This is a genomic window from Campylobacter gastrosuis (assembly GCF_030249845.1).
Taxonomy (GTDB): Bacteria; Campylobacterota; Campylobacteria; order Campylobacterales; family Campylobacteraceae; genus Campylobacter_A; species Campylobacter_A gastrosuis.
In genome coordinates this window covers 147,364-204,561 of record NZ_JANURM010000001.1, presented here as the reverse complement: position 1 = coordinate 204,561, position 57,198 = coordinate 147,364, and the positions used below count along the sequence as shown (strand labels likewise).

General features: G+C 38.7%; 58 protein-coding genes and 1 tRNA gene (1 of these 59 only partly in view). 20 read left to right on the top strand and 39 right to left on the bottom strand.

Going from position 1 to position 57,198, the window contains the following annotated elements; translation table 11 throughout:
- Positions 1–393: the start of a peptidoglycan metallopeptidase Pgp6 gene (pgp6, locus tag NYG85_RS01035; protein ID WP_284936730.1), read on the bottom strand. 978 nt of this gene lie to the left of the window's left edge; the window shows 393 of its 1,371 coding nt (coding positions 1–393); it begins with the start codon at positions 391–393; the stop codon falls past the left edge of the window.
- Positions 394–456: 63 nt separating this feature from the next.
- Positions 457–1,287, bottom strand: coding sequence for a prephenate dehydrogenase (locus NYG85_RS01030; protein ID WP_284936728.1), 831 nt, complete (start codon positions 1,285–1,287; stop codon positions 457–459).
- 81 nt (positions 1,288–1,368) lie between these two features.
- Between NYG85_RS01030 and bamA the strand changes: the two genes are divergently transcribed.
- Genes bamA through NYG85_RS01010 form a run of 4 tightly spaced genes read left to right on the top strand, consistent with a single transcriptional unit; the run spans position 1,369 to position 6,198 of the window.
- Complete coding sequence (gene bamA, locus NYG85_RS01025; RefSeq protein ID WP_284936727.1) at positions 1,369–3,624, top strand: outer membrane protein assembly factor BamA; 2,256 nt, start codon at positions 1,369–1,371, stop codon at positions 3,622–3,624.
- Positions 3,625–3,659: 35 nt separating this feature from the next.
- Positions 3,660–4,343, top strand: coding sequence for an MqnA/MqnD/SBP family protein (locus tag NYG85_RS01020; RefSeq protein WP_284936726.1), 684 nt, complete (start codon positions 3,660–3,662; stop codon positions 4,341–4,343).
- 8 nt (positions 4,344–4,351) lie between these two features.
- Positions 4,352–5,410 carry an NAD-dependent epimerase gene (locus NYG85_RS01015; protein WP_284936725.1) on the top strand — a complete coding sequence of 353 codons (1,059 nt, stop codon included), beginning with the start codon at positions 4,352–4,354 and terminating at the stop codon, positions 5,408–5,410.
- Positions 5,407–6,198 (top strand): DNA ligase, encoded by a 792-nt coding sequence (locus NYG85_RS01010; RefSeq protein WP_284936724.1) that lies wholly within the window; start codon positions 5,407–5,409, stop codon positions 6,196–6,198. Before NYG85_RS01015 ends, NYG85_RS01010 begins: the two co-directional genes overlap by 4 nt.
- Here NYG85_RS01010 and NYG85_RS01005 read toward each other — a convergent pair.
- From NYG85_RS01005 to yajC, 8 genes are read right to left on the bottom strand one after another with little or no spacing between them, the layout of a single operon-like run.
- Complete coding sequence (locus NYG85_RS01005; protein ID WP_284936723.1) at positions 6,195–7,367, bottom strand: folylpolyglutamate synthase/dihydrofolate synthase family protein; 1,173 nt, start codon at positions 7,365–7,367, stop codon at positions 6,195–6,197. The two genes, NYG85_RS01010 and NYG85_RS01005, sit on opposite strands and share 4 nt — an antisense overlap.
- On the bottom strand, positions 7,364–8,926 hold the full coding sequence (locus NYG85_RS01000) for a GGDEF domain-containing protein (protein ID WP_284936722.1): 1,563 nt from the start codon (positions 8,924–8,926) through the stop codon (positions 7,364–7,366). The genes NYG85_RS01005 and NYG85_RS01000 overlap by 4 nt, the downstream gene beginning before the upstream one ends.
- Positions 8,913–9,446, bottom strand: coding sequence for an LPS assembly lipoprotein LptE (gene lptE, locus NYG85_RS00995; RefSeq protein WP_284936720.1), 534 nt, complete (start codon positions 9,444–9,446; stop codon positions 8,913–8,915). The genes NYG85_RS01000 and lptE overlap by 14 nt, the downstream gene beginning before the upstream one ends.
- A 3-nt stretch (positions 9,447–9,449) precedes the next feature.
- Positions 9,450–11,897, bottom strand: a complete 2,448-nt coding sequence (leuS, locus tag NYG85_RS00990) for a leucine--tRNA ligase (protein WP_284936718.1) — start codon at positions 11,895–11,897, stop codon at positions 9,450–9,452.
- Between the two features lie 8 nt (positions 11,898–11,905).
- Positions 11,906–12,244, bottom strand: coding sequence for a DUF6394 family protein (locus tag NYG85_RS00985; RefSeq protein ID WP_284936717.1), 339 nt, complete (start codon positions 12,242–12,244; stop codon positions 11,906–11,908).
- 9 nt (positions 12,245–12,253) lie between these two features.
- Positions 12,254–13,225, bottom strand: coding sequence for a protein translocase subunit SecF (secF, locus tag NYG85_RS00980; protein ID WP_284936715.1), 972 nt, complete (start codon positions 13,223–13,225; stop codon positions 12,254–12,256).
- A gap of 13 nt (positions 13,226–13,238) precedes the next feature.
- Entirely contained in the window at positions 13,239–14,819 is a 1,581-nt protein-coding gene (gene secD, locus NYG85_RS00975; RefSeq protein WP_284936714.1) for a protein translocase subunit SecD, read from the bottom strand.
- Positions 14,819–15,088 carry a preprotein translocase subunit YajC gene (gene yajC, locus NYG85_RS00970; protein WP_284936712.1) on the bottom strand — a complete coding sequence of 90 codons (270 nt, stop codon included), beginning with the start codon at positions 15,086–15,088 and terminating at the stop codon, positions 14,819–14,821. Before yajC ends, secD begins: the two co-directional genes overlap by 1 nt.
- Here yajC and NYG85_RS00965 point away from each other — a divergent pair.
- Positions 15,061–16,380 (top strand): apolipoprotein N-acyltransferase, encoded by a 1,320-nt coding sequence (locus NYG85_RS00965; protein ID WP_284936710.1) that lies wholly within the window; start codon positions 15,061–15,063, stop codon positions 16,378–16,380. The genes yajC and NYG85_RS00965 overlap by 28 nt on opposite strands.
- Here the strand turns inward: NYG85_RS00965 and NYG85_RS00960 are convergent.
- The 6 genes from NYG85_RS00960 to rpoD form a co-directional block, all read right to left on the bottom strand.
- The gene (locus tag NYG85_RS00960) at positions 16,339–17,790 is read right to left on the bottom strand and encodes a Ppx/GppA phosphatase family protein (protein WP_284936708.1); all 1,452 of its coding nucleotides are present in this window, start codon (positions 17,788–17,790) and stop codon (positions 16,339–16,341) included. The genes NYG85_RS00965 and NYG85_RS00960 overlap by 42 nt on opposite strands.
- Positions 17,791–17,792: 2 nt before the next feature.
- On the bottom strand, positions 17,793–19,001 hold the full coding sequence (locus tag NYG85_RS00955) for a sensor histidine kinase (RefSeq protein WP_432264837.1): 1,209 nt from the start codon (positions 18,999–19,001) through the stop codon (positions 17,793–17,795).
- A 62-nt stretch (positions 19,002–19,063) separates the two neighbouring features.
- Positions 19,064–19,735, bottom strand: a complete 672-nt coding sequence (gene hsrA / locus NYG85_RS00950) for a homeostatic response regulator transcription factor HsrA (protein WP_284936707.1) — start codon at positions 19,733–19,735, stop codon at positions 19,064–19,066.
- Positions 19,736–19,818: 83 nt separating this feature from the next.
- Positions 19,819–20,145 carry a dihydroneopterin aldolase gene (locus NYG85_RS00945; RefSeq protein WP_284936706.1) on the bottom strand — a complete coding sequence of 109 codons (327 nt, stop codon included), beginning with the start codon at positions 20,143–20,145 and terminating at the stop codon, positions 19,819–19,821.
- Entirely contained in the window at positions 20,142–20,750 is a 609-nt protein-coding gene (gene plsY / locus NYG85_RS00940) for a glycerol-3-phosphate 1-O-acyltransferase PlsY (RefSeq protein WP_284936705.1), read from the bottom strand. The genes NYG85_RS00945 and plsY overlap by 4 nt, the downstream gene beginning before the upstream one ends.
- Before the next feature lie 2 nt (positions 20,751–20,752).
- Entirely contained in the window at positions 20,753–22,609 is a 1,857-nt protein-coding gene (gene rpoD / locus NYG85_RS00935; protein ID WP_284936704.1) for an RNA polymerase sigma factor RpoD, read from the bottom strand.
- A gap of 120 nt (positions 22,610–22,729) precedes the next feature.
- Between rpoD and NYG85_RS00930 the strand changes: the two genes are divergently transcribed.
- From NYG85_RS00930 to NYG85_RS00900, 7 genes are all read left to right on the top strand, one after another.
- Positions 22,730–23,542 (top strand): flagellar hook-basal body protein, encoded by an 813-nt coding sequence (locus tag NYG85_RS00930; RefSeq protein ID WP_284936702.1) that lies wholly within the window; start codon positions 22,730–22,732, stop codon positions 23,540–23,542.
- 11 nt (positions 23,543–23,553) lie between these two features.
- Positions 23,554–24,342 (top strand): flagellar basal-body rod protein FlgG, encoded by a 789-nt coding sequence (gene flgG / locus NYG85_RS00925; protein ID WP_284936701.1) that lies wholly within the window; start codon positions 23,554–23,556, stop codon positions 24,340–24,342.
- 3 nt (positions 24,343–24,345) lie between these two features.
- Positions 24,346–24,486 carry a hypothetical protein gene (locus NYG85_RS00920; RefSeq protein WP_284936700.1) on the top strand — a complete coding sequence of 47 codons (141 nt, stop codon included), beginning with the start codon at positions 24,346–24,348 and terminating at the stop codon, positions 24,484–24,486.
- Positions 24,487–24,749: 263 nt separating this feature from the next.
- Positions 24,750–25,412, top strand: a complete 663-nt coding sequence (locus NYG85_RS00915; RefSeq protein ID WP_284936699.1) for an AzlC family ABC transporter permease — start codon at positions 24,750–24,752, stop codon at positions 25,410–25,412.
- The gene (locus tag NYG85_RS00910) at positions 25,409–25,744 is read left to right on the top strand and encodes a branched-chain amino acid transporter permease (RefSeq protein WP_284936697.1); all 336 of its coding nucleotides are present in this window, start codon (positions 25,409–25,411) and stop codon (positions 25,742–25,744) included. The genes NYG85_RS00915 and NYG85_RS00910 overlap by 4 nt, the downstream gene beginning before the upstream one ends.
- 101 nt (positions 25,745–25,845) lie before the next feature.
- Entirely contained in the window at positions 25,846–26,862 is a 1,017-nt protein-coding gene (locus tag NYG85_RS00905; RefSeq protein ID WP_284936776.1) for a type II asparaginase, read from the top strand.
- Between the two features lie 152 nt (positions 26,863–27,014).
- A complete protein-coding gene (locus NYG85_RS00900) occupies positions 27,015–27,170 on the top strand; it encodes a hypothetical protein (RefSeq protein WP_284936696.1) in 156 nt (51 codons plus the stop codon).
- 371 nt (positions 27,171–27,541) lie between these two features.
- Here the strand turns inward: NYG85_RS00900 and NYG85_RS00895 are convergent, their stop codons facing one another.
- From NYG85_RS00895 to NYG85_RS00845, 11 genes are all read right to left on the bottom strand, one after another.
- Positions 27,542–29,902 (bottom strand): autotransporter outer membrane beta-barrel domain-containing protein, encoded by a 2,361-nt coding sequence (locus NYG85_RS00895; protein ID WP_284936694.1) that lies wholly within the window; start codon positions 29,900–29,902, stop codon positions 27,542–27,544.
- 73 nt (positions 29,903–29,975) lie between these two features.
- On the bottom strand, positions 29,976–31,742 hold the full coding sequence (locus NYG85_RS00890; RefSeq protein WP_284936693.1) for a peptidoglycan D,D-transpeptidase FtsI family protein: 1,767 nt from the start codon (positions 31,740–31,742) through the stop codon (positions 29,976–29,978).
- Between the two features lie 3 nt (positions 31,743–31,745).
- On the bottom strand, positions 31,746–32,039 hold the full coding sequence (gene fliE / locus NYG85_RS00885; protein ID WP_284936691.1) for a flagellar hook-basal body complex protein FliE: 294 nt from the start codon (positions 32,037–32,039) through the stop codon (positions 31,746–31,748).
- Positions 32,039–32,533: a flagellar basal body rod protein FlgC gene (gene flgC, locus NYG85_RS00880; RefSeq protein ID WP_284936690.1), complete on the bottom strand. Its 495-nt coding sequence runs from the start codon at positions 32,531–32,533 to the stop codon at positions 32,039–32,041. The genes fliE and flgC overlap by 1 nt, the downstream gene beginning before the upstream one ends.
- A 9-nt stretch (positions 32,534–32,542) precedes the next feature.
- Positions 32,543–32,977, bottom strand: a complete 435-nt coding sequence (gene flgB / locus NYG85_RS00875) for a flagellar basal body rod protein FlgB (RefSeq protein WP_284936687.1) — start codon at positions 32,975–32,977, stop codon at positions 32,543–32,545.
- A 44-nt stretch (positions 32,978–33,021) separates the two neighbouring features.
- Positions 33,022–33,639: a thioredoxin domain-containing protein gene (locus NYG85_RS00870; protein ID WP_284936685.1), complete on the bottom strand. Its 618-nt coding sequence runs from the start codon at positions 33,637–33,639 to the stop codon at positions 33,022–33,024.
- 11 nt (positions 33,640–33,650) lie between these two features.
- Positions 33,651–34,112 (bottom strand): SsrA-binding protein SmpB, encoded by a 462-nt coding sequence (smpB, locus tag NYG85_RS00865; RefSeq protein ID WP_284936684.1) that lies wholly within the window; start codon positions 34,110–34,112, stop codon positions 33,651–33,653.
- Entirely contained in the window at positions 34,109–34,852 is a 744-nt protein-coding gene (locus NYG85_RS00860) for a 4-(cytidine 5'-diphospho)-2-C-methyl-D-erythritol kinase (RefSeq protein WP_284936683.1), read from the bottom strand. Before NYG85_RS00860 ends, smpB begins: the two co-directional genes overlap by 4 nt.
- The gene (csrA, locus tag NYG85_RS00855; protein ID WP_284936682.1) at positions 34,849–35,079 is read right to left on the bottom strand and encodes a carbon storage regulator CsrA; all 231 of its coding nucleotides are present in this window, start codon (positions 35,077–35,079) and stop codon (positions 34,849–34,851) included. The genes NYG85_RS00860 and csrA overlap by 4 nt, the downstream gene beginning before the upstream one ends.
- A complete protein-coding gene (gene truB / locus NYG85_RS00850; RefSeq protein ID WP_284936681.1) occupies positions 35,073–35,894 on the bottom strand; it encodes a tRNA pseudouridine(55) synthase TruB in 822 nt (273 codons plus the stop codon). Before truB ends, csrA begins: the two co-directional genes overlap by 7 nt.
- The gene (locus tag NYG85_RS00845; protein WP_284936679.1) at positions 35,894–37,960 is read right to left on the bottom strand and encodes a UvrD-helicase domain-containing protein; all 2,067 of its coding nucleotides are present in this window, start codon (positions 37,958–37,960) and stop codon (positions 35,894–35,896) included. The genes truB and NYG85_RS00845 overlap by 1 nt, the downstream gene beginning before the upstream one ends.
- 120 nt (positions 37,961–38,080) lie before the next feature.
- Here NYG85_RS00845 and NYG85_RS00840 point away from each other — a divergent pair, with 120 nt between their 5' ends.
- Together NYG85_RS00840 and NYG85_RS00835 are read left to right on the top strand one after the other, a co-directional pair.
- Positions 38,081–39,151, top strand: a complete 1,071-nt coding sequence (locus tag NYG85_RS00840) for a PepSY-associated TM helix domain-containing protein (RefSeq protein ID WP_284936678.1) — start codon at positions 38,081–38,083, stop codon at positions 39,149–39,151.
- A 24-nt stretch (positions 39,152–39,175) separates the two neighbouring features.
- Positions 39,176–39,263, top strand: a tRNA-Ser gene (locus NYG85_RS00835).
- A gap of 340 nt (positions 39,264–39,603) precedes the next feature.
- Here the strand turns inward: NYG85_RS00835 and NYG85_RS00830 are convergent.
- Complete coding sequence (locus tag NYG85_RS00830) at positions 39,604–40,131, bottom strand: tetratricopeptide repeat protein (protein ID WP_284936677.1); 528 nt, start codon at positions 40,129–40,131, stop codon at positions 39,604–39,606.
- Between the two features lie 134 nt (positions 40,132–40,265).
- Between NYG85_RS00830 and NYG85_RS00825 the strand changes: the two genes are divergently transcribed.
- The gene (locus NYG85_RS00825; RefSeq protein ID WP_284936675.1) at positions 40,266–41,171 is read left to right on the top strand and encodes an AEC family transporter; all 906 of its coding nucleotides are present in this window, start codon (positions 40,266–40,268) and stop codon (positions 41,169–41,171) included.
- Here NYG85_RS00825 and NYG85_RS00820 read toward each other — a convergent pair whose 3' ends face one another.
- The 5 genes from NYG85_RS00820 to exbB form a co-directional block, all read right to left on the bottom strand.
- Positions 41,172–41,672: a type II secretion system protein gene (locus NYG85_RS00820; protein ID WP_284936674.1), complete on the bottom strand. Its 501-nt coding sequence runs from the start codon at positions 41,670–41,672 to the stop codon at positions 41,172–41,174.
- 151 nt (positions 41,673–41,823) lie between these two features.
- Positions 41,824–43,761, bottom strand: a complete 1,938-nt coding sequence (abc-f, locus tag NYG85_RS00815) for a ribosomal protection-like ABC-F family protein (RefSeq protein ID WP_284936673.1) — start codon at positions 43,759–43,761, stop codon at positions 41,824–41,826.
- Positions 43,762–43,805: 44 nt separating this feature from the next.
- Positions 43,806–44,561 carry an energy transducer TonB gene (locus NYG85_RS00810; protein WP_284936672.1) on the bottom strand — a complete coding sequence of 252 codons (756 nt, stop codon included), beginning with the start codon at positions 44,559–44,561 and terminating at the stop codon, positions 43,806–43,808.
- Positions 44,536–44,916, bottom strand: a complete 381-nt coding sequence (gene exbD / locus NYG85_RS00805) for a TonB system transport protein ExbD (protein WP_284936671.1) — start codon at positions 44,914–44,916, stop codon at positions 44,536–44,538. The genes NYG85_RS00810 and exbD overlap by 26 nt, the downstream gene beginning before the upstream one ends.
- Positions 44,913–45,335, bottom strand: coding sequence for a TonB-system energizer ExbB (exbB, locus tag NYG85_RS00800; RefSeq protein WP_284936670.1), 423 nt, complete (start codon positions 45,333–45,335; stop codon positions 44,913–44,915). Before exbB ends, exbD begins: the two co-directional genes overlap by 4 nt.
- A gap of 191 nt (positions 45,336–45,526) precedes the next feature.
- On the opposite strand from exbB, the gene NYG85_RS00795 reads away from it, so the two are divergent.
- The 4 genes from NYG85_RS00795 (at position 45,527) to NYG85_RS00780 (ending at position 48,807) form a co-directional block, all read left to right on the top strand.
- On the top strand, positions 45,527–47,545 hold the full coding sequence (locus tag NYG85_RS00795) for a TonB-dependent receptor domain-containing protein (protein WP_284936669.1): 2,019 nt from the start codon (positions 45,527–45,529) through the stop codon (positions 47,543–47,545).
- 148 nt (positions 47,546–47,693) lie between these two features.
- Positions 47,694–47,828: a hypothetical protein gene (locus NYG85_RS00790; RefSeq protein ID WP_284936668.1), complete on the top strand. Its 135-nt coding sequence runs from the start codon at positions 47,694–47,696 to the stop codon at positions 47,826–47,828.
- Between the two features lie 2 nt (positions 47,829–47,830).
- A complete protein-coding gene (locus NYG85_RS00785) occupies positions 47,831–48,205 on the top strand; it encodes a hypothetical protein (protein WP_284936667.1) in 375 nt (124 codons plus the stop codon).
- Positions 48,205–48,807 (top strand): hypothetical protein, encoded by a 603-nt coding sequence (locus NYG85_RS00780; RefSeq protein WP_284936665.1) that lies wholly within the window; start codon positions 48,205–48,207, stop codon positions 48,805–48,807. Before NYG85_RS00785 ends, NYG85_RS00780 begins: the two co-directional genes overlap by 1 nt.
- 6 nt (positions 48,808–48,813) lie before the next feature.
- Here NYG85_RS00780 and NYG85_RS00775 read toward each other — a convergent pair whose 3' ends face one another.
- From NYG85_RS00775 to NYG85_RS00750, 6 genes are read right to left on the bottom strand one after another with little or no spacing between them, the layout of a single operon-like run.
- Positions 48,814–49,983: a multidrug effflux MFS transporter gene (locus NYG85_RS00775; protein WP_284936664.1), complete on the bottom strand. Its 1,170-nt coding sequence runs from the start codon at positions 49,981–49,983 to the stop codon at positions 48,814–48,816.
- A gap of 24 nt (positions 49,984–50,007) precedes the next feature.
- The gene (locus tag NYG85_RS00770) at positions 50,008–50,391 is read right to left on the bottom strand and encodes an MmcQ/YjbR family DNA-binding protein (RefSeq protein WP_284936663.1); all 384 of its coding nucleotides are present in this window, start codon (positions 50,389–50,391) and stop codon (positions 50,008–50,010) included.
- A gap of 33 nt (positions 50,392–50,424) precedes the next feature.
- Positions 50,425–50,991, bottom strand: coding sequence for an elongation factor P (gene efp / locus NYG85_RS00765; RefSeq protein WP_284936662.1), 567 nt, complete (start codon positions 50,989–50,991; stop codon positions 50,425–50,427).
- 46 nt (positions 50,992–51,037) lie between these two features.
- On the bottom strand, positions 51,038–51,520 hold the full coding sequence (locus NYG85_RS00760) for a type 1 glutamine amidotransferase family protein (protein ID WP_284936661.1): 483 nt from the start codon (positions 51,518–51,520) through the stop codon (positions 51,038–51,040).
- Positions 51,517–52,296, bottom strand: coding sequence for an NYN domain-containing protein (locus NYG85_RS00755; protein WP_284936660.1), 780 nt, complete (start codon positions 52,294–52,296; stop codon positions 51,517–51,519). The genes NYG85_RS00760 and NYG85_RS00755 overlap by 4 nt, the downstream gene beginning before the upstream one ends.
- Positions 52,296–53,474: a tetrahydrodipicolinate N-succinyltransferase N-terminal domain-containing protein gene (locus NYG85_RS00750; protein ID WP_284936658.1), complete on the bottom strand. Its 1,179-nt coding sequence runs from the start codon at positions 53,472–53,474 to the stop codon at positions 52,296–52,298. The genes NYG85_RS00755 and NYG85_RS00750 overlap by 1 nt, the downstream gene beginning before the upstream one ends.
- 236 nt (positions 53,475–53,710) lie before the next feature.
- Here NYG85_RS00750 and NYG85_RS00745 point away from each other — a divergent pair, with 236 nt between their 5' ends.
- Entirely contained in the window at positions 53,711–56,779 is a 3,069-nt protein-coding gene (locus NYG85_RS00745; RefSeq protein WP_284936657.1) for a hypothetical protein, read from the top strand.
- Positions 56,780–57,198: the final 419 nt, after the last annotated feature.

The following is a 57,198-nucleotide window of genomic DNA, read 5'->3' as shown; positions in this document are numbered from 1 at the left end:
TTTTGTCGTGTTGCCAGAGAAAAAATTCCACCTGCTAGCGTCAGTGGCTTCAATATTAATTGTGTAGCTCTCTTTTACGCTAAAAAAGCTCGTTTTTGGGATTGTTAGATTTATGTCAAAATTTGCAAGTGGCGTATCTAGCGTTTGATTTAGGACATTTACGCTGTTTTGCCCGTCGCTCATATTTATACGGACAAATTTCACGCCAGTGTCATCTTTGAATTTAATGTTTAGCGGAGTTTTTAAATTCCAGTAAATTTTGTCTTTGATTAAAATTTCAGGGGCGTTTTTCTCAAAATCTTTTGATGTAAAAATCGTCCAAATCATCGTTAAAACAATAAAAAAAATCAAAAATAAAACAATGCTTTTAATGCTTAATCCACGTCTTCTCAACTAATTATCCTGATAAAAATTTTCGCCCATTTTACAAAAAATTGGGTAAATTTTAACTAAAAACTACAAAATTTCTTTTATCTTTCTAGCGTCGCTCATCCAGCTAAAAAGCTCATCCCACTGCTCATTTTGCACCATTTTTTTACACTCATCAAGCTCGTTTTCAAACATATTAATTGCGTTTAAAATGTTGTTTTTATTCTGTTTAAAAATATCACTCCACATAATCGGCGAACTCTTTGCAACACGTATCATACCACGAAAAGTAGGGCCTCCAAGTGCGATGATGTTTCGTTTATCCTCGTCTTTTAAAACGCCATTTGCTAATGAAAATGAAATGGCGTGTGGCAGATGAGAGATGATACCTACGTGGTGGTCGTGCTCGCTTGCACTCATAAAGATGATTTTCATACCAAGATGAGAAAATAGCTCAACCGAGCGTTTTACGTGCTTTTCGCTACTCTCTTCAAAGTCGCAAACCACGACGACAGCGTCCTTATAAAGGCTCTTAAACGCAGCCTCTGGTCCTGAGTATTCAGTCCCAGCCATTGGGTGTGCTGGGATAAAATTTTTACGAATACTAAGTGGCACAGCCTCAATGATACGCTCCTTTGTTGAGCCAAAGTCAATAATTGTCGTGTTTTCATCAATGTCAGTTAGCTGTGTAACAACCTTTAAAATCGCCTCAACTGGGATTGCTAAAAATATAATATCGCACTCTTTTTTCATCTCATCAAAGCTTAAAATTTGATGCACCAAACCAAGCTCTAACGCCTTTTTTTCGTGCTCTTTATTCAAATCATAACCGCTAACACAAGAGATTAACTTCTCATCTTTTAACGCAAGTCCAAGCGAACCGCCCATAAGCCCAAGCCCTATAATGCCAACTTTCATAAATAGCCTTTAAATTTTATCTAAATTAAAAAATAAATTCGCTATTATACGGCATTTATACTAAAATTTTAGGTTAAATTTATGAAAAAAAATTTACTTTTACTACTTTTAGGCACGTTAAGCCTAGATGCACAGCAGATTAAGTCTATAAATTTTAACGGACTTATTCATCTCTCGCCAGAGGTCGCAAAGGAGATAAGTGGCTTAAAAGAGGGGCAAAATTTAAGCGGAGAAGCGACTGATAAGGCGATTTTAAATCTCTTTAAACAGAGCTATTTTGAAGATATTTTCATCACTGATGACGGCAATGGCAACATAACGATAAATTTTAAAGAAAAACCAAGCATTGCTAGACTTGATTTAAAAGGCGTAGTTACAAACGATAAAAAGGCGATTGAACAGCTAATTACAATAAAACCGGGCAATATGTATGATGAGCTAGCCATTGAAAAAACAAAAGAGAAGATTCGCCAATTTTACGAAGCAAAGGGCTATTTTGACACGGTCGTGGATGTGCAAAAAGAGGTCGTTGCCGATAATGAAAGCTCACTTTTTTTAACTCTAAACATAAACCGCGGCGAAAATATGGTGATAAATGATGTAAATTTAGTCGGTGCAAAGGTTTTTGATTACAGCGATATTGAGCCTATCGTGGCAAATAAAAGCCGTGAATTTATGGGCTGGATGTGGGGCAGAAACGACGGCAAGGTTAAGCTTTATGACCTGCCAAATGATTCACTTAGAATTCAAGACAAATACTTTCAAAAAGGCTACCTTGACGCAAAGATTTCAAACCCTTATTTAAACGCATCTTTTGATAGCTACACAGCCGACCTTACCTACTACATAAGCGAAGGAGAGCCGTATAAGGTATCAGAAGTTAGCATTAAAGCACCAGAATTTTTAGAGCTAGACACCGATGAGTTGGTTAAGGATTTTAAGCTTGAAGCCGGAGATAGGATGAATTCAGAGTATCTAAGGCGAGATATGAAAAAGCTTGATGATTTAGTCGCAAACAAAGGCTATGCATTCGTCAAAGTCACACCAAACACCATAAAAAATCAAGATGACCACAGCGTTAGCATTGAGTATGAAGTAGAGCCCGGCGAGCAGGTATATATAAGAAACGTGCAAATTTCAGGCAACGAGCGGACAGCTGATAGGGTCGTTCGCCGTGAGCTTTATCTAACCGAGGGCAATCTATACAACAGAACCGATTTAGAAGACTCAAAAGACGCCCTAAAACGCACGAGCTACTTTGATGAAGTGGAGATAAAAGAGGAGCGAGTGGATAAAAACACGCTTGATCTAATCGTAGATGTCAAAGAAGCATCAACTGGCTCAATAAGCGGTGGTATCGGCTATGGCAGCTCGGATGGACTTTTATTAAACGCAAGTCTATCTGATACAAATATCTTTGGCTCTGGTATGAAAGGCGTCGTTAGCGTAGATAGGAGCGATAACGAGCTATCAGGTCAAATCGGACTTACAAATCCTAGAATTTTTGACAGCGAGTATAGCCTTGGTGGCACGCTCTATGCAAACGACTACGACTGGGACAACTACGAAGAAAAATCGTATGGATTTAGCACCACGCTAGGCAGAAAGCTCACAAGAGATCTAAGTGCTTCTTTAACCTACGTGATAGAACAAAGCAAAATTTCAGGGCTAAATCAGGCACTTCGTAATATTGGCTACAAGCAAGGCACAAATATCAAAAGCTCCCTAATCCCAGCCATAAACTACAACAGCACAGATGATTTTTATCTACCAAGACGTGGCATTATCGCTGGTGCTAGCGTTGAGTTTGCTGGACTTGGTGGCGATGAGAAATTTACAAAAATTAGATCAAATTTTAACTACTATCTAGGTCTAAGAGAATACATTGATTATGATTTAATCTTACGCTACAAAGCCGACTTTGGCAAAATTTTCACAAATGGCTACATACCGATTAACGAAAAGCTCTACCTTGGCGGATTACGAAGCCTAAGGGGCTATGAAAACAGGAGCGTATCGCCAAAGGTCTATAACGGCGACTGGTATGAGGTGGGTGGTGACTTGTCGTTTAACAACTCATTTGAGATTAGCTTTCCTATCATTGACAGGGTCAAAATGCGCGGCGTAACCTTCTTTGACTACGGCACAATCAGGGGCAAATCAAGCTCGGATAAATACCCAATAGACGCAAAGAGCAAAAACCGCTCATCTTATGGTGCTGGTGTTGAGTGGATTACACCGATTGGACCACTTCAAATCATCTTTGCAAAAGCGATAAATCCAGCTTCAAATGATGACACAAACACATTTGAGTTTAGTATCGGTCGCAGATTTTAATCAAGGGGTAAACGCCCCTAAATTTTGAGAAAACTATGAATTTTGGCAAGATTGACTACTTAAATTTACTACCTTTTCACGTGTTTTTAAAGCAAAGCCCACTTCAAAGCTACGTAAAAATGGGCATTGAGCATAAAAAAGATGTCCCAAGCAGGCTAAATTACGCCCTACTTCGTGGTAAAATTGACGCTGCTATCATTTCAAGCATTGAGAGTAGGCGTAAAAAATACAAAAAACTAGACCTAGGCATAGTGGCTAAAAAAGATGTAAAGAGCGTTTTGGTGCGAAAAAACAGCACTCCAAAGACAGATAAGGCGAGTGCTAGCTCAAATATGTTAGCAAAAATTTTAAACATAAAAGGCGAGGTAATCATCGGCGATAACGCCCTAAAAGCCTACATAAACGAGGGCGATGAGAAATTTTATGATTTGGCAAAAGAGTGGCAAAAAAGGCAGAATCTACCCTTTGTTTTTGCAAGATTTTGCTACACAAAAAATGGCGATTTTTACAAAAAAATGGCTAAAATTTTTAGCAAAAAACGCATAAAAATTCCAACCTATATCTTGCAAAATTACGCCAAAACTCGCCAAATTTCAGCCCAAAACATAAAATGGTATCTAAATTACATAAGCTATAAAATCGGCAAAAAAGAAAAAATCGCTCTATCAATCTTTCTAAAAAAGGCACGAGAGCTTAAATTTAATCCAAATTTCAAATAAGGACAAAAATGAAAATTTTAGTAACTGGCACGGCTGGATTTATCGGCTTTCATCTTGCAAACGCACTCGTGGCACGTGGCGATGAGGTCATTGGATTTGATAACATAAACGACTATTACGATGTAAATTTAAAATTTGCACGGCTTAAAAACGCTGGATTTGAAGTGGGCGAAGTTCGCGAAAAAACGCTAATAACTTCAAAAACAAAGCCAAATTTGCATTTTATAAAAGCCGATTTAGCCGACACCGACACGCTAAAAAGGCTATTTAAGGAGCAAAATTTTGACGTCGTGGTAAATTTAGCCGCACAAGCTGGGGTTAGATACTCGCTAATTAACCCACAAGCTTACATTGATAGCAATATCACGGGCTTTTTAAACATCCTTGAAAACTGCCGCCACAACGGCACGAAAAACCTAGTTTATGCGAGTTCAAGCTCGGTTTATGGACTTAATGAAAATATGCCATTTTCAACCCACGAAGCCGTAAATCACCCAATTAGCCTTTATGCCGCAAGTAAAAAGAGCAACGAAATGATGGCACACACTTACAGCCACCTTTTTGGTGTGCCAACTACTGGGCTTAGGTTTTTCACCGTTTATGGACCTTGGGGTCGCCCTGATATGGCGCTATTTTTGTTTGTCAAAGCCGCGCTAAACGGCGAAAAAATAGATGTTTTTAACCACGGCAAGATGAAGCGAGATTTTACATACGTTGATGATATTGTAAAGGGTATTATCAAGTGTATTGATAACCCAGCACAAAAAAATCCTGAGTGGAGTGGGCTAAACCCAGACCCAGCCACATCATCAGCACCATTTAAAATTTACAATATCGGCAACAATAATCCAGTTGAGCTAATGTCGTATATTAGGGCGATTGAGCTTAAAATCGGGCGCGAGATTGATAAAAATTTCTTACCACTTCAAGCAGGCGATGTCCCAGCTACATTTGCAGACGTTAGCGACCTTGTGGCTGACTTTGATTATAAGCCAAACACGAGCGTAAATGACGGCGTAGCAAGGTTTATTGAGTGGTATTGCGATTTTTATGGGGTTAAAATTTGAGATTTTTCATAGCATTTTTGCTATTTTTTAGCCTCTGCTTTGGCGAATTTTTAGGGCTTAGTGTTTATAAAGACCAAAATATAAGCAACTGGCTAGTTAGTTACAAGCTTGACGGCATTAGGGCTTATTGGGATGGCAAAAACCTGCTCTCACGAAACGGCAAAATCATAAACGCCCCAGCACAATTTATCAAAAATTTACCGCCATTTGAGCTTGACGGAGAGCTATTTTTAAGAAACGGCGAATTTGAAAAAACTCAGTCAATCATAATGGATAAAAGCCCAAATTTAAAGGCTTGGAGCGAGATTACATACAACGTTTTTGACGTGCCAAAGGCAAAGGGCGGACTTTTAGAAAGACTTAGCGTTTTAAGCCAAAATGACGTCGTAAAAATCATAAAACAAACGCCCATAAAAGATAAAAATGAGTTGATGAAATTTTACGAAAACGCCCTAAATTTAGGCTATGAAGGCGTGGTTTTAAGAGAGCCAAACGCACCTTATGAATTTAAGCGAAGCAAAAATGCTCTGAAATTTAAGCCATTTTTTGATGCCGAGTGCGAAGTGGTGGGCATAAACAAGGGCAGTGGTAAATTTAAAAATGTTATGGGTAGCGTAAGTTGTAGGGATTTAAAAACGGCTAAAACATTTAAAATCGGCTCAGGTTTTAGCGACTTTAACAGGGCAAATCCACCAAAAATCGGTGCAATTATCACATACAAATACCAAAATTTAACCGCAAAAGGACTGCCAAGATTCCCAATATTTTTGCGTTTTAGAAAGGATTAGCGTTTATTATATGCCCTTAAAAACGCTTCAACTAGGTAAAATGAGCCAAAGGCTAAGTAAAGTTCTTTTTGTGATTTTATGGCGTTAAAGTGTGCGGTTGTGAAATTTTCATAACTCACGCCAAGCTCGTTTAAAACGGCTTTTAAGCCATCTTTTGCGAGCTCTCGCTCACTGCTTTCATAATCAAAAATCAAAACCTTGTTTAAAATCGGTTTTAAAGCGATTAAAACGGCTTTGTAATCCTTATCGGCAAAGGTGTTAAATATTAAATTAAGCTTTTTGCCCTTAAAAATTTCAGCGATTTTTATCGCACCAAGCTCGTTGTGTCCGACATCTACGTATAAATTTTCGCTAATTTTTTCGCACCTGCCACGAAGATTTAACCCACCAAGATTTTTAATACTAAACTCATCTAGCAAAATTTTAGCTCCGCTGTAAGCTAGGCTAAAATTTGAGATTAAAAATGCTGGCAGCTGCTGTTTTTTGGCATATTTGTTAATCTCAATTTTATCATCACTGCTTAAAATTTCACGCACAAAATTTAGCCGTGAGCCGTTTTTTAAGGCAATCTCATCTGCGATTTTAACGCAAATTTCGCTCATCTCATCGTTTAAGACTGCCCTTTTTGCCATTGCTCTAAATTTTGTCTTTGAGATTTTTTCTAAGCTATCCCCTAAAACTGCCGTGTGGTCAAAGCCAATTGGTGTAAATAGCGTTAAAAGCTTGTCAAATACATTTGTGGCATCATACTCCCCGCCCATACCAGCCTCGCAGATAAAATAATCGCACTGGCTAAACAGCACAGCAGATAGAAGCGTGGCATACTCAAAATAGCTGGTTTTTATACGAAATTCATCGCTTAAAAGGCTATAAAGTCGCTCGTGAGCCTTGTTTAAAAGCTCGTCGCTCACATCGGCTCCATTTAGCCAAAAACGCTCACGAAAATCAAAAATATGTGGGCTTGTGTAATGCCCCACGCTTTTGCCGTTTAAGTGCAAAATTTGTGCTAAAAACCTGCCAGTAGAGCCTTTGCCATTTGTGCCGATGATATGCACGATTTTAAACGGCTTAAAATACGACTTTATGCTCTCGTAAGCACGTGGCATTCTGGTGTAGTCAATCTCTTTATAAAATAGCGGTTTTGTGGCTAAAAACTCATCTAATTTCATATGATTTGAGGCATTACCTGATTTCTGCCGTTGTTTTTAGCGGCATAAAGCATTTTATCGGCACTTTCAAGCGTGTTTGTTTCACTCTCGCCTAGACTTCTTGTCGCCACGCCAACGCTGATTGTTACGTTTATTCGCTCATCTTTGTAGATGAATTTGAAATTTTGCACGATTTGGCGGATTTTATCTGAAAATTTCACGGCGTTGTCTAAATTTATGCCCGGTAAAATTATTACAAATTCCTCTCCGCCGTATCTGCCAACAAAGTCAAGCGAGCGTGAATATTTTCTAAAAATAGCCGAAACGGTGCTTAAAATCGCATCACCAGCGTCGTGTCCGTAGGTGTCATTTATCTTTTTAAAGTGGTCAATATCTAAAAAGCAGAGCGAATAATCAATACCATAACGTTTATACGCCTCTTCAATCTTGCCAAGCTCTGCCATTAAGGCACGTTTTGTGGCAGTTTTTGTCAAAAAGTCTTCGTTGCTCTCGGCTTTTGCGGCTTTTAGCTCCTTTTCTAACATACCCACACGCTGTTGCAAATCAGAAATGGTCGCTTGTTTGTGATCCATTTCACTTACAAAATCCCTGCCTTGCATTTCAAGGGCAGTGGCAATGTTTAAAAGCATACCCTTAATCTGCTCTAAGCTTACAGCATCAAATTTTATCTCTTTAATGTCGCTTTTAATATCGTGTGCTTTTTGTGAATTTTCAAGCGAAGCGGTCGCAATATCGGCGATTTTACTATCAATGCTAGCAAGGGCGTCGTTTAGGGTTGAAACCTTTTGCATAATCTCGTCCCTGTCAGCCTCAATGCGTTTTGCAACCATTCTTTTAATCTCATCTTGCATATCAGCCGTGGCAAGTCCGACTGGATTTAGCTTGATTTTTTTGCCAAGCTCATCAATCTCAGTGTCAATCTGACCGCTAATTGACGGCTTTAACATATTAATTACTAACTCGCTAACCTGCGAAAACGGCGATTTTTCGCTCTGAATGGTCAAAAACTTATCAAGTTCGCTCATCATTGTCTTTAAATCATCAAAATTTCTAACGCCGTAATACTTTAAAAACTCCAAATACTCATCGTTATAATCGCTAATTAGATCAAACCAACGCTCACGCATCTCATCAAACTTAGCGATTTCAAATTTTTTATTTAAAAGCAAAACGCTACTTTCGGCTAAATTTTTAGCATCTTTATTATGAAGCATTGCAATGGCTTGTAAAATTCGCCTTGTAAATGCGTTTAGGGATTTGAAATTTTTATCATCATCAATGGTTGTGTTATTTTGTGATGAGCGATTTAAACGTGCGATTAAAAACGCCACAAACTCATCAACGCTATTGATATTTACGCTATTTGCCTGTGTCCTAAACTCGCCACTTAGGCGTGAAATATACCTTTCAATTTTGCGTTTTTCTTCGGTCGTAAAGCCATATCTTGTTGAAATTTCATTATAAACTTCGGCGTAATTTTCAGGTGTTAGCATAAGCTGACGCGCCTTAATCTCACCGAGCGCTTCTTTTACGATTTGTGCGGCACTAATTGCTGCCATTTTTGTATCCTTTTATTGCTAATTTTGAAATGTATTCATCAAATGCCTCTTTTGAAGCCTCTCTGATCGCCTCGTATTTTTCATTTTCGCTAATGACGCTATCGGCAAAACGTGTGCTTTTTGTGCGTCTTGAAATGCTAAAATCATACTCGCCACTAGCTGTGATTACGCTTGTTGTGGCGTCTTTAAAGTCGGTTGTAAATTCAAGCTTTAAAACCGCCTGATATGAGCTTATGTAGCCGTATTCATCGTAGATTGTTGGCGTGTAGGTTAGCGATTTTGTCCTTACTTGTATCTTGGTTTTTGCACTCTCTTTGCTACCTAAATTTCTATTTAGCCTAGAAACTATCCCCTCTTTTACTGCATCTTGGATAAATACGCTGTTTTTTGGCTCGGTTTTATCAACGATAACCTCAACATAAACGCTATCACTAAGCACATCGTTTGTGATTTTTGAAACTGGCTTGTAACCACAACCAACAAAGAAAAAAGCCAAAAAAATTGCAAAAATATATCTCAAATTTTATCCTTTTACCACGATATTTACGAGTTTGCCTTTGATATAAATCTCTTTTAAAATCTCTTTGCCGCTAAGCCATTTTGCGGTTTGCTCTTTTGCGATTTTTAAAATTTCATCTTCACTTGTATCGGCTGGTATTTCAAACTCGGCACGTTTTTTGCCGTTAATCGTAACTGCTAAATTTATCGTATCTTTTACAAACACTTCATCTTTTATGGCAATCCTAGTGAAATTTTTAAGCCCAAAAAGCTCTTTGCTAAGCTCAAAAGCGATATGTGGGACGATTGGTTCAAGCAGATTTAAGATGATAAAAAATCCCTCGCTATTTACATCATCGTTTTGCTGTGCATTTAGGGCGTTTAGCGCCTCCATACAAGCAGCAATTAGCGTGTTAAATGTAAAGCTCTCATTATAAACATCTTGCGATTTTTTAAGTGCTTCATAGACTTTTAGCCTAGCAAATTTCTCATCCTTGCTTAAATTTTCGTGTTTTATGTCTGGGATTTTATCCACTGGCTTAACGCTACTAGCCTTATCATAAAGCCTATTTAAGAAGCGAAACGCGCCCTCAACGGCACTATCATTCCATTCAAGCTCCTTTTGTGGTGGGGCTGCAAAAAGTATAAAAAGCCTTGCCGTATCGGCTCCGTATTTGTGGATAATGTCATCTGGATCAACGACATTGCCCTTGCTTTTGCTCATCTTTTTGCCGTCTTTTAGCACCATACCTTGCGTTAGCAAATTCTTAAACGGCTCACTATCACGAAGATAGCCTAAATCCCTTAACGCCTTTTGAAAAAATCTAGCGTATAAAAGGTGCAAAATAGCGTGTTCAATGCCACCGATATACTGATCAACGCTCATCCAGTAATCAACGCTTTGTTTGTCTAGCGCTGTCTTATCCCACGTTTTTTCATCACTTGCATATCTTGCAAAATACCACGAGCTTTCAAAAAACGTATCCATTGTATCAGTTTCACGAACAGCGTCGCCGCCACATTTTGGGCATTTTGTAAATTTCCAAGTCGGGTGTTTATCAAGCGGATTGCCCTCACCTGTAATTTCTACATCATCAGGCAAGGTTACTGGTAGGTTTTCTAGCTTTTCGCCAACGACACCACATTGTGGGCAGTGGATCGTAGGCACAGGAGCACCCCAGTATCTTTGACGTGATATGCCCCAGTCGCGGATTTTAAAATTTACAACCCTTTTGCCTAGATTTTCACTCTCAAATTTAGCGATGATTTTCTCTTTTGCCTCTTCTGTTTTTAGTCCGTTAATCAAAGGCGAATTTATGGCTACACCGTATTCTGGATTTGCTCTATCTTCGCTCTCATCACTGGTTTTTACGACTTTTAAAATTGGCAGATTAAATTTACTTGCAAACTCAAAGTCCCTTTGGTCGTGTCCCGGCACTGCCATAATCGCGCCACTGCCGTAATCTGAAAGGATAAAATTTGCAACCCAAACTGGGATTTTTGCGTCCGTTAAAGGGTGTTTTACGTAAATTCCTAAAAATACGCCGTCTTTATCACTTGCTTGTCGCTCTCTTGGGCTTTGATTTAGGATTGATTTTATCTTTGACTTTGCTTCATCGCTTAGAATTTGGGTGTTTAAAAGTGCTTTTACAATCTCGTGCTCTGGCGCAAGTGCTGTGTAGCTAATGCCATAAATCGTGTCTGGACGCGTCGTAAATACGCTAAATCCGTCAAATTTAGAGCCTAAAATTTCACGCGAATGCTCATCTAAAAATAGCTTAAATTCCAAACCGCTACTTTTGCCAATCCAGTTTTCTTGCATTGTTAAAACCTGACTTGGCCACCTGCCCTCTAAACTCTTTAAGTCATCAAGCAACTCATCGGCGTAATCTGTGATTTTTAGGTAATAGCCAGGTAGCTCCTTTTGCACGACTTCGTTACCACAACGCCAACAACAACCCTCCTCAACCTGCTCATTTGCTAACACGGTTTGGTCGTGTTCGCACCAATTTACAACGGCAGATTTACGATAAACAAGCCCTTTTTCAAACATTTTTATGAAAAATTCCTGCTCCCACTTTGTATAAATCGGATCAGAAGTGGCAAGCTCACGCCTTTTTGAAAACGAAAGCCCAAGTGCGCTAAGCTCATTTTTCATATAATCAATATTTTCATAAGTCCATTTTTTTGGATGAATTTTATGTTTTATGGCTGCATTTTCAGCTGGCATTCCAAAGCTATCAAAGCCGATAGGGTGAAGCACATTAAAGCCTTGCTTTCTGTAATAACGTGCCAAAGCGTCGCCGATTGTGTAGTTTCTAACGTGTCCCATATGAATGCGTCCGCTCGGGTATGGAAACATACTTAAAATGTATTTTTTTGGCAAAGTGTAGTCATCTTTTGGCTCAAATTCGCCGTTTTTAGCCCAAATTTCTTGCCATTTTTTCTCAATTTGCGTTGGATTATAAGCCATTTTTTCTCCTAAAATTCATCTTGCGACTTGCTTGATTCAATTAAAACAAGTGCGAGTGAGAATACGTTTGCAATTACAGCACCGATAACTAGCGAGTAAGCTAGGGTCATATTTGCACTTACTTGAAGCACGACAAATGCTGGGATTAAGTGCAAGTCAGCCACGAGCGAACTAGCAAAAAGCTCGGCGGCTAGGACGTTTCTAACGCCGATTTTAAGCAGTGTTGAGACTAAATTTATACTAGCTGCCACAAAAAGTGCTATCGGACTTTTATCGTATAAAAACTCCGCTGCTGTCGTTAAGCTCATTAGAGCAAAAAATACATAAACAACCTTACCCCAGTTCATCTTAACTCCTTACACCACGCCTTTTTCATACATTGCACGCTCACGCTCACGCTCCTTTTTTGCCTTCATTTTTTCGCTAAGTTTTACGCGGTAGTCGTTTGCTTTAAATTTAAACCAAACCAAAAACGGCGAAGCGGTATAGACCGAGCTAAACGTGCCAATAATAACGCCCACCATTACGACAAATGAAAAGCCATTTATCATATCGCCGCCAAACATATAAAGGATAAAAACGACGATGAATGTTGAGCCAGATGTAAGAATCGTGCGTGAGAGCGTGGCTGAAACGGACTCGTTTATGATAGCGTTTATGTCGCTATTTTTACTTGTAACAATGCCCTCCCTAATGCGGTCAAAGATGATAATCGTGTCATTTAGCGAGTAGCCAAGAACGGTTAAAATGGCTGCGAGCGTGTCTAAATTTACATCAATGCTAAATAGCGAAATCGCACCCATTGTAATGATGATATCGTGAATTTCAGATATTATCGCCGCAAGTGCAAAACGCCACTCAAAGCGAAAGGCAATGTAGATTAAAATCGCACCAAATGAGATCAAAATCGCCATAAGTGCCTTAGCTCTAAGCTCTCCGCCGACCTTTGGGCCAACGATATCCACGCGCCTAACCTCAACATTACCAGTGCCTTTTAGCATATCCTTAACACTAGCACCAATATCTGCTCCAATATCAGAGCTAGAACCAGAAAATCGCACGATGACTTCGTTATCCGAGCCAAACTCAGTAACACTTGCGTTTTTTAAAATTTCGTGCGAAGAAAAGGCATCTCTAATGCTATCAAGCGGTGCTTTTGTGTCGTATTTTAGTTGAATTAAAGTGCCACCTGAAAAGTCTATGCCGTAGTTTAGCCCCTTTGTAGCAAGTAAAAAAATAGAGCCAAAAAATAAGATTATAGAGAGTATGAGAGACGGGAATTTTAATCTCATAAAATCATAAACTTTAACTTTTGTAAAAATTTGCATTATTTGCCTTTAATTAATCTCTTTTGTAGCCAAACCAAAGCCTTGTTTTGCCACTCTTTTCTATCTTATCCATAAATAGATCAAAAAATCCGTGCGTGCCTAGGATTGCAGTTAGCATTGATACTAAAATACCAATACTCATAGTAACAGCAAAGCCCTTAACTGGCCCGGTGCCGTAAGCGTAAAGTGCAATAACGGTGATTAGGGTCGTGAGATTTGCATCTACAATCGCACTCATTGCGTTTTCATAGCCCTTTGCGACCGCTGTTTTAATGCTAGCTCCGTCCCTTAAAAGCTCACGAATTCTCTCGTTTATAACGACATTTGCATCAACTGCCATACCAATGGTAAGCACGATACCAGCCATACCGGGCAGGGTTAGCGTAGCTCCAAAAAGTGCCATAAATGCGATGATTAAGATGATATTTACGCTCAAAGCGATATTTGCAAAAATTCCAGAAACGCCGTAATAAACAAACATAAAAAGCACGATTAAAACACTAGCACCAGCAAGTGCTGTCATACTTTTTTGTATGCTCTCAGCCCCAAGGCTTGGACCAATGCTTCGCTTTTCAAGCAGTTTTACTGGGGCTAGTAAGGCACCGCTTCTAAGTGCGATAGCCACATCGTGAGCCTCCTCAACGCTAAATCCACCGCTAATCTGACCGCTACCGCCGCCGATTCTCTCATTTATCACTGGTGCTGAATAGACCTTGCCGTCAAGCACGATAGCTAGGCGTTTGCCGACATTTGCACCGGTAAAATCGCCAAAAATTCTAGCACCCTCTGAATTTAGAGAGAAATTTATAATAGGCTGATTATTTTGCTGTGAAAATGCCACTCTTGCGTCAGTTAGCATTGAGCCATCAAGCACTGGAATTTCTTTTAAAACATACTTATAACGCTCATCTTTTACATCTGGATAGATGACATCGCCGTAGCTTTGAGCTTGTGCTACACTCATTGTCGCAGCCTCATTTTGGCGTTTATCATCAACTGCCATAAGCTGTAAATGTGCTGCCTTTGCGATTAAATCCCTTGCTCTTTGCTCATCATCAGCACTCTTAATGCCGGGTAGTTCAACTAAAATTTTATCCTCGCCCTGCCTTGCAACGGTAGGCTCGGCAAGTCCGAACTGATCAAGCCTGTTTCGTATCGTTTCAACCGCCTGTGCTATGGCGTATTCAATCGTGGCTAACCGCTCGGCTTCATTTAATGAAATCGTGTAATTAAGGGCGTCTTTTTGCACATTAAGCCCGTTAATATCGCCTAACATTTTATCTATTTTTGCCGCCTCGTCAGCGTCAATTAGGCTAAATTCTATAATCTCATCTTTGGCTTTTAACTTGTCAATTAAAATTTCTTCTTTTTTTGCGTAGTAGTTGATACTTGCGGCAATTGACTTGATTTTTGAGTGTATTGCCACCTCTGTATCAACGCCAAGAAGCATATGAAGTCCGCCTTGTAAATCAAGCCCAAGGCTAATTTTATGTCCGCTTTGGGTTTGAAAAAACGACGGCGTTGAGAAAATCACGCCAAAAACAAAGGCTATAAGTAAGACAACTAGCCTGTAAGTTACCTTGCCACTTCGCATTATGCTTCAATCTTTTTTGCTACAAATTCGCGAGAAATACGCACTATTACATCGTCGTTAAGCTTAACTTTGATAAAATCCTCCTCTGGTTTTACGACCTCGCAAATAAGACCGCCACTTGTGATGATTTTATCGCCCTTTTGAAGTGCTTGTATCATCGCTTGGTGCTGTTTTTGCTGTTTTTGCTGTGGTCTAATCACCAAAAAGTAAAAAATCGCAAAAAGCACGATAAGAGGTAGTAATGAAGCTAAGAAATTTGACTCTTGCATTGTCTGTCCTTAATGTTAAAAATTTAAACCGATATTTTAGCACTAAAATTATAATAAAAGCCTTTGTTAGTGCCTTAATGGTTTCAAATTTTATCTATTTATCCATTTTTGAAAATATTTTTTTAGATTTTATCTCGCCATTTATTACGATTTTTGGGATTTATTTGCTGATTTTTCAAACAAGGGCTGGATTTTTTTTAAGCGGATTTTTTGTAGGAATTTTATGGTTTTATTGGATTAGTTTTAGCTTTATTTATTACGATTTAGCCTTTTTAATACCGCTTGTTTTGCTCTTTATCGGCGTTGTTTATGGGCTTTTATTCTTTTTAGCGTCAATTTTTAGCTTTGTTTTTTTAAGAGCCGTTGCTCTATTTTTATTAAGCTACATCGCACCTTTTGGCTTTAACTGGCTAAATTTAGAAGCCACGCTGGTTTTAGGGGCATTTAGCCCAAACACAACTGGCTTAATTTTGATATTTTTATCAGCTTATTTGCTTAATTTAAGAAAATTTTATAAATTTTTAGCCATTTTGCCACTCATTTTTGCTCTCCAAACGGACACAAAAGAGCCAAATTTTATCCCATTTAATTTAGAACTAACAAACACAAACGTCCCTCAGCACTCAAAGTGGGATAAAGCCCAAAAAGACGCAATAATAGATGAAAATTTAAGGCTCATAAACGAAGCAATTAGTCAAAAAAAAGATGCGATTTTACTGCCAGAAAGTGCCTTTGTAACATTCTTAGACCACGAAAAAATTTTGCAAAATGAGCTTTTAAAAATTTCAGAAAAAATAGCAATAATTGGCGGTGGATTAGCCTATGAAAACGGGCAAATTTATAACTCAACCTATCTTTTTTATGAGGGCAAAATGAGCAGGTTTGACAAGCTTGTTTTAGTGCCTTTTGGCGAAGAAATACCGCTACCAGAATTTATAAAACCGCTAATAAACAGGCTATTTTTTGGCGGCGCAAGCGACTTTAAAACCGCAAAAAACGTGAGCGAATATGAAATTTTTAACACAAAAATCACAAATGCAATTTGCTACGAGGCAACGAGCGATAAAATTTACGCAAACCACCCAAAAATCGTCTTTGCAATCACAAACAACGGCTGGTTTAAAACGCAAAATTTAAGCTCAACCGAGCCAGTTTTGCAACGCCTTTTGCTAAAATATTACGCCACAAAATACGGCACAACAATCTATCACGCCGTAAATGGCTCAAAAAGCGAGATAATCACGCCAAAACTAGGACTCAAAGCTTATGGCGAAATTTTCGGGCGGGATTAGTTTTTTAATCTCCTCTTTTGCCATAAAAAGCTCTTTTGCGCCAAAAATTCTTAAAATTTGACCTTCTAGCTGAAATTTCAGGGCTAATTTGTTGTTATTAATATCAAGAAGCCTTGCAAGGGCTAACATAAAGCTAAGCCAACGAACGACTGATTGCTTTGGCAAGAGCCTTTTAAAGCGTTCGTAGTCGTAAATTACCTTTTTGCCATTTGTGCTAATTATGGCTGAAATTAACGCCTTTTGCTCGTGCGTAAAGCCGAAATTTAGGGCGTTTTGCACGATATAGGCTGAGTTTATATGATCGTTATAAAAGCCGATATCCTGCCCAGCATTATGCACCCTAGAAGCCACATCAAGTGCGTAAAGATAGCCATCATCAAGGGCGTGAAGTGGCTTTAAGGCGTGAAAAATCGCCCTTACATTTTTTGCGACATTTTTATTTGAGATAAGCACGAAGCGGTCTTGTAGGCTTTTTAGACTTGGGTTAAAATTGGCTGGGAATTTTAGGCTTGGGCGTAAAAAATCGCTTAAAAACACGCCCTCACGCACACCAACTCCGCTTGTAAAAATCTGCTTTGCACCTAGAAATTTACAAAGCCCTAAAAATATCAAAGCCCCTTCTCTAATCGTATCAAAGCGGTCTTTTTTGATGAAAAAATTCTCCAAATCATCAATCTTTGCCTTTGCAATATCATCTATAAATTTCACCTGCTCGTCAAATTTATAGCAAAATCCGTGCAAAGTAGGCATCGGATAGAGCGTTTTTTTCATTATCGCGCTTGAAATAGCACGAAGCGAACCGCCGATTGCGATTACGTTTTCGCACTTAAAGTGGCTTGGGATTTGCTTAATCGTCTCTTTTATAAAATTTTGCACCTTTTGCGTTTTTTTATTATCAAAAAACAGCTCTTTTAGCCTAACGGTGCCAATATCAAGCGAAATAGTATCGGTAACAACGCCGTTTTTAATAAGCCCAAGCTCGCTAGAACCGCCACCAATATCAATCGTAACGCTTTGCTTTGGCACACAAAGTAAATTTTTAGCTGCCACAGCGCCGTAATTTGCCTCGCTTTTGCCGTCAATCACACGCAAATTTATGCCAAGCTCACTTCTTACAAGGCTGATAAAATCGCCAGAATTTGGGGCGTCCCTTAGAGCTGATGTGCCGACGCAAAAAATTTTCGTGCATTTGTAGCTTTTGGCGATAATGCTAAATTCCCTAAGTGCTAAAAACGCCCTTTGCATCGCATTTTGCGAGATTTTGCCGCCGCTTTCATAGCCACCCTCGCCTAGCCTAACTCGCATTTTATACTCGCTTAACGTAAAAAACGCAAAGCGAGAAGTCCGCTCAAAAATCACCATACGCATTGAATTTGAGCCAATATCAATAACTGCCGTTCGTTTTGCCATTTTTATCCCCTTTTTGTATTTATCGGTAGCGAAAGCGTGGCGACAGCTCCGTTTGAGTCGGTGCGATTTTTAATGCTAATATCGGCTCCAAGTGCCTGTGCTGCGCCCTTTGCTAAAAATAGTCCAAGTCCAGCACCACCCTTCTCGCCGTATCGTTTAAATGGTGCAAACAAGTCCTTACTCTCATCAATGCCAGAGCCAAAATCAAGCACTTTGATGATAAAACGTGAGTTTTGCACCTGCGTTTTGATGATGATTTGTGAGCCTTTTGGCGAGAATTTTATGGCGTTTTGGACAAAATTTTGCACCACGTGAGTTAGCAGACTTTGCTGGATTTTTATGTTTAAAATTTTTGGCGAAAGCTCTAAGATTATATCCTTTTCTTCGGCTTTTGCTAGGATTGCAAAGTTATTGCCAAGCTTGGCTAAAAATGCGATGATATCAGTCATCACTGGCTCTTCAAACTGCGCGCCCTCTTGGCGACCAATTTCAAGCACCGAGCCAATCATGGCATTCATTGAATTTATGGCTTCATTGTTGGTTTTTAACGCCTCAATGTAACGCTCGCTCTCACGCTGTTTTAAAAGCGTAACCTCGTTTTTTGCCTTCATCACGGCAAGTGGGGTTTTTAGCTCGTGAGCGATGCCGATAAATAGCTCTTTTTGATAGCTTACAAAGGTCTGAATGCGGTTAATTAGCCCATTTATGCCATTTGCAAGTGGCGAAAATTCCACCGGCAAGGACTTGGCGTCTATCTCTTGTAAGAACTTTTCATTTAGCTTTGAAAGCCTTGCTGTTAGCGTTTTTATAGGCACCAAAAGCATTCTTGATAAAAACATAGCATAAAAGATGACTAGGCAGATTGCCGTTACATTTACGATTAAGATATCAATTAAAATTTGAGCGATAATCTCGGTCTGCATAGTCGTGTCTTTTGTGAGTTTTAAGCAGGAATTTTCATCAAAATCGTAGCTTAGCTCCATAAAGCTATCTTTGCCGATATTGTAGTGTTTAAACGACGGCTTTTTTAAACGCTTTGTGGTGGTTATGATTTTTACATCGGTATGCCCATATTTTGATAGATAAATTTTAAACTCTGTTTTGTTTTCTGGGTTGAATTTTGAGTAGTTGCTTACTATCTCTTTTGCCTCGTAAGTAAGCTCTGAAACGACCGTTTCAAGTATAGTTATGCGTATGTAATAATAAAGCATAACTGAAACTATGGCAATTAGCACCATTGAGGCTGATGCTAATTGCAAGATAAATCTAGTTCTTAGGCTTTTTTCGGAAAGCAAAATCTATATCCGCGACGTCTAACGGTTTCAATTGTTGAGATATTTAGCGGTTTGTCCATTTTTTGGCGAATTTGGTTGATTGCGACCTCAATGACATTTGGTGTTACAAGCTCTGGCTCCTCCCAAATCGCATCAAGGAGTTGCTCTTTGCTTACGATTTGATCTGAGTGTCTAGCAAGGTGAGTTAGCACCTCAAAAGGTTTGCCTTTAAGCTCAATGTCCTTGCCTAAATATGTGATTTTTTCTTCATCTGGATTTATTATTAAATCATCAATTTTGATGATATTTGTGCCGCCAAAGCGAAGGCGTGCCTCTAAACGAGCGACTAAAACATCAAAGTCAAATGGCTTTCTGATATAGTCATCAGCACCAGCTCTAAGCGCCTTTATTTCGCTATCTTTGTCATCTTTTGCCGATAAAACGACAACCGAAGTGCGTGGCGACTTTTGCTTGATTATGTTGATTAAATCAACGCCGTCTCCGTCTGGCAACATCCAGTCAGTAAGCACCAAATCGTAATTTCTAATGCCAATGTAATACTCGGCGTCTTTGAAATTTTCAGAGCTGTCAGTTTGATAGCCAAACTCGCCAAGCCCCTCAACGATTGTCTTATTTAGAGTAACTTCGTCCTCTACGATTAAAATTCTCATTTTTATTTATCCTTATCGTGTTAAATTTTTAGCTAGGATTGTATCATAAATTAAGCAAATTTTCAAGATTTTTTAAAAAAAATTTAATAAATAATGTCTAATCTTGCACCAACGAGGGCGTCTTGTAAAATTTCAAGCTTTAAAATTTCAAGTTTTAATGACTTTAAACCCTGAAATTTATCCTTTAAAATTTTACTCATCACGCTAAGCGACTCCTCAATGCCTTGAAATTTCAGCTCGTTATATTTTTCTTTTAAAAATTCTTTAAACTCAACATAATTAACAAAACTCTCTGAACAAAATTCAGCGTTTATACGCACCTTTTGTGGGGTTTTTTGCTCAAACTCAAACATACCAATTATCGTTTCAAACTCAAAGTCCTTTATGATAGTCGTTATCTGCAAATTCATATCACTTTTGCCTCTTCGCCCTTGATTAGTCGCCTGATGTTTGGTGCGTGTTTATAGATAACTATGTAGGCGATAATTAAGATCGGAGCGTGAGAATTAATATCAAGATTTGGGTGAAAAACAAAGCTTGATAAGACAAGAAAAATAAGTGCTAAAAGCGAGGCTAATGAGCTGATTTTTAGCACCTTACCCACAAAAAACCACACAGCAAAAGCGACTAAAAGCTCGTAAGGCAAGAAAAATCCAAGCACGCCAGCACCGGTTGCAACGCCCTTACCGCCTTCAAATTTTAAAAATGGCGAGAAGCAATGCCCAAGCACGGCTAAAACTGCCATAGCCCAAAGCGTAGCCTCGCTAAGTCCTAGAAATTTTGCGATAAAAAGTGGCAAAATTCCCTTTAAAATATCGCTAATTGCGGTTAAAATCGCAATTTTTTTTGCCTTTTTTGGGTCGGTTTTTTTAAGCACCCTTAAAACATTTGTCGCACCGATACTTTTACTGCCGTCTTTTGTAATATCAATGTTTGCAAAAATTTTGCCATAAATTAGCCCAAAAGGCACAGCAGCAATAAGATAAGCAAACACGTAGGCTATTAGATTATCCATTTTTAGCCCTCTATGTAGTTTTTAAGCTTTCTGCCGACTTTTGGGTGTTTTAGCTTTTTAATGGCTGAGCTTTCTATTTGGCGGACACGCTCACGAGTTACATTTAGGGCTTTGCCGATCTCTTCAAGTGTGCGGTCGCTCTCATCTTCAAGAAGTCCAAAACGCATACAAATAACAGCCTTTTCGCGCTCATTTAACTGGCTTAAAACCTCATCAATCTGCTCTCTAAGGTCGTTTTTAAGGATATGCTCCATAGGGCTAAGTGAGCTTTTATCCTCCACAAAATCGCCAAATTTACCATCATCTTCGTTTGCAATCGGTGCTTCAAGGCTGATTGGCTCTTTTGTGATTTTAATTACTTGTTTTACCTTATCTACGCTTAGTCCGACTTCGGCTGCAATCACGCTCACATCAGGCTCTTTGCCCTCTTCTTGCATATATTTTCGGTTGATTTTGTTGATACGATTTATCGTTTCAATCATATGAATTGGAATTCTAATCGTCCTAGCCTGATCGGCAATCGCACGTGAAATGGCTTGACGTATCCACCACGTGGCGTAGGTTGAGAATTTATAGCCCTTTCGGTATTCAAATTTATCAACCGCCTTCATAAGTCCGATATTGCCCTCTTGGATTAGGTCTAAAAACGGCAACCCCCTGTTTGTGTAGCGTTTTGCTATGCTTACGACTAGGCGGAGATTTGATTTTGCCATTCTTGTTTTTGCCTCATCAGAAATTTTCTTGCCACGTTTGATTTGTTCTAAAACCTCTTTTAGCTTGGCTGGTTCAAGGTTAAAGCCCTGTTTGCTGGCCTCTTTTGTTTGAAAGAGCTTTTTAATCTCAACGTAGGTTGAAACCATTGTAGCCTCTGGCACACGGGCGATTATGTCCTCTTTATTTAGCTTTAAAATGTCTTTTAAAATTCCCTTGTGATTTTTTTTAAGCTCGTCGCTAAACATAGGCAGTTTGTATTCAAGCCTTTTAAGCTCTCTATCAAACTCATCATCGCTTTTTAACGCTGTCTCCATTGACTTTACAATCTCGCTAATTAGCTTACTTGTTGGCCCAAGATCCATTAATTTATCTTTTAAAATTTTCTTTTTAAAAGCCAAAGTTATGTTTGCTAAAATGTCGTTTTTATCAATCTCGGTCTGCTTATTTTGCGTTTTTAGCCACTCTTTTTTTGCCTTTTCAAGTGCCTTAAAACTCTCCATAACCTTTAAAGCACGTTTATCGTTTTTAGCCGATTTTTTCGCACTTATGCTGGTTTCTTCTTCGTTTTCATCAATCTCTTCTTCGTTTTCATCATCGCCCTCATCCTCATCGCCATCCTCTTCAAAGCTCTTAAAAAGCTCTTTTACACGACGCTCTCTATTAATTAAAGGCTCTTTATAATCAAGTATAAAATCAATCAAAAACGGCACTGAGCAAAATGCGTCAATGATAATATCCTCGCCAAGCTCAATTTTTTTTGAAATTTCAACCTCTTCATCTTTTGTCAAAAGCGCGATTTGCCCCATTTCACGCAGATACATACGCACAGGGCTATCAGAGCGCGACCACTCTAAATAATCGGTGTCGTTGGCTAAATCAAACTCATCATCAATACTCTCATCTTGCGCTTCTTCGCTCTCTTTTTTGCGTTTTTTGGCTTCGGCTAAATTTCGCATTTTAGCCACGTCAGCGGCTGTTAAAAGCTGAACTTTGTTTGTTTTGGCTAGGGCTTCAATTTTTTTAACAATTGTCGCTGTTGGTGCTTTATCAAATAATTTTACAAGCTTTTCATAAGTAACAAAACCCTTTGCGTTTTCGGCAAAAAGCTCTTCAATTTGTGAAAACGACTCTTTTGCAGAACTCATAAAATTCCTTTATTTGGTGTTTTTAAAAATTTCGGATTATACCCAAAATTTATAAAACAAAACTAAAAGTAAAAGTGGAACGCATTTTGCTTTTATGACTAAAAATTTTAAAGGCAAGGTATGCAAAACGGCTATTATCAGGCGACAGGTGCTATGGTCACGCAGTTTAATCGCCTAAACGTAATCTCAAACAACCTAGCAAATATAAACACAATCGGCTTTAAGCGAGATGATGTGGTTATTGGTGATTTTGAGAGAATTTTTAAACAAACACAAGATGAAATGCCACTACGCAATCACACAAAAGATAGTGCAAAATACCTAAATCGCACGATAAATCGCACCCCGCAGGTGGTAGAACAATACACCGATTTTAGCTCTGGCGGGATAAAAAGTAGTTCAAATCAGCTTGATTTTGTGATAAAAAGAGATGATTTATTCTTTTTAGTTGATACACCAAGTGGCGTGAAATTAAGCAAAAATGGTGCATTTAGCCTTGATAAGGATGGATTTTTGGTTTCAAAAGAGGGCTATAAAATTTTACCAAGCAACTACAACGCCCAGCCACTTGAACAGCGTGGCATACAGCTACCGCAAGGCACAACGCTAACAAGCGATAAAAATGGAAATTTATACTCAAACAACGAGCCTTTTGCAAGGCTTTTTATAGCGCAACCAAGAGAGATTAGAGCGATTGAGAAATTTGGCGATAATCTTTTTAGCGTTAAAAATTTAGATGATATTATTGACATTGACAACGCAGGTAGCGTCCTTCAAGGCTACGCTCAAATGTCAAACGTAAATGCAGTAACCGAAATGGTGGGACTTATTGAAACCCAGCGTATGGTTGATATGTATCAAAAGGTTATGAACTCGCATATGAATGACCTAAATCAAGACGCAATCACAAAACTTGGCAACGTAAAAGCATAAAAGGATAAAAAATGATGAGATCACTCTATACCGCCGCAACCGGTATGATAGCACAGCAAACACAAATAGATGTAACTTCACACAATATCGCAAACGTAAATACCTATGGCTACAAAAAAAATAGAGCAGAATTTGCTGACTTAATGTATCAAACAATGGAGTATGCAGGCACGGCAACAAGCCAAACCACAACAAGCCCAACTGGCATAGAAGTCGGTCTTGGCGTGCGTCCGACTGCGATAAATAAAATTTTCTCACAAGGATATTTTAAAGAAACGAGCAACAACCTTGACGTGGTAATCGCTGGCAATGGCTTTTTTCAGGTTCAGCTCCCTGACGGCACGACCGCTTACACTAGAAACGGCGCATTTAAGCTTGATGCAAACGGCACGGTGGTAAATTCTGACGGCTATCAGCTAATCCCACAAATTACAATACCAGCAAACGCAACTCAAATCTCAATCGGCACGGACGGCACGGTTTCGGTGCTTCAAGCTGGTGAGCAAGAGATGAATCAAATCGGGCAAATTGAGTTAGCTAGCTTTATAAACCCAGCCGGACTTCACTCAATGGGCGATAATAACTACCTGCAAACCGGTGCTAGTGGCGATGTGGTCGTAGGCACGGCTGGACTTGACGGACTTGGGACGATTAGGCAGGGGTTTGTTGAGATGAGTAACGTTCAGCTAGTTGAGGAGATGACTGACTTAATCACAGGGCAAAGGGCATATGAAGCCAACTCAAAGGCGATAACGACAAGCGACGCTATGCTTGAAATAGTAAATGGACTTAAAAGGTAAGATATGATTTATCCAGTTTTGATAATGGCGTTTTTAGTGGCAGTTTGGGCGTTTGACGTGATATATTTTTCGCAAAAAGAGAGCAAAAATCACAAAAATATAAAACGGCTAAAAGATAGCTACAAGGCAAATAGGAATTTTTAAAATTCCTATTTAATTAGCCTAATTTTACCACTTTAAATTTTAGTTTTTACCTTACAAAACACGATTTATAATCGCCACTAACCTGCCAAATGCTAGGCAATTTGTTTATTTTTTATCTTAATCAAGCGATGAGTAATAAAACAAGATTTGATTTAGTCTGTTGTTGCGACTAAAATTTTGCCGTTTGTGTGGTTAAACAAAAATTTTTTGGCGGATTTTCATCTGATTTTAGCTATCATTTGCCTTTTGTTTTAAGGAATTTTATGAAATTTGCGGATGTTTTTAAACTCTCAATCCCCGTTTTTATGGGCTACTTCCCACTTGGCATTGCGTTTGGAATTTTAGCAAACACGCTAAATGTTAGCACCTTTATCGCAGTCGCCCTAAGTGCCCTAGCTTACGGCGGAGCGGCGCAGTTTATGATGATATCGCTATTTAGCGTCGGCACGAGTTTTTTTGAGGTCTTTATCGTTTCGTATCTTGTAAATTTACGCCACACATTTTACGCACTTTCGCTGTTAAAAGAGTATAAAGGGCTAAAATTTCGCCTTTTTAACATAGCGACCCTGACTGATGAAACCTTTGCGATTTTTAAAAGCCTAAAAATCAGCGATTTAAACGAGCGAAGCTATGTTTTTACGTGGCTAAATTTTCTCTCGTGGCTTTACTGGCTTAGCGGGACGATTTTTGGCTGTGTGGCTGGGAATTTAATCACGATTGATATGAGCGGATTGGAGTTTAGCTTAACTGCACTTTTTATTGTAATTGTAATTGAGATGTTTAAGAATGAGCGTAATTTTAAGGTGCTTGGAGCCGCTGTTTTGTTTGGAATTTTAGGTGTTATGCTCTTGCCGACAAAAATTTTACTGGTTGGGTCAATGGGACTTTGCTTGCTATTTTTGACAGCATTTAAGGATAGATTATGATAAGCGTAAATTCGCCAGAGTGGCTACTTTTTTTAGCCGTTTTAGTAAGCGTTTTAGCGACATTTTTAACTCGCTCGGTGCCGTTTTATCTGATTAAAAACTACAAGCCAAGCTCGTGGCTAACGGCGATTGAGCGATATATGGGGCTTATGATAATGGTGGTTTTAGTCTGCTATGGCTTAAAGGATATTAAGTTTAACGTCTATCCTTACGGGCTAAATGAAATTCTAGCCGTTTTAACGGCGATTTTGGTGCATTTGAAATTTAAAAACGCACTTTTAAGCATAGTCGTTTCAACGATTTTGTATATGGTTTTATTAAAAATTTTTTAATGATTAAAATTAATTTTTATTTTAAATAATAAGTAGTATAATCCTTGAAATTTTTCAAAGGAGAGATAATGAAAATTTCATTTAAAAAGGCGGTGGCACTTATGCTAATCACGGCTACAACGGCACTAGCAAAGCCGACAATCTACATTTTGGCCACTGGTGGCACGATAGCTGGCAGTGGCTCTGGCGAGCTTAGCTCATCTTACACATCTGGCGTGGTAACGGTGGATAAACTCCTAGCAGCCGTGCCACAAATCAACGAAATCGCCACAATTAAAGGCGAACAAATCTCACAAATTGGCTCCCAAGAGATGAATAACGAGGTCTGGCTAAAACTAGCAAAACGCACAAACGAACTACTAAATAGTGGAAAAGCCGACGGCGTAGTCATCACTCACGGCACCGATACAATGGAGGAGACGGCTTACTTTTTGGATTTAGTCGTAAAAAGCGACAAACCTATCGTAATGGTGGGCGCGATGAGAAACTCGGCTTCAATGAGTGCTGATGGTCCGCTAAATTTATTTAACGCCGTAAATGTAGCAATCAGCAAAGATGCCGTAGGTAAGGGCGTAATGGTAACGATGAATGATGAAATTCACGCCGCAAGAGAGGTAACTAAAACCCACACGACCGGCGTTGATACCTTTAAATCGCCAAACACCGGCAAAATCGGCTCTGTATTTTATGGTAATGTGAAATTTTATATGAGCCCAACTCGCAAACACACGATAAACTCGGACTTTGACATCACAAAAATCACAGAATTACCAAGAGTTGATATAATTTACAGCCACGCAAACGATAATGCTGACTTTGTAGAAATTGCCCTAAAAAACGGTACAAAAGGCATAATCAGTGCTGGTATGGGTAATGGCAATCCATATCCAAGTGTGCTAAATGCACTACAAAATGGGGCAAAAAGCGGTATAATTATCGTTCGTGATAGCCGTGTAGGAGCTGGTGAAACGACTAGAAACGGCGAAGTAAATGACGATGAAATGGGCTTTGTAGCTAGCGATAACCTAAACGCACAAAAGGCGCGTGTGCTTTTAATGCTGGCACTTACAAAGACAAATGATAGGGCAAAAATTCAAGAAATTTTCTACACTCATTAAAATTTGGGGCAAATCGCCCCTTTTTAAGGACAAAAGATGACCTTGCAGGCAAAAATTACGGCTACCAAGCCACCCAAAGCAGTGCTAGTATCTTAGCCAGTGCAAATCAAAGCAACTCGCAACAAACAACACAAACCACGCAAAATTTAAAAATGCAAGACGCACTAAATGCAAAGCTAAAATTTGATAGTGTCGGCGAGAGCGGATTAAACACAACAGAAAAAGAGGCGTTAAAGACCTTTTTTCCAAGTGCTTTAAATAAAACCGAGCAAGTTAAAAGCGAGAATTTGTTAGATATTAGGGTTTAATTCATTAGAATGTTTTTGTAAGAGCAAGCATTAAAACTCACGTGCTTTTATGCATTTAAGTTGTTTGCTTGTGGCAAAGCCCATTTAAAAACGTCACTAAAAATCACTAATTTATTAAAAATACACTTGGTGGGCTAAATTTTAGCTATTATCTAAGACACCTTATCTTTGGTAAATAACGGCAGAGCTTATGATTTTTACTATCTCACAGCAAGGCGTTCGTGCTGACCTAGTCGTAAGTTGTATTATCATCACACGAAAAATCGCACGTTTAAAGAGTAGATAAAATTATGAAATTTTAGCGAAATAAAAATGAATGAAATTATATTAAACAACAAGCGATTTTTTAAAGGGGCAAATCGCCCCTTTGATTAAAACGAGTATCTTACATTCGCATTTATCGCTAAATCCGTATCGTAATCGCCAAATGCCGAGCGTTCTAAATCAATGCCAAAGCGTAAATTTTCACTAGCTTTGATATTTACGCCAAGATTCATAAGCATTCTTGAATCCTTTTTATTATACTTTGCACTCTCGCCATCTACGATGATTTCGCTATTTTTATCTATATCCCACTGATAGCTAAGTCCGCCAAGCACGTATGTGCTAAGTTCGCCTAAATTTATCTCCCTACCAGCATTAAAACCAACTCGCCCGATAAGCGCGTTTGAGTCTTTTATCTCTAAGTCATATCCGTTGTGGCTTAGCTTTGCACCACTATTTTTTAGGTAGATAAACTCAGCTTGTGGCTCAAAATAAGCCACACCCAAATCAAATCTATAACCGATCTCGCCGCCAAGATATATCGTGTGAGTGTTGTATTTTGAATTTGGGAAGTTTAGGTTCATATTTTTAAAGTTATAGTCAAATTTATGGTTGTTGCGGACATATTTTGCTATGGCGTCTATGTAAAAACCGCTATCAAATAGCGTGGCTGCGTAAATTCCACCGCCAGTTGATTTTATATCGCCACTTGTATCGCCACCATTTGCCTTGACGTCATTTGCTGTGTGAGTGAGCGTAAAACCGCTAAAAATTTGCGTGCCAGCTAGGTCGCTTTGCTTATCGGCACCAACTTGAATGTGGGTAAATTTATTCTCATATCCATTGCCGCTGCCTTTACCGCCAAGCACCCTGCCCCAGACGCCGGCATTTGCATTGATACCACGAAGTTCGCCCATTCTTTTATTTAGGTTATTTACTTCAACATAGCCGACGTCTAAATTTAAAGAAGCCATATCATTTGCCTCTTTAACCGCCGCCTCGTTTGACGCTTTTGTGATTGTTATTTTGCCGTTTGGTTGCTCTTTGATGTCATAATTTACAAGTCCGGCGTTAATCACCTCTATTTTATTTTCAGCTGGGCTATAAATTCCAATATCCCTGCCATTTTTTGAGATTGTATAAACCGAAGCGTCGCCAAAATTCTTAACATTCACGCTAAGCTCTGAGTGTGCGTTAGCAGCGTTTTTAACGGCATTTGTCGTGCTGTCATTAGCCGTGCTTTCGCTTGTAATCTCTTTTTTAGAACCAGCGTCAGTTGGTAGTTCTTTTGGCGGTTTGTTTGAGTTTTCAGGCGGAGTTGGTTTAGAATTTTCGCCTTGATTTTGGTTGTTTGGTGGTGTTATACCGCCCTGATTTTCATTGCTGTTTTCTTGGTTGTTTGAGCTGTTTTCAGGTGGTGTTGGTTTAGGATTTTGGGTATTTTCTCCCTGATTTTGGTTGCCATTTTCTGGTGGAGTTGGATTTGTGTTTTCGCCTTGATTTTGATTATTTGGTGGCGTTACATTTTCGTTACCGCTTTGATTATTTTCAGGTGGTGTTGGCTTAGAATTTTCACTATTTTCGCCTTGATTTTGGTTGTTTTCAGACGGAGTTACATTTTCGTTTTTTGCCACTCCACAAACACCCTCATAGCCCGGCAAAACACTTGCTAAGCAGTCTTTTCTGTCTGATGTATCAACATAAGTGCCGTTATTTCTAGCCTCATCTATGCTTAAATAGGTAATACTGTAAATATCATAAAGGTCGGTTATATATTTATTCGTGTTTGAAACATAATAGCTATAAAGAAATCTAAACACCTCTCCATTTCTGCCCGGCACATAGTTGCCTGTAACCTTTCTAAGCGACAGCGTCCCAGCCTCATCTTTAACCGAGTCGCTTACGTATCCACCAGTTATCCTTTGTGTCTTTTCATCTACTTCAATGCCCCAAAGCGTAACGGTGTGCGTATCATCAGTAAGTGCTGCCACGACCTTGCCGGTTTTGAAATTTTCAATTAGCGAATTTGTGATTTTATCGGCATTTGAGTCATATCTTTCTGTCCAAAATGGAGCACCGCTGATTTTTGTTGGACCATATTTTTTTTCTAGATATGTTGGCTCGCCCTTAGTTTCATAAATTTTAACATTTGGCGCAAAATCTTTAAAGAAGTAAATCATACCGCGGTAAGGTTGCAAACCGCCTTGAATATATGGATACTTTTTGTAAAAATAATCCGTAATTGCAACATTGCCTTGTGGTGTATTTTCACCAAAATTTATGCTACCAGTGACATTTTTTTGCCACCAACCTAGCGTATTACCAGCTACCGCGCCCCAGCATTGATTTGGGTGCTGTAAATAAACGGACCAGCCACCGCTAGTATTTACACCATTTGCCCAATACATATCACCAGCAAAAAGCGATGAATAAAACATTGCCGCAACTGCGACCTTTGAAATTTTCACAATATCCCCCTTGTGCATTATTAAGGGCTATTATACCCCCATCCACTTAAAGATTATTTAAAATTAATAATTTTTATTTATTATTTATTTGATTTATGGCGGTCTCATCAGGCATTAAATATCCCTCAGCGACCATTAAATCCACGATTTTTTTAAAGACTGGCAAGGCACTTTGAGCGCCGTAATAGTAGTATTTTTTCTTTGGCTCACGCGCTAAGACGCCGATTGTGTAGGCGTTGCCCTTTTTGTCGTTTGCAAAACCAAAAAACGAGCCGTTGTAGATATTGCCATACACGCCCTTTCGTGCTATGTGTGCCGTGCCGGTCTTGCCACCTACTTCAAGTCCGGGCGTTAGGGCTTTTTTGCCAGTGCCTTTTTCTACGACTTTTATTAGCACACTTTTCATCTGTTTTGCGATTTCTTGGCTTATTATCTCTTTTGGGGGCTTGATTTGTGGAGCGTATTTTTTGCCGTTTAGCTCCAAAAACAGGGCAAAGTGAGGCACGACAGCAAAGCCTTTGTTGTTAAAAACATTATAGGCTTTCATCAGCTGCATAAAGGTCGCACTCACGCCGTATCCGTAGCTAACGGTGGCTTTGTAGGTTTGTGAATCTAGCTTTTGTGCTGGTGGTATCGCACCTGTTTGCTCATAGGGCATATCAATGCCACTTTTTTGCGTGAAGCCAAAATTTAAAAGCCCATTGTAAATTTGTGTGCCAGTTAGCTTTTTTGCAAGCTCTATCATACCGATATTTGAGCTTTCAGCGATCACGTCCTCAGCCGTTAAAAACGGCGCTGGGTGCGTATCTTTTATGATTCTTTTGCCTAGTTTGTAGCTGCCGTTGTGCGTATTTACGAGTGCCATTTTATTTAGCTTCGTTTCAGAAAGCAGGATTGAGAATATAAACGGCTTAAAAACCGAACCTATCTCGTAAGCATACTCGGTGGCTGTGGAATTTAGGGCTTGTATATCTTGCTGTTTTATGCTTGACGGGTCATACCTTAGACTGCTTGCAAGGGCTAAAATTTCGCCCGTTTTGCTATCCATAACACAGGCGATTATCTCCTTTGCATCTACAAACGAGGCTTGTGCATCAACGATTTTTTCTACCATTGTTTGAAATTTTAAATTAACAGAAATTGCTAGATTATAGCCGTCAATGCGGTTTTGCAGGTTTAAATCGCTTGTGAAAATAATATTTCGCCCGATATCTTTAAATCCGACAATCCTAGCATCTTGAATGGGCGATAAAAATTCATTGTAATACCTCTCAACACCCTTTGCGCCGATACTTTTATCATCTTTTTGGCTTATGTAGCCAAGCACTGGCGTTAGGGCATTTTGTGCCATATAAGTGCGATTTTTACGGCTCTCTTTGCTCTCAAAGATATTTAGGCTTTGAATGGTTGAGCTATCATCAATTGGCACGAAAATTTTCTTTTGATATAGTTTTCGTGATAGCTCTTTTAGATGCATTGCCGTTTTAGCGTCAATCTTATCTGAAAGCACCAAAAGTCCGTTCGTGCCGTTAATTAGCTTGCGAATTTTCTTCTCATCTTCGCCACTATAAAGCGAATAAAGGCGGATAAACATCTCTTTTTTGTTTGGGTCAATGCTCTTTGTGTTTATCTTTGCAGTGTATAGCTTTTGGCTAATTGCCACGCTAAATCCGTCCTTTGTGATGATTGAGCCACGAAGTGCGGAGTTTTCTTCTCGTGTTTGCAGGTATAAATGGCGTTTGTCAATCGTGGCTCTGTAAATGATAACCGATAAAAAAATCACCAGTCCGACCGCGATAAATAAAAAAAGTATCGTTGTTTTTGATTTTCGCGAGTTCATAAATTAGATTTGTGTTCTTGAAATCTCTTTATACGCACTTAGTGCTTTGTTGCGAATTTCAAGCATTAGCTTCATACTTGTTTCAGCTTTGCCAATTGCAATGGCAGCTTGGTGCAAGTCCTTAACCTCGCCAGTAGCAAGGTCGGCAATCGCCTTATCAGCACTCTCTTGGACTTTATTTAGCTCTTTTAGCGAGTTGTCTAGAATTTCGCCAAAGTCGGTGCCATCATTTTTTACTTCTGTTTTTTTATTTACTCGATTTAGGGCTTGAAATTCGCCGATTTTAAAATTTTGCATTATTGACCTCCGATTAGCGAAATCGCACTTTGAGCGATACTTTTTGCACTTTGAAAGGCTGCTACATTTGCCTGATAGGCACGAGTGGCTTCTATTAAATCGCTCATCTCAATGACTGGGTTTATGTTTGGATAAGCCACGTAGCCATCGGCATTTGCGTCTGGGTGGCTTGGGTCGTATTTAAGGATAAAGTCCTTATCATCGCGCACTATCTTATCAACAACCACGCTCATCACCGGCGGAAAGGCGTCTTTTGGAGCATCTGGGTCATCTACTGGGTTTTGATACTCGTGCATAGCACCTCGCTCTTTTAGCTCTTGGTTTAAAATTTTATTAAAATCAAACGCCTTAAAAATCACCTCTTGCCTACGATAAGGTCCGCCCTCAGCCGTGCGTGTGGTGTGTGCGTTTGCTATGTTTGAGCTAATTACGTTCATTCTAAAACGTTGAGCACTAAGTCCGTATCCGCTAATATCAAAATCGTTTAAATACATTTTTTTACCTTAAATTTTACCACTTGCTTCAATCACGCTTTTAAAGATAGTGCCTTCTCGTTTGTAGGCATTATCAATCGCACTTAACATCGTGTAGTTTTTGCTAAGCTCAGTCGTTTCTACGTCTAAATCAACGCTGTTTGCGTCGTTTCTAGCGGTGTGTCCGTCCCTTAGAAAAATCTTTGAAATTCCAGTTTGTGGGAATTCTACTTTGTTAATGTGCTTCTCATCGGTCTTGGCAAGTTCTAGCGTTTTTTTACCGCTTTTGTTATAAATTTCATCAGCTTTTGCGATTAATTCGCTTTCAAAATTTATATCCCTAGCCTTGTAAAATGGTGTGTCAATGTTTGCAATATTGCTTGAAATCAGCTCCTGCCTTAACTCTCTGGCTGCCATTGCCGCTTCAATTAGCGGTTTTGATTTTGAACTTTGTAAAACAAACATTGACTAACTCCTTCGTGCGTTTTTAAGCAAATATCGTTCCAAAACTACTTTAAACCCTCAATCCGCTCAACATCTTTTTTAAATCTATCCATTTTTATACCGCCGATATAATATTTTACGCCAAATTTGCCAGTGTCGTTGTCAGTTAAAATTTGGTAATAGCCATCTTTTAAAAGCACTTTAAACGGCAGTGCTATCTCGTGCTTGTAAGCGATATCACGCACGATTTGCTCGGCGATTCGGCTGTTTTTTGCCGTGTCGTTTGTGATGAAATAAAATGCGTTATATTTTTTGATAAAGTCATTTAAAACATACTCATCAGTTACATTTTCAAAGTGTGTTAAGCCAATTATGTTAAAAGTGTCACGATTATCTAGCTGATACTGCATAATCTCGGGTGCTTCTTTTTGGCACGGCGGACAAAATGTCCCAAAAATATCAAGCATTAAATATTTGCCCTCTTCGCCTTTAACCACAAAACCGCCATTTTTTCTAACAAGCGTCATATCCTTGCCTAAAACGCCCTTTAAAACGACCTCTTCGCCATCTTTAAACTCTTTAAAATTTGAGATTTGTTCGCTCTTTTTATCGCCATTTTCATTGCCACAAGCACTTAAAAAAATCGCTATAAAAACCGCAAAAATAACCTTAAAAATTCTCATTTTTATCCTTTTTATAAATTTTTACCAAAATTTTTCATAGCCGTTTTTGCCTCCAAATCGGCTTGTTTTTTCTTTAAACTCTCGCGTTTATCGTGCAAATTTTTACCCTTTGCAAGGGCTATCCTTGCCTTAAAAATATTCTTGCTATTTAGATAAATCGCAAGCGCAATAAGCGTGTAGCCGTCCCTTGTAACCGCACCAAAAAGCCTATCAATCTGCTTTTTATGCATTAAAAGCTTTCTAGGGGCTCTCTCGTCAGGGCGAAAGTGCGAGTGAGTAGTTTGTAGGTGCGAAATGTGTGCATTTAGCAAGAAAATTTCGCCCTTTATGATACGCACGAAGCTATCTTTTAAGTTTGCACGTCCTGCACGAAGTGCCTTTGTTTCGCTGCCTTTTAGCACCAGCCCAGCCTCAAAGGTTTCAATTATGCTAAACTCGTGCAATGCCTTTTTGTTTTTTGCTACCTCTTTCATTTTTTTACCTTAAAAAGTGTGCTGCCACTACCACTTAAAAACATATTTTTATACTCACTAATCTCTGGATAAAGCGACACACAAGGGGCTAAAAGGTCGTTTAATTCGTGGTTTGTGAAATTTTCTAACAACTCGCTATTTTTTAGCGTTAAAAATTTATTTGTCAAATTCACATTAATATTTTGCATAAAATCACTTCTAAATTTTTTATAAACGCTTGGCGTGTCGCAAAAAATATCTGGCGTAAAAATTTCTAAATCAGGCACAAAATCATCAAATTCGCTTACGATTTCGCCGATACCGCCGACATTTGCACACTTAAAACCGCTCAGAAAAAACGCCACATCAGCACCAATTTTAGCACCGATTTTTATCAAATCATCTTTTGAAATTTTAAGATTTAGCGTTTGATTTACTAAATTTAAAAAAGTAGCGGCGTTTGAGCTACCTCCTCCAAGTCCAGCACCCATTGGGATTTGCTTATTTATCACGATTTTATGTGTGCTAAAAAACTCATCAAGCTCGTTTTTAAACCCACTTTTTTTAAGCTCACTAATCGCCCTTAAAATGATATTTTCGCCATTGATTTTGACATTAGATTTAATCTCAAAATCGCCACGCTCAAAGCTAATCTCATCAAAAATTTTCTCAAACAAAATAAAGCGAGAGGCGATTTCGTGGTAGTTTGCCCTTGTGCCGACCACCTTTAAAAATAGATTTATCTTTGCAAAACTTCTCATTGCTCTATTTTTTTTGAAAGCTCATCAATGTTGGCTTGTTCTGAATTTTTACTCGCCTCTTCGTTCTCTCTTTTTATTCGCTCGGCTAGCTCTTTGCGAAAAATCACGGTGTTTCGTGGAGCTTCAATGCCTATTTTTACGACACCTTTGGCGATATTGACGACAATGATTTTCATATTGTCGCCTATCCAAATCTCTTCATTCTCTTTTCGTGAAAGTATTAACATTTTTCAACCTTATTTAAACAATAAATTACTTCATCGTTTTTTATCTCAATGATACTAAAAAAATCATCATAAATTAATAAAAATTTGCCATTTGTTTGTCTTTTAAATTTCGTTTTATCAAGTTTTTTGCCGTTTTTTATCTCTAAAATATCGCCAAAATACTCGTTTTTTTCTAAATTTAAGAGCAAAACTGGGTCTAAAAACCGCTCATTTTCATAGCAAAGTCCGCCCTCGCTAACTCGCTCTAAGGCACTAAGCGTGGCATTTACACCTAAATTTTTAGCAAAAATTTGAGCGTATGAGCGGACATAACTGCCCTCGCTAACTGAAATTTCAAAGCTTAAAAATGGGTGCGAGTAGTTTGTGATTTTGGCGTTAAAAACCTGCATTGTCTGCGTTTTTAGCTCAAAATCCACCCCACTTCGTGCAAGTTTGTAAGCCCTTGTGCCGTTTATGTTTTTTGCACTAAATTTTGGCGGTGTGTATGAAATTTCTCCGCTTAATTTAGCAATAGTTTTATTTAAAATTTCAGGCTCAAATGGCGGTAAAATCGCAATTTCGCTTATGTTTTGATTATCGCCACTTTCGCTTTTTGCACCAAGCCACATTGTCGCTTTGTAAATTTTTGGGCTTTTATTTATGTGGCTAAAAAGCCTTGTGTAGCTGCCAAAAGCCACGAGCAAAGCCCCACTAGCAAAGGGGTCAAGTGTGCCTGAAAATCCAGCTTTTTTGCAATTATACTTGCGTTTTAGGCGGTTTAAGAAGTGGTTTGAGCTAAGTCCGGCTGGTTTTTTGGCGACAAAAATGGCGTTCATCAAACCGCCTTTGTAACAAAGCTTGACATTATCTCTTTTACGTTGCCAGCGAAATTTATGGTGAGTTTTTGCTCTTTTTTTATTTTTGTAACAGCACTCACTCGCCCGATGCCAAAAATTTTGTGCTTAACCAAGTCGCCCTTTTTAAAATCGCCACTCTCTTCAATCACGAGTGAGCCCTGAATTAGCCCAGCTTCGCTTAAAAACCTGCTCTTATTTAGGCGTGTTCGCTGACCTTTATAAAAGCGTGAAAGTGCGTAGCTTAGGCTTAAATTTCGCTTTGCTCTTGTGATTGCTACATAGGCTAATCTTCGCTCCTCTTCAATGTCGCTGCCGTCGCCAATGAGTGGGAAAAAGCCCTCTTCAAGCCCAATGACAAAGAGGTGCTTAAACTCCAAGCCCTTGCTAGCATGCACGCTCATAATGCTAATCATCTCGTCGCTAATGCCGTCAGCCTCGCTTGTTAAGGTTAGTTCGTTTAAAAATTCTTCAAGCTCAAAGCTTGGATTTTGCTTAATCTGGTCTTTTATCAATGCGTAAAATTCATCAATATTTGCAGCCCTTTCAGCGCCGTCAGGTAGGCTCTCGTAATATTTTTTTATACCAAATTTTGCTTCAAGCTTGTCAATTAAGCTATAAACGCTATCAAGCGTGGCTAACTCTTTTAAATTCGCACCAAACTCAATTAAGGATTGCCTTACTTTTTTGCTAAATGCCTCGTCGTTTTCATCTAAAATTTGTGTCGCTTCAAAGAGTGAAATTTGTGCTTCAAAGGCGATTTTTTCAAGCTTTGCTAGGCTTACGTTGCCAAGTCCTCTTTTTGGGCGGTTTATGATTCTACGTAGCGAAAAGTCGTCGTTTTGATTTGTAACAAGCCTTAAATAGCTAATAATGTCCTTAATTTCGGCTCTTTCGTAAAATTTCACGCCACCGACCATTTTATATGGAATTTGCTCCTTATTTAACCACTCTTCAAGTGAGCGCGACAGGGCATTAATGCGGTAAAGTATCGCAATATCAGGGGCTTTTACGCCTTGTGAAAGCAGAGTTTTAATCTTTTTAGCAATTTTTGCAGCCTCAGCACTCTCATCAATGCTCTCCATAATCTCAATCTCATCGCCGCTACCTATCGTGCTTTTTAGGCTCTTGCCAAGCCTGTTTCGGTTATGATCAATTAGCTCGTTTGCAGCCCTTAAAATCGGCGTTGTTGAGCGGTAATTCTCTTCAAGCCTAATCATTTTTACGTTAGAAAATTGATCTTTAAAATTTAAAATATTGTCAATCTTAGCCCCACGCCAACCATAAATACTCTGGTCATCATCGCCCACGACACAGATATTTTCGTGGCTTTTGCATAGTTTTCTTAAAAGCTTGTATTGAAGGTCGTTTGTGTCTTGATACTCATCAACCATTATGTATTTATAGCGGTTTGAAATTTCATCTGCCAAGGCTTCATCAGCATCTAAAATTTTATACGTAAGCACGAGCAAATCATCAAAATCAACCAAATTATTTGCCCAAAGATACTCCTCGTATTTTTTGTAAATTTGTGCTACTTTTTGATAAAAATCACCCTTTTCTCTCTCCACGTTTAAAAAATTCGCATTTTTTAGCACGTCATCAACGCTAAAAAGTGAATTTTTGTAGTTTGAAATTTCATTTGAGAGAGTTGAGGTTGGTATAGCACTTTCAAAGCTCTTTAAAATCCGCTTTTTATCGTCTGTGTCAATGATTATGAAGTTGTTTTTTCGCCCTAATCTATCAATGTAAAATTTCAAAAACAAAAGCCCAAATTTGTGAAACGTGCATAAAAGCGGAGTGAAATTTCTGCCCTCGCCAAGCAGTTTTAAGGCACGACTTCGCATTTCGTTTGCTGCTTTATTTGTAAATGTAAGCGTTAGCGTATTTGCCGGGTCAATGCCTACAACGCCGATGAGATAGGCAAGGCGCGTCGTGATAGTTTTGGTCTTACCACTGCCAGCACCGGCTAAAATCAGCATAGCTCCGTCAATGTGACTTGATGCCTCTTTTTGTGACTCATTTAGTTTGTTTAAAATCTCTTGCATTTGCTTCTCGTTTATAAATTTAGATGGATTTTAGCCAAAAAACCTTTAATAATTAATTTTTTCTTTATTTTTTATTGATACAATCACATTTTTGATTTTGCATATCAATTAGGAGCGTAAATGTTTAAGAAAAATCGTTTAGTTTTTAACCTTCATCTTTTGCTTACTTTTTTGGCATTTTTACCACTTTTTATAATGAGTATAAGTGGCTCAATAGTAGCGTATAGAGCGGAGATTAAAGAGATTATTAATCAAAATTTATTTAGCGTAGAAGTGGGCGAAAACAAGCAAAAAATAAGCGAAATTTTAACTAATTTAAAGGCAAAAAACGGCGATTTTGAGATACGAAATATAGATATTAATAAAGATGGTGTTTATCATATTTACACACAAGGCGTGGGTGGGAGAAATGCCTATTTTGCAAACCCTTACAACGGCGAAATTTACGATGACGTGGGCTTTAAGGCGATGTTTGTAGCACTTATGTTTCATAGAAATTTAGGGCTTTCATTGCTAGAAAATAAGACCGCTTCAACCATTGGCAAACACATTGTCGCAATTAGCTCAATTAGCCTTGCCCTGCTTATTTTAAGCGGAATTTGGCTCTATTTACCACTTATTAAAAAGAATTTCACAAAGAGTTTAATGTTTAAAATCGCCCTAAAAGGTCGTGCTTTTTGGTATCAGCTTCACGCAAGTTTAGGGCTTTGGACTGCGATTTTACTGCTTATTATGAGCCTTAGTGGGCTTTTTTGGTCGTATGGCTTTGTAAGAGATGCCATAAATACGGCATTTGGAGTAAAAACCGAGCAAAGAGCAGTTAAAAATGCCAAAAGCAGTGTGAATTTTAGCGATTTTGACAGGGCAGTTTTGGCTTTAAACGCCGATTTTGACAAGGCTACAATCTCATCAAATGCTAAAAATTTAAGCTACAAAAAAGGAGGTGAAAATTTTAGCTTTTTGGTTGAAAATAACGCCACACTAACGCCACTAAATAAGGCAGAAAATATCGGCAAAATGGACGCTAGGGCAGTTTCAAGGCTAATGCTAAGCATTCATCAAGGCGACATTTTTGGCGAGGTCGGTAGGGTGATGTTTTGCCTTTCGTGTCTGCTTATAAATTTATTTATAATTAGCGGATTTGTTATGCTATTTAAGCGGATAAATCCAAAATCAGCTTTAAAAAAGTAGTTTTTGGCTATAATCGCCCACTTTGGGTAGATGTCCGAGCGGTTTAAGGAGCACGCCTGGAACGCGTGTAAGGTGCAAGCCTTCGTGGGTTCAAATCCCACTTTACCCGCCATTATTTAATTTATCGCTATTTTTAAGCCATTTTAATCTGTTTTAAATGGCTATTTTAGTTATGCCAAACTGCACAAAGTAAGCGGTCAGAGCTTAAAAAGATGATATAAATTTAAAACGCTAGATAGGACTTTATACAAGGCACGAGATAGCTAACTTAATACGCAACATTAACGAGTATAACGGCGATATCAGGGTAAAAACGGCTGGACTTTTTGCACTTTTAACTGCCAAGTTATGGCAACTAAATCACGATTTTAACGCTATTTTAAAATATTTTTACGAAAATAAATAAAAAACCAGCAAATATTTTTGATTTAATCTAAGCCACATTTTATGTTTTACGGATTTAAGTTTGATAAAATCATACACGCCTCTTTGATTTTGGCTTTGCAGGCGATATTAAAGTAATCTCGTGCTAAATTTTCATCTTTTTTTATGATAATGCCTTGCAAATAAATCGTGCCAAGTCCCATTGCGGCTTGGGCGTATCCAAGCTCGTGCGAGAGCTGCCAAAGCTTGATTGCACGCTCGTTTTCATTGCTCTCATCGCCACCACGTTTTGTAAATAAAAGCAGTCCGAGCCTGTAAGCTGCCAAGCGTTTTGAGCCGATATCATCGCCATTTAGTGCTATTTCATAAAATTTTCTAGCCTCTTTATAATCCTGATTTACGCACTGACCTTTCTCAAACATCCAAGCGTAATTAAACGCTGCTTTTGGGTGATTTTGCTCGGCTAGTTTTTTGTAAATTTGGCTTGATTTTTGACAATCATTTTCATTAAAAGCCCTTACAGCATCCTTAAATTCATCATCACTTGCAAACAAAAACAGCACAAAAAAAGCCGTAAAAAATAGAATTTTTCTCATAAATACCCCTAAAATTTGTGAAATATTACACAAAAATCGTAAAAAATATGTATAAATTTTCTGTCTATTTTAGAAAATTTTTATTTTTATTGCTCTAAAATTACGCTTTTTAAACCACAAAAAAGGCAAAAAAGATGATTTTCGTCCCACTTTTTTCTATTTTTGTTTTAGTCGCCTCTGGATTTTTAGCAAAAAAATTTAACGTATTAGAACAAAAACACTCATCAATTTTCATAAATTTTGTCCTTTGCTTTGCAATCCCAGCTCTGATTTTTGATAAAGTTTATCACGTAAATATTGACACGACGCTGATAAACATCATCGCACTTGGCTTTGTTTCTACGATTTTTGGGGCATTGGTAGCACTTTTGCTCTCTTACATTTTTAAATTTTCAAAAGCCACGATGGTGAGTGCTGTGATGCTTAGCCTATTTGGCAACACGCTATTTGTGGGTATGCCGGTGGTTAAGGGCTTTTTTGGCGATAGCGTGATAAATGAGGCGATTTTTTACGACCAGCTAGCCACTAGCATACCGCTCTCAATCCTTGGGCCTTTTATTCTATCTTTTGGTGCAAAAGATCAGGTTTCGCTCCTAAAAAACACCATTTCGGTGCTAAAATTCCCGCCATTTGTCGCCCTAGTTTTAGCCCTTACCTTAAAGCATTTTAGCCTGCCAGAGTTTATCTTTTCGCCACTTCGTATGTTTGAGGGTAGCGTTACGCCGGTGGCACTTTTTGCCATTGGGGTTGGGCTTAGTTTTGCTAGTATTAAAAGCTCTTATAAAGCCCTTGGCGTGGTATTGGCGTGTAAAATGGTCGTGCCAGCAATTTTCTTTTTTGCAGTCGCAAAGTTATTTGGCGAGAATTTAGATAAAACGTGGCTCGTGGGGCTTTTACAATGTGCTATGCCACCTATGGCGTTAGCTAGTGCTATGATTATGAAGGCTGAGCTTGATAGCTCGCTAGCGGTTTCATCCGTGGCGATGGGCGTTGTGTTTAGTTTTGTAACAATGCCGATTTTTTACTATCTTTTTGTGTAGCTACCACCTAACGGTGCTACCTTCGCCGATCATAATCTCGCCGTAGTTTGCGTTTTTATCATCTCTTGAATTGTGAGTTTGGTTGTAGCTTATTCGCATTGTTTTTATGTTTTTCATTGTATCTGAAAGCAGGATTTGTCTGCAAATTTTCTCGCTCTTTTGACTGCCGTCTTCTATCCTTAAATGGGCTGGTTTTACGCCGTCATTTGGGATTATAAAAAAGCTAATGCACTTTTTACCAGCGACTAAAATTTCTCCGCTCTCATCATCAAACCAGTCAATATCTTTAACGCTTGTCATATCTCGTGGGTTTTCTGCAAAGCCGTTTTTTGCGGTATAGTAAATGCCAATGTCGCTAATAAACATATTTAAATTTTTAATCCCCTTAACGATCTGAGCATCATCTCTTGTGGCTAAGAGCTTTGGGACAAAAACTGCCGATAAAATGGCGATAATGGCGATAACAAAGACCATTTCAACCATAGTAAATGCTTTTTTCACGACCGACTTTCTTTTAAAAATTTCGCCGATTTTACTATTTTAAAGATAAATATCTGATAAATTTTACAATTTAGCAGATTTTACAAAACGACAAGATTGGGGCTGGGTGCAAATTTAACCCTTTTGCACTCTCATCTTAGCAGTAAAAAATTTAAATATTTTCTAAATTTTCAGCTATTTCAAGCACTTCAAAATATTCGTTTTCTAATCTTTCAAGCTCATTTTTTTTAGCTTCAAGCTCATCATAAAGCTTTGAAATTCCAATCTCTTGATAGATTTTTGGGTCAGCCAAATCGCTTTCTAGTCTTTTAATCTCTTTATTTAAATTATCTATTAAATCTGGATATTCGTTTAAAATTTTGCTCTGTTTGTAGCTTAATTTTACGCCATTTTTTTGCTTTGTAGTAACTTCTAGCTGTTGATGAGCCGTTTTTTCAAACTCATTTAGCTGACTTAACTCATCTTCAAGCTCTAAATAAACGCTATATTCGTTGTGTATAACATCAATCTTACCGCCGCTAAACGCCCAAAGTTTATTTGAAATTTTATCCACAAAATAGCGGTCGTGGCTGACAAAAATAATCGCGCCGCTAAAACTTTGCAAATACTCCTCTAAAATGTTAATCGTAGCAATATCAAGGTCGTTTGTCGGCTCATCAAGCACCAGCACGTCATACTCTTTTGTAAAAAGAAGCGCCAGAGCCACCCTGTGCTTTTCGCCACCGCTTAAAACGCCAACTGGCTTATCTAAAAATTCCTTTGGAAAGAGAAAATTTTTAAGATAGCCATAAACGTGCATATTTCGCCCACGAACCTGCACGATATCGCCACCATTTGGGCAAAAAACTTCAATTAGACTTTTCTCGTCGCTTAGCTCCGTTCGGTTTTGATCAAAGTAGCCAATCCTAACATCGCCACGCTTTATCTCGCCAAAATTTGGCACTAACTCGCCAAGAAGCGTTTTTAAAAGTGTGCTTTTGCCTGAGCCGTTTTTACCGACAATGGCTATCCTTTCGCCTTGTAAGACCCTTGCGTTAAAATTTGAGATTAGCTCTTTTTGCCCCATTTTTACGCTTAAATTTTTAATCTCAAAGAGCATTTTTTTGCGGTTTTCATTTAGTCCGCCTTGATTAAAACTCTTTTGAGCGCGTTCAAGCTCTAATTTTACCCGCCTAATTACACCGGGATTTTTCTTAGCCTCTTCACGCATTGCAAGCACTCGCTCTTTTCGCCCTTCGTTGCGTTTTAAACGCGCTTTTACACCACGCCTTAACCACTCCTCTTCGCTTTTTAGCGTCTTTAAAAGCGTTTCGTGGGTTTTGGCTAAACTTGCTAAAATTTCTTGCTTTTTTTCTAAATAATAGGCATATCCGCCGTCAAAATTTCTGATTTTTGCGTCCTCAATCTCAACGCTACGAGTCGCAATGGCGTCAATAAAATAGCGGTCGTGGCTTATAAAAACTATCGTCTGCTTTGAGTTTTTAAGCATATCTTCTAAAAACCTAACCATATAAACATCAAGGTGGTTTGTCGGCTCATCAAGGAGCAAAATATCTGGCTTTTTAAGGATTAAAGCACCTAGTGCTACGCGTCTAACCTCGCCACCGCTTAGGCTACTAACTAGGCGATCTTCATACTCTTTTAGGCTAAAATATTCAAGCACACGCTCTATATTTCGCTCAATATCCCAGCCATCCTTACTCTCAATGAATTTTATAAGCTCATCGGCTCTGTCGTGAAGCTCCCTGTTTTGTGGCTCGTGAGCTAGTTTTTCTGAAATTTGTGAATACTCATCTCTTGCGTCAAAAATCTCTTTTAGCTCTAAATTTAGGGCATCTTTTACGCTTAAACCCTCATCAAATTTTGGCATTTGGGCTAACATCTCAATCTTAACGCCATTTTGGCGTATCACTCGCCCGCTATCAACCTCATAAGCACCGCTAATGATTTTCATCAAAGTGCTTTTGCCACCGCCATTTTTGCCGATTATCGCCACTCGCTCGTTTTCGTTTATGCTTAGGCTAATCTCGTTTAAAATTTCATTTGCACCAAATTTTTTGCTAACTTCTATTAGATCAATTAAAGCCACGAATTCCCTTTAAATTTAAAGGCTTGATTATAAGAAAAACTTAATTAAATCAGTCTAAAACCAATCGGTATTGTAATGTGATAATCCTTATCAAGCAGTGGGAATTCACTAGCCGCACGCTCAATGCACTTAATCGCACCCTCATCAAGACTTGAAAATCCCGAGCTTTTTACGATTTTTATCTCCGCTATCAAGCCGTTTTTTTTGTATAAAAACGACACTTCGGCTAAGCCCTGCTGACGCATTTTTTGGGCGTTTTTTGGATATTTTTTGTGCTTTTCAATAGCTTTTCTAATTTGCATAAAATTTGTATCGTTTGCCGAGCTTTTTATGTTAAACTCGCCGATTTCTTGGGCTTTTGGCTGAATTTGTGGCGTGGTTTGCGTTTGGATTACTTGTGCTACTTGCTGTGTTTGGACTGGCTCTTGCACGACTGGCTTTGCTGGTGGTGGCTCTGGCGTGAAATTTTGCTTTTTTACTATCTCTTTTGCTGGCTTTTTTTCGTGCTTTTTTTCAGGCTTTTTATGCTCTTTTTTTACGATTTTCTCAACCACTTTTGGTGGCTCTGGTGGCGTGATAACTGGCTCTGGTGGTGTTATTTGCTCTTTTTGTATCTGTTCTACAACCGGCGTGCTAACTGGCTTATATGAGAGTAAATCAATCTTTAACGAACGCTCTTCATTTGGCTTTATCTTTAAAATTTTATGGTTTTCATAAATGTAAAAACCAAGCAAAAAGTGCGTAATAAACGAGATTACAAAGCCGATTGTGGCTCTATTGAAGTAGAGTTGAGATAGCAAAATTTTCGTGTCCTTTTTCTTTTAAAATATCAATCACCTTTACAAAATTATCAAATTTTGCATTTTTGTCGCTTTTTAGCTCAATTAGCGTTTTATTATCAATATTATTTAAAATTTCTTTCAAATCATTATCATTTATTTCTTTATCATCAATGAAAATTTTATCATCCTTATTAATAACCACACTCATTTTTTTATCATCATTTTCTTGTTTAGCAGAATTTGCATTTGGTAAATCAACGGCGATTTTGCCCTGTGCTATGAATGTTGAAATTGACAAAACAATGGCTAGTAAAACCAGCATAATATCAATAAATGGGACGACATTTAAGCCATCTTTTTTATTAAGTCTCATCTATTTTCTGCCTTGTATCGGTTTAATAAAATATCTACTTTTCTATTAAATCCATTGTAAATCATCAGCGTTGGTATAGCCACAATCAGCCCAAAAGCGGTCGCTTTAAGAGCGAGCGAAAGTCCAATCATAATGCTTTTTGAGTCAATCCCACCGCTCATACCCATATCATAAAACGTAACCATAATCCCAGCAACAGTGCCTAAAAGTCCGATATATGGGGCGTTTGAGTAGATGATATAAAGTGAAGTTAAATTTTTTGTCAGTGCCTCTTCAAGTGCCTCAACGCTCTTAAACTCGCCAACCTTTACATTTGCATAAAAAATTACCCTTTCAATGCTAAACCAAACCACAAAAAAGCTCATAATGCCTAAAATTGCGATGATTAGATACTCAACATTGTGTTTTACAAACTCCATTTTTCTGCCTTTTTTAAAAATTTCAAAGGTCGCATTATAGCATTTAATGATAATTAATGTCAATATTTTATCAAATTTTTTGATAATTGATAACAAATTATATTTATAAATTTTTAAAGTTTTATTTGTAATAATTCACGCTTATTTTTGATAACACAAATCAATAATAAAATCAAAAGGAGAAAGCAAAAATGAGAATTTCTATTGTCGCAGCCCTAGCTGCCAGTTTTGCATTTAGCAGTGAAAATGTGTCGTTTGAGACGATTAGTGTTACCTCAAATAGCAAGGGGTATGATGGCGTTGATGAAGCCAAAATTTCAACTAGAAACGCCACTTTACTAAACGATGTGTTTAGAGATATACCGGGCGTTTATGTCGGTGGGACAAATGCGATGAATCAAAAAATTTATATGCGTGGCGTGAGCGACAGGGGCATAAATATCACGATTGACGGCGCAAAACAAAACGGCAACACCTTTCATCACAATGCTGATTTGCTAATTGACCCTGATTTGATTAAGGCTGTTGAAGTGAGCGTGGGTGCAAACTCCGTAACCAACGGCTCTGGCACACTTGGTGGGGCTGTTGCGTTTAAGACGATTAATGCTTCTGATTTGCTTGAAGATAACGAAAGCTTTGGTGCTAAGCTAAAAATGGGCTACACAAGCAACAACAAGGGTTTTTCTCAAAGTGCGATTTTGTTTGGACAAACGCCACAAAACCTTGAAATTTTAGGTGCTTTTAAGCACTACGGATACGATTTTAGTAAGGCTGGTAACGGCAAAAGAACTGGCGGAGATGGCAATGATATCAGTTATCTTTTTAAACTTGGATATAGCTTTAACGACGCTCACAAAATAAGCCTTTCAACCGAACGTAACCAATACAAGGGGCTTTATCCGCTTAGGGCTGAGTTTGGAGCGTGGCAGGACGGACAGCTTGGTTACCGAAAATACAAGCGAGAGACGCACACTTTTAACTACGATTTTATGCCAAATGATGATTTTAAACTAAATTTTAACGCCTACAATACCACTCACGAAAGGGTTGATAGCTCAAAATGGGGCGTAAAAACGAGCGGTGCTAAAATTTCAGCCACGCAAAAGCTAACAACTGGCGACTTCTTACACACCCTAAAATACGGCACGGAATTTTACACGAGCAAAAATTTCTCAAAACCAAACAACACAACGCCAGAAAAGGTAAATAACTACTCAGCCTACCTTGAAGATGCGATAAAATACGGCAATTTCACGCTCACACCGGGCATTAGATATGAAATTCACGAGCTAAAAAGCTATGACGGCAAGGCTGGTAGTTTAAAAAGCATTAAATATAAATTTAAAGAATTTAGCCCAGCACTCGCACTTGATTATGAGATTGGCAGGGGATTTGGAGCGTTTGCAAGCTATGCAAAGGTGTTTAGAGGTCCTGATGTGATAGAGAGTATGCTAGCCTCTGGCAGCGGTCGTGCTGGGGCTTACAACTGGGCAAAAAACGGCGATTTAAAGGCGACGACTGGGGATTCGTATGAATTTGGAGGGCGATTTAAAAATCAAATCAGCGAAAATTCCAGCCTTAGCCTAATCGCAAAATATTTTAGAACCGAATATGAAAATTTAATCGTGGATAACAACGCAAACGCCGGCGTCGTGGGCTGCCCAAATGGTGCAAACACGCTGTGCCGTGTAAATTCTGGCGGTGCAGTTATTGACGGCGTTGAGCTTCTTGCAAAAGCCACGCTAGACGCACTCTCGCTAAGTGCTAGCTACACGCACCAAAAGGTAAAATACAAAGACAGGGTCGCCGTAACTGGGCGAAATGGCACAAGATACCTAAGCTCAAACCTAATAGGATATCGCGACCAAGGCGATAAATACGCCCTAAACGCCGAGTATAGCCTACCACGAGCCGACCTGCTCTTAGGCTATAATCTGCTGTTTTTTAAGTCAAAAAACACGATCTCAGCAAACGACTTTAACGCCAAGCACGTAAAAATGCCAAGCTACGCCGTAAGCGATATCTACGCCACCTACATACCAAGTGGTGGCAGGTTAAAAGGGCTTGAAATCAACGCTGGGGTTTATAATCTATTTAACAAAGCCTACGCCTCGCACTCACAAAGAACAGCCGAATACTCAGGCGATACAAATACCATTGACTGGGAGAGTGGCAGAAATTTCAAGGTAAGTTTTGCGTATAAATTTTAGCAACCATTTTTAACGCTATTTTGATTTAAAATAGCGTTAAAACCACATTTTTAGCACAAAACAAGTTATAAATTTTAGGCTTGTTTAAAAAATATTGACAATAAAAATAAAATGTGTTAAGATAGCATATTTTTAAAAAGGCATAAAATTGTTTAAATTTGCACTACTTAACGTTTTATTAGCTTTTACCAGTGATGACCTGCTTTTAAAAGCTACAAATGGCGTTGTTAGTCAAAATTCTGCTGGTGTTAAAATTTTAAATGAGCAGGTTGGAGGCTATTAAGCGTGGATTTTTCTGCAACTACCTTTAACAATAAATTCTTGCGAGAGATTTTACCAGTCTATGACGCGCCAAATCTAAGCAGTAAAAAGCTAGAAATTTCAGAGCTATCAGAGTTATCAAAAAGCGTTGATAGCCTTGCAAATTCGCACGATATTAAGGTAAATAACGGCAAAAGCGACTTTAAAAACACCATTTATTTTAAAGATGCAATAAGTGGTAATTACATAAAAATCGGTCTAAGCAATGAGAATTTAAATACAATAAATCGTGTTTTTGGCAGTGATGATGTCTTTAAAAATGATGATGGCAGCGTGATTTTAAACGGCAATGCACAAAATTTCGTATCAAGCTGGTTTGTTATAAACGTGGCTATTTAATGGCTGATGATGATAAAAATGGAGCTTTAAACAAGGCTGAGCAAGAAAGGACAAATTCGTATTTTGCGGAGTTTGGCAGGATTAATAATACAGGGATGAAAATCACACAAGTAAGCATTGAGGGCGTGGATAAGTATTTTCAAAAAAGCGAATACATAAGCTCTTTAATAACCCAGCCAAGCGGATTTAGCTTTACTAGCAACACTATTGAGAGTGAGCTAAACCGCACACTAAGTGCTGATAAAAACCAAGACAGGCTCATCACACAAAACGAGCTAATGAGTAAAAATGAGCAAGATGAATATCTAAAAAGCATAGTTAGCGTAGCCGCTGATACTCGCCAAATACGCATAAGTAAGCTAGTAAGCTCAAACGAGGATGAGATGAAAATGCTACAAGCTTTGCAGGCAAAAATCAAACTTGAAAATGTCGGCAAAGAGGGGCTAAATAGCGATGAAAAGGAGGCTTTGGCTAAATTCTACCCAGACGCCCTAAATCAAAATACAAATACCAATAGTAAAGAGATAACAAATATGCAAAATTTACTAAGTGAGCTAAAAGATAGCTTTTTAGATAGCATTAGGGTTGATAAGGTGGTTTAAGTTTAATTAATTTTGCTCTTTTAAATGCCTTTTTGCCATAAAAAACAGCACAAAAACCACAAAAGCACAGCTAAAAATCACGGCTGGTGTGCTAAAAAAAATCTCACCAAGTCCCACAAGTGGCGACACGACACCGCCTAATAAAAACGGACAAAATCCAAGCACAGCAGAGGCTGAGCCAGCATATTTTCGCCCACAATTCATAGCAAGTGCCGAAGCTGTTGGAAAGATAAATCCGCTAAAAAATAATTGCATAAAAAATCCAGCCAAAACCGCATAAAGTCCGAAATTTAAACTAAATGTCAAAAATAAAAAAACCGAGACACCAAATAGCCCAAAAATGCCGATTTTTAGGGCTTTTGCTTCGTTTAGTTTGCTTGAAATAAAAGCAGCAAAGCTAAGAGCTGCTCCATTTAAACCAAAACACAACGCATACTGGGTCGGATCTAGGCTAAAATGCTCTTGTAAAATAAACGAACTAGCCGAAATATAGGCAAACATCGCACCAAGCGAAAAGGTTAAAATCCCTACAAAAATCATAAATTTTTTATAAACAAAAATCTCTTTGTAAATGGCATAAGTCTCTAAAAGTGGGACTTTAAATCGCCTGTGCTCTGGCAAACTCTCTTTGAAGTTAAAATTTGCAATAAAAAGCGTAATGCCAATGAGAGAAAGCACCACAAAAATCCCACGCCAATCGGTAACCTTTATCAAAAACGACCCAATCACTGGCGATAAAATCGGTGCAAGTGAGTTGATAACCATCATCAACGAAAAAAATTTTCTTAACTCCCCACCGCTGTATAAATCGCCCACAATCGCACGTGCAATCACAAGACTACCAGCCGATGAAAAGCCCTGAATAACGCGCATAAAGATAAACATCTCAATGCTTTTGGTAAAAAATATAAAAATCGTGCTAATGGTGTAGATGATAAGCGATATCGTTAAAGGTAGCTTCCGCCCAAATTTATCGCTTATTGGCCCGATAAATAACTGACCCACAGCAAGTCCAGCCATACTTGTCGTAAGCGTGAGCTGAGTAAGCGACACACTAGCACTAAAACTATGTGAAATCAGCGGTAGTGCTGGCAAATAAAGGTCAATCACAAATGGTCCAAACGCCGAAAGTGCTCCTAAAAATAGCAGTAAAAATAGTTTAGAATTTCGTTTCATAATCTCGTTTAAAGTAAAATTAGCCTAAAAATTCGCATTGTCAGCTTCGTTTAAAGTAAGCTCATAACTCTTATCAATTAACTCAAAAACGAGCGATTTGCTAAGCGCTGGGCTGTCTAAATTCACGCTTATCCAGTGCTTTTTATTCATATGATAGGCTGGTAAAAAGCTCTTATTGTCCGTTAAAAGCAAGACAAGCCCCGGCGGTAGCTTTAAATTTAAAAGCGTCATCGCATTGTTTAACGAAACATCATCATACTTTGCGCCGACCTTTAAATAAATAAGCAAGGCATACCATTTTTTCGTATCAATGTGCCTAAATACCGAAATGCTCGGGTGCTTTACAAAGATATTTTCAGGCGGAGTTTTGTATTTTATAAGTATAAATTTTAAAATATCATCAACCATAAATTCACGCCAAAAGAGCCAAAATCGGCTCTTTTATTTATTCACACGCTCAATATACTCGCCTCTAACCGTATCAACCCTAATCACCTCGCCTTCTAAAACGTGAAAAGGTATCTGCACGACTGCACCGCTTTCAAGCGTGGCTGGTTTTTTACCACCTTGTGTGTCGCCCTTGAAATTTGGCGGAGTTTCTACGATTTTAAGCTCAACGACCTGCGGTGCTTCAACGCCAATCGCCTTGCCGTTGTGAAATAAAATATCAACCATCATCCCATCAATTATCCACTTTTTCGCCTCGCCCACATCATCATCAGCGATAGCGACCTGCTCGTAAGTAGCCGTATCCATAAACTGACAATACTCGCCATCATCGTAAAGATACTGCATTTGCTTCTCTTCTAGGTGTGGTTGCTCACACTTATCGCCAGCGTGAAAGGTCTTTTCAAGCACCTTGCCGTCAATAAACGACTTGATTTTTGCACGCACAAACGCCGCGCCCTTGCCCGGTTTTACGTGTTGATACTCAACTATCTTGTATGGTATGCCGTCAATTTCTATTTTTAGACCCTTTTTTAGGTCGCCCATTGAGTATGAAGCCATTTTTTCTCCTTTAAATTTTAAGGTTTGGATTATATCAAATAAAACTTTAAGCTAAAATTTGAGCGAGTTTTGACTTTATCTCATCGCCCCACTCGCTAACGCTGATTATATCGCCACTTTGGCAGACTTTCTCACCGCAAATTTCGCAGTATTCGCTTAGGGCGTTTTTGTATCCGCCCCTAATTGTCGCCTTTTTGCCTTGCAAAAATCCAGCCCCAGCAAGAATTAGTGAGCCTAAATCAAAGCCGATTTTAGTCTTTGTTGATGAGCCTGATTTTATCCACGATAAAAATATCTCATCGTGGCGTAAATTCAGCGCCCCAACGCCGTCAGGCACGACTAAAATATCAGCCCCATAAATCCCCTCGCCGTAAATTTCAGGGTGCATTTTAATGCCAAACTCATCAACCACCTCGCTCTTAAATCCGCAGGTTTTGACATTTGCATTTTCAAAAGATTTTATAAACCCAAGCACATTTGCAAAATTTATAAGATTTATCCTATCATACATTACGACTGCTACGTTCATTTTGTATCCTTTGGTTTAAATTTTAGTGCTGAATTTTCAGTTTTTAAGATGACTTTTTGCTCTTTTTCAAGCTGTCTTACAAAATCCCCAGCCTTTTTTGGGTAGTCAGTAAGCTTTAAATCATCATAGCGTTGTTTAAGCAAACTCCCAAACTCGCCACAATTATAAAAGCCGTTTTTATCGGTCTTTAAAGTCTGCTTTATCTCATCTAAAAGCTTATCAACGCCACTTTTTTTAGCTGGTTTTACTGGCTCTTTTATCTCATCTTTTGATAAAAAGCTAAAAAATTTCGCTACCCTATCTATTAATTTATCATCAACCAAATCCAGCTTTTTTAAATCATCATTTTTAGCCCCATTTTCTGCCTTATTTATGCAGATATAGTGCGTATAAGCCACGCTTTTATCGCTCATTTCGCCCACGCCGATAGTTGCTACGCCGTTATCTCTTATCCTTGATGATAGCCTTAAAAAGTCGCTGTCGTTTGAAACGATAGCAAATGCGTCATAAATACCGCTATAAAGCAAGTCCATAGCGTCAATAACGAGCGCGATATCTGATGAGTTTTTAGCCGTTGTGTAGTTGAAATTTTGCACTGGCGTGATATTAAAATTAAGCGAAATTTCTTTATATCCACGAAGATGTGAGCTACCAAAATCCCCATACGCCTTTATCTTAGCTATCTTGCCAAAGTGCGAAATTTCGCCTAAAACTCGCTCAATCAAAGCATATGAGAAATTCTCAGCGTCTATTAAAACGGCTATTTTTTCATACATTAATGAAGTGCCTCGTTTAGCTTAATGGCGCGTTTTGAAGCACTTGCGATGATTTGCCCTGTTTGGCTATTTTGTCTAAAATGAAGTCCATTTAAATTTGCAAGTTCTAGTCCTTTATAAAGCTCTCTATCAAAGCTAAATTTAGGATTTATCTCGCTTAAAACCTTTCTGTCTTTCTCGCTTATAAATACCTTTGTGCCCTCTAAAATCGCAATCCCAGCATCAACAATGCACTTATCGCCAAGCGGTATGCCAGTGACTGAGTTTGCGCCAAGCAAGCAATGTTTGCCGATACCCACTGGATTGCCATTTGTTCCGCTTAATACGCCAAGTATTGACGCCCCGCCTCCGACATCTGAGCCCTCGCCCACGACAACAGAGCTGCTTACCCTGCCCTCTACCATTACGCTACCGGTCGTGCCAGCGTTAAAATTCACATAAGCAGCGCCCGGCATTATGGTCGTGCCGGCGCTCAAACTTGCGCCCATTCTTACCTTTGACGTTTCAAGGATTCTAGTATTATCAGCTGGTATTACGTGGCTTAAAAAGCGTGGGAATTTATCTACGCTTAAAATCGCTGGATACTCGCCTCTCATTTTTAGTTCTATCTCATTTTGGCGTAAATATTCAAGCTCAATTGGTTTGCCATTTATGTCCCAAGCTACGTTTTTTAGCACTCCAAACGCCCCGTCAAGGCATAGTGAGCGAAGCTCTGCCTTATTTTGACTTAAAAGATAGAGTTTTAGATAGACCGCTTCAACGCTCTTTGGCTTTTCGTCGCTAAATAAAAATGCCACTCTAAATTTACCCTCGTTTTGCGCATTTTCAAGCTCGTTTAAAACCGCTCTAACTAGCTTTACATTTTGGTGTTTTTCTATCTCACTCTCAAAAATTTTAAACATCTCCCACGCTTTAAGTGCCACATCTTTACTAAAATCAGCCACAAATTCGCTACCGCTAAAATCCACGCTCACACCGCACTCTCTTAACGCTTTGATAATCACAGCCGCGCTTAAATAGCTCTCTTTGAAATTTACAACCACATAATTTACCGATAAAATCGCACTTTTATCCACCACTCCACGTTCTACTCTGCCAATGGCAAAGGCAATAGGGTCTTTATATCCAGCCTCATCTCTTACGCTTTGTGCGATTTTTGTAAAATTATCGTTACTCATCGTTACTCCTTGAAAATTTTTTGCGAGAGTTTAGCAAAAAGTAGTTTAAACTAAGAAAATTTTGGCTACAATAAATAAAACTTTAACAAGGGGGTTATAAATGTTAAACATAAGCAAATGGGGGGGGGGTAGGACGTAAATTTAAGATTTGCCTAGCTGTTTTAGTTTTAGCCAATTTTGCCTTTGCTGATGAGTGCAGAAGCACTGGCGGTGCAAAACGCACAAAAGGCATTAAAATGTTTATTTTTAACCAAAAAAATACCTTAGACGCCGATGTTTCAAGCTGGGGTGGAAATATCACAGATGAAATAGACCCTAAAAAAGTATCGCAAGATAAAATTAACAAATACCTTTATAAAACAAAGACATTTAACGACCCTACTTTAAACAAAAGATTTTATCAAGGTAAAGATATAAATTTTTACTTCTCACAAAATTTCTTTGACCTTTTTTCAAAAATCACAGGCGAATTTTCTATCTATTTAGAGGGCGATATCCAAGTGCCAAATGAAATTGAAGAAACAGTTGGTAGAAATAATAACGTTTATAACAGGTGGAACTACTCAGAAGGCGTTCAATATCGCACAGAAAACGCACAGCGTGACGCAAGTGGCAAAGTAACAAATGCAACCATTGTGGTAAGAGATAAAAGTGACAACGGCTCTGTTAGAAGCGTTTGGAATAAATGGAATATTAATATGGGTTTTATAGGCTCTGGCGATTTTAGAGTTGAACTAACAGATGAAAGAAACCAAAAAGCAACCTACTGCAAAACCGCAAACGCAACACCAACTTCAATCAATAGAACCACAAAAGATGGCAACGTAGTATCTCCAACTTACTACACATACAACAACCCTGATGGCTGTAATGGCAGAAGCTTTACAGCAAACAACGGATTAAAACTAATCCCAGCAACTCAATATAGAGTAAAAATAAAATACAATGGCAACGCTAAAAATTTACAAAAGCCTGACTATTTTACAATGATGCTTAACTCAATCGTAACACAAGCGACTTCGTTTTTAATCGCCGACAGCGACAAATTCTGTATGGACGAGCCAAGTGGTGGCTCAAAGTATAAGGTCGTGGATAAAGAATTTCTTGATGCATTTAAAAATAAACAAAAAGACCTAAACTGGCTTTGGGGTAGTCCGCTAAGAGCTAGGCAGGTAGGCAAGAGCGGGCAATTTTGCATAATCGCCAAAGATGAAAATGGTGGCGGGGGTCTAACAAGTGGCGATGACAAGGTCGCTGTCGCCCTAGAATACGAAGCAAACTACTCAGATGAAACGGATACAAATAATCCAAAGAAAAAGAAAGAAACAAGCACCGATTTCATCACGGACGCCAATAACTATCCGACAATATCCGTCCCGTCAAACGGATACTGCTTTGATATCCCAAATATGGATAAAAAAATCACAAAAAATGCAAAATTTAAGGTATTTACCGCACAAGATGGCACATTTAGTCAAAACATACTAAATCAAAGTCCAGTTAGCACCTCAGATACATTCTCAATCCGCCCAGCTGGTCTAAAATTTGAGATTTACAACCGCACAAACAACGGCTTATCATCAACTGGCTCAAAGCTAGATAAACAAAAGCTATTTGCAGGTAAAACCTACTATTTTAGCGTCAAAGCACTAGGAGCTAATAACGCCGAGCTACCGACACGCAACACCGACCAAACGCACGTAGCCAAAGGCACACACAGCACGATAAAAACAGGCAAATACGACACCCAGCTATCAGATGTCTTTAAAACCAAAAACAAAACGTGTCCAAACCAAAACCTACCGCTACCCGGACTAAATTTTACCAACAACGAATCACGAACTGGCGGATTTATCTTTTGGGATTTAATGGAGTTTGACTTTAAAATTTTAGATAATAAATGGACGGCAGTTGATGATAAAAACACAAACGGATATGGCAGGGAGTGCAAACGAAGCGGCACCCAATCAGGTGGCTTTACCAGGGATTTGGTTGATTGTGATATTGAGCTAGCCGATACATTAAAATTTATCCCAGCTGGTATAAAAGCGACATTTAATGGCATTACAAATGCAAACAACGGCTACACGTATTTAGATGATTTTAACGCAACTTCAAGCGATGAGAGCTTAAAGCAAAAAGCCACGCTAAATTTAAGCATAAAAGCAGTCGCCCAAAACGGCACAGAATTATCAAATTTCACAACCAACTGCTACGCCGAGCCAGTTAGCTTTACGCTTAACTACTCAAACGTAGGCGATATAAACTCAACCGACCCAACACTAAGAAGCAACATAACCGCAAAACGCACACGCATACCATTTATAGATAACTCGCCAAACAAAGACCAGCCACTAGCTAAACGCATAGCACTAGCGACAAACACGACTGGGCTAAATTTAGATGATACAAGCACAAATTACAATGAAGCAAATAAACTACGTGGCATAAGCAACGGCTATTCAAAATTCTATCCAACAGAAAACAAAAACAAAATGCCACTAAAAGCCGAAACTGCCTTTTTTGACACGGCTTCAACGGCAAATATATACATAAACGTAAGCCCACGTTACAGACAAAATCCACAAACCCCATTTGTCATCTCATCGCAAGAATTTTTCATCAGCGACTTAAAGGTAAATGGCTCGGCTGACTTTGAAAAAGATGATGGCACAAGACAAGCCTACACGCTCTCAAACAGCTACTCGCAAACCACAGCCAACATAAACACAACCCACGACGCCCTAATGATACAAGGCAAACTCTACGCACCTTACTACGAAGGTCCGTCAAGTGGCTTTGACGCTAAGCTTTATTATGGATTTTACTGCAAAGACTGCCAAGCAAACGGCACACTAATGAACGACCTAAGCACAACCGGGCTAATCCTAAACTCAACGCCAGAGTTTGCAAGTGAGAATTTAAAAGATTGGTTTGTAAATCAAGCTGAAAACAATCTAGACCCAAGAGCTTACTGGACAGACCAAAGAGCCCTAAACACCGCTAGAATAAGTGGTATCGGTGCCGTAAATCAGGGCAAACAAGACATCAGACTATCAAGCAACAAAGGCGGTAAGGATAAAATTTTCATCAAACTTGGCGACATTTCGCCGTATCTGTTAGATGAGAGCAACGTCCAAAATGGTGGCATAGGTGAGAACGTCCTAGAAGTGAATTTCTACGGCAAATCAAGCAACTGGGGCGGCAGAAGCTACGATAAAAATGGTAATAAAACCGATGTCGGACAATTTGTCATTGACACCGATAATGTCTCAAACCGCACAAACCGCCGAATTGACTGGTGAGCAAACGAAAACAAAAATGGTGTTAAGACACCATTTTTGTGGTTTGCGAAAGATGAAACAAACAATGTTACGACATTGTTTTGGTGGTCTGCAAAATATAGCGTTTTTAGAATTTTAAAACGCTAAAACGTAAATCCGACTTGTCGGCGATAAAAACCTGTGCGAAGCACAGCAACGATAGAGCGTCGTCGGGGTTGTGGGTTGTTAAGGGAGAAGGGGGTGACTTCGCAATTCAAGCCCCCTTCTCCCTTAAAGAAAAAAACAAGCGACACTTTGTAAATTTCAAGCGAAGTTCTACTTCAAACCACAAAAATTCTCAAAAACAGCGTAATTTTTTGGTTTAAAATTACAAATCAGCGACTAAATCAAAACACAAGAATAAAAAAGCAGTTATAAAATCAAAAGGGGTTTTCACCCCT

What these genes read in the sequence shown, in the direction of transcription:
- NYG85_RS01030 (WP_284936728.1), bottom strand. Translation starts at nt 1,287, where the DNA reads ATGAAAGTTGGCATTATAGGGCTTGGGCTTATGGGCGGTTCGCTTGGA.
- bamA (WP_284936727.1), top strand. Translation starts at nt 1,369, where the DNA reads ATGAAAAAAAATTTACTTTTACTACTTTTAGGCACGTTAAGCCTAGAT.
- NYG85_RS01020 (WP_284936726.1), top strand. Translation starts at nt 3,660, where the DNA reads ATGAATTTTGGCAAGATTGACTACTTAAATTTACTACCTTTTCACGTG.
- NYG85_RS01015 (WP_284936725.1), top strand. Translation starts at nt 4,352, where the DNA reads ATGAAAATTTTAGTAACTGGCACGGCTGGATTTATCGGCTTTCATCTT.
- NYG85_RS01005 (WP_284936723.1), bottom strand. Translation starts at nt 7,367, where the DNA reads ATGAAATTAGATGAGTTTTTAGCCACAAAACCGCTATTTTATAAAGAG.
- NYG85_RS01000 (WP_284936722.1), bottom strand. Translation starts at nt 8,926, where the DNA reads ATGGCAGCAATTAGTGCCGCACAAATCGTAAAAGAAGCGCTCGGTGAG.
- leuS (WP_284936718.1), bottom strand. Translation starts at nt 11,897, where the DNA reads ATGGCTTATAATCCAACGCAAATTGAGAAAAAATGGCAAGAAATTTGG.
- NYG85_RS00985 (WP_284936717.1), bottom strand. Translation starts at nt 12,244, where the DNA reads ATGAACTGGGGTAAGGTTGTTTATGTATTTTTTGCTCTAATGAGCTTA.
- secF (WP_284936715.1), bottom strand. Translation starts at nt 13,225, where the DNA reads ATGCAAATTTTTACAAAAGTTAAAGTTTATGATTTTATGAGATTAAAA.
- secD (WP_284936714.1), bottom strand. Translation starts at nt 14,819, where the DNA reads ATGCGAAGTGGCAAGGTAACTTACAGGCTAGTTGTCTTACTTATAGCC.
- NYG85_RS00965 (WP_284936710.1), top strand. Translation starts at nt 15,061, where the DNA reads ATGAAGCTAAGAAATTTGACTCTTGCATTGTCTGTCCTTAATGTTAAA.
- yajC (WP_284936712.1), bottom strand. Translation starts at nt 15,088, where the DNA reads ATGCAAGAGTCAAATTTCTTAGCTTCATTACTACCTCTTATCGTGCTT.
- NYG85_RS00960 (WP_284936708.1), bottom strand. Translation starts at nt 17,790, where the DNA reads ATGGCAAAACGAACGGCAGTTATTGATATTGGCTCAAATTCAATGCGT.
- NYG85_RS00955 (WP_432264837.1), bottom strand. Translation starts at nt 19,001, where the DNA reads ATGCTTTATTATTACATACGCATAACTATACTTGAAACGGTCGTTTCA.
- hsrA (WP_284936707.1), bottom strand. Translation starts at nt 19,735, where the DNA reads ATGAGAATTTTAATCGTAGAGGACGAAGTTACTCTAAATAAGACAATC.
- NYG85_RS00945 (WP_284936706.1), bottom strand. Translation starts at nt 20,145, where the DNA reads ATGAATTTGCAGATAACGACTATCATAAAGGACTTTGAGTTTGAAACG.
- plsY (WP_284936705.1), bottom strand. Translation starts at nt 20,750, where the DNA reads ATGGATAATCTAATAGCCTACGTGTTTGCTTATCTTATTGCTGCTGTG.
- rpoD (WP_284936704.1), bottom strand. Translation starts at nt 22,609, where the DNA reads ATGAGTTCTGCAAAAGAGTCGTTTTCACAAATTGAAGAGCTTTTTGCC.
- NYG85_RS00930 (WP_284936702.1), top strand. Translation starts at nt 22,730, where the DNA reads ATGCAAAACGGCTATTATCAGGCGACAGGTGCTATGGTCACGCAGTTT.
- flgG (WP_284936701.1), top strand. Translation starts at nt 23,554, where the DNA reads ATGATGAGATCACTCTATACCGCCGCAACCGGTATGATAGCACAGCAA.
- NYG85_RS00920 (WP_284936700.1), top strand. Translation starts at nt 24,346, where the DNA reads ATGATTTATCCAGTTTTGATAATGGCGTTTTTAGTGGCAGTTTGGGCG.
- NYG85_RS00915 (WP_284936699.1), top strand. Translation starts at nt 24,750, where the DNA reads ATGAAATTTGCGGATGTTTTTAAACTCTCAATCCCCGTTTTTATGGGC.
- NYG85_RS00910 (WP_284936697.1), top strand. Translation starts at nt 25,409, where the DNA reads ATGATAAGCGTAAATTCGCCAGAGTGGCTACTTTTTTTAGCCGTTTTA.
- NYG85_RS00905 (WP_284936776.1), top strand. Translation starts at nt 25,846, where the DNA reads ATGCTAATCACGGCTACAACGGCACTAGCAAAGCCGACAATCTACATT.
- NYG85_RS00900 (WP_284936696.1), top strand. Translation starts at nt 27,015, where the DNA reads ATGCAAGACGCACTAAATGCAAAGCTAAAATTTGATAGTGTCGGCGAG.
- NYG85_RS00890 (WP_284936693.1), bottom strand. Translation starts at nt 31,742, where the DNA reads ATGAACTCGCGAAAATCAAAAACAACGATACTTTTTTTATTTATCGCG.
- fliE (WP_284936691.1), bottom strand. Translation starts at nt 32,039, where the DNA reads ATGCAAAATTTTAAAATCGGCGAATTTCAAGCCCTAAATCGAGTAAAT.
- flgC (WP_284936690.1), bottom strand. Translation starts at nt 32,533, where the DNA reads ATGTATTTAAACGATTTTGATATTAGCGGATACGGACTTAGTGCTCAA.
- flgB (WP_284936687.1), bottom strand. Translation starts at nt 32,977, where the DNA reads ATGTTTGTTTTACAAAGTTCAAAATCAAAACCGCTAATTGAAGCGGCA.
- NYG85_RS00870 (WP_284936685.1), bottom strand. Translation starts at nt 33,639, where the DNA reads ATGAGAATTTTTAAGGTTATTTTTGCGGTTTTTATAGCGATTTTTTTA.
- smpB (WP_284936684.1), bottom strand. Translation starts at nt 34,112, where the DNA reads ATGAAAGAGGTAGCAAAAAACAAAAAGGCATTGCACGAGTTTAGCATA.
- NYG85_RS00860 (WP_284936683.1), bottom strand. Translation starts at nt 34,852, where the DNA reads ATGAGAAGTTTTGCAAAGATAAATCTATTTTTAAAGGTGGTCGGCACA.
- csrA (WP_284936682.1), bottom strand. Translation starts at nt 35,079, where the DNA reads ATGTTAATACTTTCACGAAAAGAGAATGAAGAGATTTGGATAGGCGAC.
- truB (WP_284936681.1), bottom strand. Translation starts at nt 35,894, where the DNA reads ATGAACGCCATTTTTGTCGCCAAAAAACCAGCCGGACTTAGCTCAAAC.
- NYG85_RS00845 (WP_284936679.1), bottom strand. Translation starts at nt 37,960, where the DNA reads ATGCAAGAGATTTTAAACAAACTAAATGAGTCACAAAAAGAGGCATCA.
- NYG85_RS00840 (WP_284936678.1), top strand. Translation starts at nt 38,081, where the DNA reads ATGTTTAAGAAAAATCGTTTAGTTTTTAACCTTCATCTTTTGCTTACT.
- NYG85_RS00830 (WP_284936677.1), bottom strand. Translation starts at nt 40,131, where the DNA reads ATGAGAAAAATTCTATTTTTTACGGCTTTTTTTGTGCTGTTTTTGTTT.
- NYG85_RS00825 (WP_284936675.1), top strand. Translation starts at nt 40,266, where the DNA reads ATGATTTTCGTCCCACTTTTTTCTATTTTTGTTTTAGTCGCCTCTGGA.
- exbD (WP_284936671.1), bottom strand. Translation starts at nt 44,916, where the DNA reads ATGAGACTTAATAAAAAAGATGGCTTAAATGTCGTCCCATTTATTGAT.
- exbB (WP_284936670.1), bottom strand. Translation starts at nt 45,335, where the DNA reads ATGGAGTTTGTAAAACACAATGTTGAGTATCTAATCATCGCAATTTTA.
- NYG85_RS00795 (WP_284936669.1), top strand. Translation starts at nt 45,527, where the DNA reads ATGAGAATTTCTATTGTCGCAGCCCTAGCTGCCAGTTTTGCATTTAGC.
- NYG85_RS00780 (WP_284936665.1), top strand. Translation starts at nt 48,205, where the DNA reads ATGGCTGATGATGATAAAAATGGAGCTTTAAACAAGGCTGAGCAAGAA.
- NYG85_RS00775 (WP_284936664.1), bottom strand. Translation starts at nt 49,983, where the DNA reads ATGAAACGAAATTCTAAACTATTTTTACTGCTATTTTTAGGAGCACTT.
- NYG85_RS00770 (WP_284936663.1), bottom strand. Translation starts at nt 50,391, where the DNA reads ATGGTTGATGATATTTTAAAATTTATACTTATAAAATACAAAACTCCG.
- efp (WP_284936662.1), bottom strand. Translation starts at nt 50,991, where the DNA reads ATGGCTTCATACTCAATGGGCGACCTAAAAAAGGGTCTAAAAATAGAA.
- NYG85_RS00760 (WP_284936661.1), bottom strand. Translation starts at nt 51,520, where the DNA reads ATGAACGTAGCAGTCGTAATGTATGATAGGATAAATCTTATAAATTTT.
- NYG85_RS00755 (WP_284936660.1), bottom strand. Translation starts at nt 52,296, where the DNA reads ATGTATGAAAAAATAGCCGTTTTAATAGACGCTGAGAATTTCTCATAT.
- NYG85_RS00750 (WP_284936658.1), bottom strand. Translation starts at nt 53,474, where the DNA reads ATGAGTAACGATAATTTTACAAAAATCGCACAAAGCGTAAGAGATGAG.
- NYG85_RS00745 (WP_284936657.1), top strand. Translation starts at nt 53,711, where the DNA reads ATGTTTATTTTTAACCAAAAAAATACCTTAGACGCCGATGTTTCAAGC.